Raw genomic sequence first — 55,658 nt, 5'->3', positions numbered from 1 at the left:
AGCGCCTGGCGAGGTGGCCGGTCGACCTGGCGCGAGGTGCCCTGCCAGAGTGGGCGTGCGGGTAGCCGAGAAGCCGAGTCCGCCGGCCGCTGACGGCGGCCGTCGCCCGCCCGGCCCCGAGCACGTCGCCGACCGCACCGGCTCGCCCGCGTCGCGACACCGTCGCCGACGCTGGTCCGGTGCGGTCGGCGTCTCGGATCAGTCCGGCAGGCGGGGCATCTCCGGCCCGGTCTCCCGGCCGAGCAGCACCGCGCGGGTGAGCGCGGCGGAGCCGAACCGGTCCCGTACCGCGTCGACCGCGGCGTCCAGTTCGGCGCCCGGATCGCGCTCGAACGGCAACGACAACTGCACGTGCCCACCGTCCAGGTTGGCCACCGAGACGCCGAGCAGGGTGATGCCCCGCCGGTCGATCTCGGGCAGGGCCGCGCGCAGCAGTGCGCGGGCGGCGGCGAGCAGCGGCTGGGTGTCCGCGGTCGCCTTCGGCAGGGTGTGGGAACGGGTCGCCCGGGAGTAGTCGGCGAAGCGCAACCGCAACGTCACCGTACGGCCGGTGCGGGTGGCCGCGCGCATCCGCCGGGTCACCCGGTCGACCAGGCCGGCGAGGACGGCGTCCAGGTCGGCCGGGGAGTGCGGCTGGCCGCCGAGCGCGTGCTGCGCCCCCATCGACGCGCGCCGCCGGCCGACCTGTACCGGCCGGGGATCGCGGTTGTGCGCCAGGGCGTGCAGGTGCCGGCCGGCGCCCGCGCCGAGCAGCGAGACCAGGGTCGCCTCGCCGAGCCGGGCGACCTGGCCGACGGTACGGATGCCCCGCTCGCGCAGCTTCGTCGCGGTGACCGGCCCGACGCCCCACAGCCGCTCCACCGGCAGCGGGTGCAGGAAGGCCAGTTCGCCGTCCGGCGGCACCACCAGCAGGCCGTCCGGCTTGGCCACCCCGCTGGCCACCTTGGCGAGGAACTTCGTCCGGGCCACGCCCACCGTGATCGGCAGGCCCACCCGGTGGCGCACCTCGCGCCGCAGCCGCGCGGCGATGTCGGTCGGCGGCCCCACCAGCCGGCGCAGGCCACCCACGTCGAGGAACGCCTCGTCGACGGAGAGCCCCTCGACCAGCGGGGTGGTCTGCCGGAAGATCTCGAACACCGCGCGACTGGCCGCCGTGTACGCCGACATCCGGGGCGCCACCACGATCGCCTCCGGGCACAGCCGGCGGGCCTGCCGGCCGCCCATCGCGCTGCGTACGCCCCGGGCCTTCGCCTCGTAGCTGGCGGCGAGGACGACCCCACCGCCGACGATCACCGGCCGGCCGCGCAGGCGCGGGTCGTCCCGCTGCTCGACCGACGCGTAGAACGCGTCCAGGTCGGCGTGCAGGATGCTGGCCTCGCGCGACACGAACACATGTTCGCACGGCCGCCGCGAATCCGGCACTGACCTGCCCGAACGCGCGCGTTCACCGCCGTGCGGACACCGGGCCGAGCGGTCGCGGAGCAATCCGGCCGCTGCCCGGTGCCGGATTCAGGCGACCCGGGGCGCCGGCACGACCGGCAGCGCGGCGCGGTGCGCCGGGCCGGCGATCTGACCGGTCTGCTCGACCGGATCGGGGGTCGGTGCGGGGACCTCCGCCGCCGCGCGGGCGCCCGGCCCGGCGGCCGGGCCGTCCGGACGCGCCCCGGGCGCCGCGGTCGCGCTGATCTGGGCGAGCAGCGACAGCAGCCGGGGCGCGTCGCCGACGGCCATCCGGAACGATCCCCGGCACACCGTGCCGCTCCACAGGGACAGCACCACGGCGCCCCGCTCGGGGTGGTAGCTGACTCGCATGGTCCGGTCATCGCCCCGCGTGTCGGCGAACAGGTCGCCGAACCCGGGCATCGGCAGCACCTCTCCCATGGCAACCAGAATGCAACAATCGGTGATCCCGCGAAAGGTCAGAGATCCTCGAACGGCGCCGCGTACCGGAACTCGCCACGGATCGACGGCCGCCAGGCGCTCAGCGGGCGGGCCATGAAGTACCGCGGGCCCCACGGCCCGGGCGGCGTGACGCCGAGGTCGACCGCCGGCCGGAAGCCGAACCGGGGGTAGTAGTCGGGATGGCCGAGCAGCACCACCAGCGGCTCGTCGAGCGCGTCCGCCGCGCCGAGCACGGCGTGCATCAGCGCGCTGCCCACCCCGCGTCGCTGCCAGGCCGGCAGCACCCCGAGCGGCCCGAGCCCGAGCGCCACCGGTTCGCCGGCCACCCGGCCGCGGGTGCACACCACGTGCCCGACGACCTGCCCGGCCGGATCCGACGCGACCAGGGACAACGGCGGCAACCAGCCGTCGTCGGCGCGCAGCGCGTCCACCAGGGCCGTCTCCACGGGTACGGCGCCGGGCTGGTCCGCCTTGGCGAACGCGGCGGTGTGCACCGCCCGGACGGCCTCGACGTCGTCGGCGGTCTCGCGTCGGATCAACATCGCGCCACCATAGGACGCGCGGCCGCCCGGACGCGACGGCGTTTCCGGCGCCCGGCGACCGTGCGGCCGGCATCCGGCGGGGACGGCGGCCGCCGGCCCGCGACCGGCGGCGCGGCCGTGCGGACCGGGTCAGCCGACCGCGGTGGGGGAGGGCGGGGCGGAGTCGCCCTGCGGCGCCTCGGCGGTCATCAGCCGGACGATCTCCGCCTGGTCGGCGGGCGACGGCAGGCCCCACTCCGGCCGGTACCCGTACACCTCGCGCAGCGGCGTCGAGGCGGTGCGCCCGTCGAGCACCTCGACGGCGTCGGTGGAGATGAGCCCGGGGTGTTCCACTCCGCACGCCTCGGCCACCTTCATCAGGTCGCGGCGCAACGTCCGGACGTAGTTCGCCGCGCGCACCGACTTCGACGCCGGGTCCAGGCCGCGGGCGAGCCAGGCGTTCTGGGTGGCCACCCCGGTCGGGCAGGTGTCGGTGTGGCACTTCTGGGCCTGGATGCAGCCGATCGCCAGCATCGCCTCCCGGCCCACGTTGACCAGGTCGCAGCCGAGCGCGAAGGCGACCACGGCGTTGTCCGGCAGGCCGAGCTTGCCGGCGCCGACGAAGACCACCTGCTCGTGCAGGTCCCGCTCGGCGAAGATCCGGTAGACCCGGGCGAATCCCTGCTGGAAGGGGAGCGACACCGAGTCGGTGAAGATCAGCGGCGCGGCGCCGGTGCCGCCCTCGCCGCCGTCGATGGTGACGAAGTCGACGCCCCGGCCGGTGTCCCGCATCAGGGTGGTCAGTTCCTCCCAGAAGCCCAGGTCGCCGACGGCGGACTTGATGCCGACCGGCAGCCCGGTCTCGGCGGCCAGCAGCTCCACCCAGTCCAGCAGGCTGTCGCAGTCGGAGAACTCGGCGTGCCGGGACGGGCTGACGCAGTCGCGTCCCCGCGGGATGCCCCGGGTGGCCGCGATCTCCGCCGACACCTTGGCGCCGGGCAGCAGCCCGCCGAGGCTGGGCTTCGCGCCCTGGCTGAGCTTGATCTCCAGGGCCCGCACCGGCGCGCCGGCGACCAGGTCCCTGAGCCGCTCCAGGCTGAACCGGCCGTGCTCGTCACGGCAGCCGAAGTACGCGGTGCCGATCTGGAAGACCAGGTCACCGCCCTTGCGGTGGTACGGCGACAGGCCGCCCTCGCCGGTGTTCTGCAGGCAGCCGGCCAGCGCCGCGCCCCGGTTCAACGCCTCGACCGCGTTGCCGGACAGCGACCCGAAGCTCATCCCCGAGATGTTCACCACCGACTCCGGCCGGAACGCGCGGGCCCGTCCCCGCGCGCCGCCGAGCACCTTGGCGCACGGCAGCCGTACGTCGTGCCCGGCCCCCGGCGCGGACGGCGGCACCGCCCGGCCGAAGGTGCGGTGCTTGATGATGGGGTAGCCGGGGGTGAACTCGATGTCGTTGTCGGTGCCGAAGCCGAAGTAGTTGTTCTGCCCCTTCGCCGACGCGTACACCCAGCGCCGCTGGTCCCGGGTGAACGGCCGCTCCTCGTTGTTGCCGGCCACGATGTACTGGCGCAGCTCCGGCCCGATCGCCTCGAGCAGGTAGCGGGCCCGCCCGAGCACCGGGAAGTTACGCAGCAGCGCGTGGTCGCGTTGCAGGAGGTCCCGCGCGGCCAGGGCGGCCACGGCGGCGGCGACGGCGGGTACGGCTCGGCTTGCCCATGTCATGCCCGCCACTCTTTCCGGGATCGTCGCCGGTCAAACGGCCCGACGCCCGGGGCGGCGGGTCAGTGGCCGGTCGGGTCGCGGCGGACGGCCAGCACGGCGATGTCGTCGGTGGGGCGCTCGGCGCCGAAGGCGTTCATGACGGTGGAGCAGACCTCCTCGGCCGGCTCCGGCCGCACCGCGGCGAGCAGCTGCTGGACGCCGACGTCGATCACCTCGCCACGCCGTTCCACCAGCCCGTCGGTGTAGCAGACCAGCACGGCGCCGGGCGGCAGGCGGACAGTGGTCTGCCGCCGGGATGGCAGCCGCCGGCCGGTGCCCAGCGGCGGGTCCACGTGGGCCGGCACCAGGGTCGCCGGCTCACCGGGCGCGGCGAGCACGGGGAGCAGGTGCCCGGCCGTGGAGAGGTGGACGGTCTCCCGGTCCGGGGAGATCATCGCGTAGAGCGCGGTGGTCAGGCTGCCGGCCTCGAAGTGGTCGACCTTGCGGTCGAGGAGGGCCAGCGCCTCCGCCGGTTCGTCGCAGACCAGCGCGTACGCGCGCAGCGCGCTGCGCACCCGGCCCATCACCACCGCGGACTGCAGCCCGTGCCCGGACACGTCGCCGATGACCAGACCGAGCCAGCCCGACGGCAGGGTGAACACGTCGTACCAGTCGCCGCCGATGCCGGCGACGTGACCCGGCACGTACCGGGCGGCCATCTGCAGCCCCGGCACCTCGGGCAGTTGGGTGGGCAGCAGGCTGCGCTGCAGAGCGAGGGCGGCGTTGTGGTCGAGGTTGTCCGAGCGGGCCAGGCTGGCCAGGCCGGCCCGGTCGGCGACCAGTTCGAGCAGGCGCACGTCGTCGGGGGTGAAGGCCCGGGGGCGCAGCGTCCCCACGTGCAGCACGCCGACGAGCTGGTCGCGGGCGAACATCGGCACGCCGAGCAGGGCGCGCAGCCCGATCTGCAGCAGCACCGGGTTGACCACGTCGCCCGGGCGGACGTCCTCGATCACCACGGGCCGCTGGGTGAGCGCGATCCGGCCGGCGAAGCCACGGCCGAGGGAGACCCGGAACCCCTGCCGGACCTCCTCCTCCAGGCCCTTCGCCGCGGTGGCCACCAACTGCCGGGCGTGCGCGTCCAGCAGCAGGATCGCGGCGGTGTCGACCTCCAGCAGGTCCCGGACGCGCTCCAGCAGTTCGTCGAACAGGTCGGCGACATCGAGGCGGGACAGGGCGGCGTCCGTCACCGCCTCGATGCGGCGCAGCCGCTCCTCGTCCTGGATGAGCCCGGTCTCGACCACGCAAGGATCCTAGTCTTGCCGTCCCGCACCGACATGCCTGACCTGCGGCGGCCCCGGCCGGGCCGACGGAACGTTACGGCAGCGCGAGCACCGCCACGTGCCCCAGGTGGTCGGAGGGCCAGCGGCCGTCCGGCGTACGCCGCTCGGTGCCGAAGACCTCGCTGGCCACCGGCGTCACCGGGCCGCGGACCAGCACCATGTCGATCCGGTGCTCGACGTCGTCGGCCGGTTCGGTCAGGTCGTCGCCGAGGCCGGCGGTGTAGCCGGAGTCGCCGGGATGCAGGACCGGCCAGGTGTCCACCATCCCGCCGGCGACCAGCGTGACGTAGGCCAGGCGGTTGACCGGCTCGGGCAGCTCGGGCCCGGTGTTGAGGTCGCCGACGAGGACCACCCGGCCGGGCACGTCCAGCGGCCCGGCCAGCAGTTCCTCGGCCTGCCGCACCCGGACTCCGGGGTGGAACGCCTCCAGGTGGGTGTTCACCACCCGGAACGCGCGCCGGCCGTGCACCACGTCCACCGCGGTCCAACCCCGCGTGCTGGTCACCGAGCTGCCGGTGGCCGGCAGCGGGGTCACCAGGTTGGTGGCGAAGTTCCCCGACGACGTGCCGGTGACCGTCACCCGGCCGCCGTGCCGGACCAGGATGACGTCGCGCATGGTGAGCCGGGCGTCCACGAGGTGCGGTGCCCCGGCCGGAGCCTCGAGGTCCGCCTCGTCCTGCACCACTGCCACGTCGTAGCGGTGGCCGGCGACCGCCAGCTCCGCCATCAGCAGGGCCAGGTAGTCGTAGCGGACGGTGGTGGCCGGGGCGGGGTCGCCGAGCGGCCCGGTACGCCACAGCGCCACCTCCTGCAGGCCCACCAGGTCGGGTCGGTGCTCGCGGATCTCCGCCGCGATGAGCTTCGCCCGGGCCGGGAAGTCGACCAGGTCGACGTGACTGAGCAGGGCCGCGTTCGCGGCCAGGAACGCCGGCAGGTTCGGCGCGGTCATCGACGGGGTGAGGTCGCCGCCGAGGTACAGGTTCCGGGTCAGCACCGTGATCTTGGCGCCCGGCTGGGCCTGCGCGGGCGGGGCGACCAACCCCAGGGCGGCCGTCACCAGGGCGGCGGCGGTGAACAGTCGGGTCAGTCGGTGCGGGCGCGCCGTGCCGTCCATCTCCCCGGTCCTCTCCTCGCAGGAGATCCGCGTCGCGGAAGCCTGCCGTACGGTAGCGCCGCCACCGCCCCGGCGGATACGCCCGATCGGCCGGTTTCCGGACCGGCGGACGACGAGACGGGCCAGCGGTGGTGCGCGGCGGACCTCGGTCAGCGGCGGCGGGCGGCGACAGCCTGCGACGTGGGGCGGCGGACCACCGCGATCCGGTCGCCGCGGGCGCGCAGCGAGGTACGCCCGCCGCGTCGGCGGCGGACGGTCAGATCGACGGTGCGCCGTCCGACCCGGACGCCCTCCAGGGTGAGTTCCGGCAGCCACTCGGGCAGGTGCGGGTCGACGAAGATGGTCCGCAGCGGCGCGGCCGGTCGCAGCGCCAGCAGCGCCTGGATCAGCGCCACCACCGAACTGGCCGACCACGCCTGCGGCGAGCACGAGGCGGGGTAGACACCGGGGTACGGGTGGGCGTCGTCGCGGGGCAGCCCGGAGAGCACCTCGGGCAGGCGGTGTTCGTCGAAGAGCGCCGCCGCGGCGAACATCCCCTCGGCCAGCCGGTGCAGGTGCTGCCAGCAGCCGTACCGGGCCAGGCCGAGGCCGATGGTGCCCGCCTCGACCGGCCAGACGCTGCCCCGGTGGTAGCTGAACGGGTTGTACGCCGGGTGGTCCGCGGAGAGCGTGCGGATCCCCCAGCCGCTGAACATGTCGGGGGCGAGCAGCCGGTCGGCGACGGTCCGGGCGATCCGGGCCGGCACGATCCCGGTGGCCAGCAGGTGACCGTCGTTGGAGTTGACCGACCGCACCGGCCGTCCGTCCGGTCCCAGCGCCATCGCGTAACAACCCCGGTCGGGCAGCCAGTACGCGCGGTGGAACCGCCGGCGCAGCGCGGCCGCCCGCCGCACCAGGGCGGCGCCGAGCCGCGGGTGACCGGTCGCGGCGAACGCCACGGCGGCGTGCCGCAGCGCCGCGTACCAGTACGCCTGGAGTTCGCTGGTGGCGATCGGGTTCGGCACCACCCGCCCGTGCTCGTCCACGATGGCGGTATCGGAGTCCTTCCAGCCCTGGTTCTTCAGGCCGGCCCGGGAGCGGCAGTGGTACTCCAGGAAGCCGTCGTGGTCGAGGTCGCCGAACCGGTCGATCCAGGACAGCGCCCGGCGGGCCGTCGGCAGCAGCTCGCGGACGGTGTCGAGGTTACCGGTCCAGGCGTAGTACTGGCCGAGGAAGACCAGGAAGTCCGGCGCGGTGGACCAGTCGCCGTGGTAGTGGGCGAACGGGTCGAGGCCGAGCACGGAGACCGGCCCGCTCCGGGACTCGTGCAACGGCTTGCCGGGCTCCTCGTCCCGCCAGTCGTCGACGCGCCGCCCCAGGTGGTGGGCGTTGAGCCGCAGGCTGTCCGCGAGCATGGTCGGCCCGGCGAGCAGCGCCTGCCAGGACGCGGTCATCGTGTCCCGCCCGAAGATCTCCTGGTAGATCGGCAGGCCGGCGATCGGCGCCGTCGGGCCGTCCGGTTCCCCGAGCGGCAGCACGGCGAGGTCACCGACCGCGCACCGCCAGGCCGCCGTGACGTCGAAGTTCGCGCTGGTCAGCCGGGTGAGCTCGGCGGCGAGCCGGGTGCGGGCGCGGGCGGCGGCGTCGTCGGGGTCGGCGAACGTCGGCGGTGGCGCGGCGAGCCGCCGGCCCTCGAAGACCGGCTCGACGAGCAGGTCCACCCGGCGGCGCTCCCGGGGCGGCACCGCCAGGTCGACGACGAACTCCCCGTCGGCGTACCGGACCGGCCCGTCGCCCGTGGCCCGGATCGCCACCGCCCGGTCCAGCCCGTGGCAGCGGTAGCGCAGGCACAGTTCCTGGCCGGCGGCGTCCCAGGCGGTGTCCACCTCGCCGACCTGCACCCGGTGCCCGGTCTCGGCCTCCGAGGTGTCCGCGAAGTCGGCGGCCAGGTGGATCCGCAGGCGCAGCTCCAGCGGCTGGCCGGCGTAGCTGGCCACGGTCAGCCGGGTGCGCAGCCCCTCACCGACGAACCGCTCGACCAGCAGGTAGGCGACCCGGGCGGGCAGCGTCTCGCCGTCGCCGAGTTCGGCGTACGAGAGCTGGGCGTGGCCGCGCACGTTCGCGGTGCTGAACGGCACCGGCTCGCGGCCGTCGACGGTGATCCGTTCCAGGCTGAGCACCCGGGTGTTGCGGGCGAAGAACCCCTGCGGTCCGGTGCCCCGAATCCGCCCGCGTACGTCGGTGACCAGCGTGCTCCAACCGCTCGCCAGGTAGAGCAGATCCGGGCGTACACGCAGGTTCCGGACGGTGCGCACGGCGGTTCCTACCCGGTGCCGCCCCCGCTACACGTGCCGTCGCCGGGGCGGGCGGTCAGCGCCCGGGCTGGCTGATGTTCACCAGCCACCCGATGCCGAACCGGTCGACGCACATGCCGAACTCGTCGCCCCACATCTGCTTGGCCAGCGGGACGCTCACCGTGCCGCCGACGGTCAGCTTCTCCCAGTAGCCGCGCAGCTCGTTGCCGTCGTCACCGCTGACGCTCACCGAGACGTTGTTGCCGGGGACGTGCTGCATGCCCGGGGCGGTGTCCGAGGCCATCAGGGTGTAGCCGCCGGGGGTCTCCAGCATGCCGTGCATGACCTTGTCGGCCAGCGTCGGGTCGTCGGTGCCGAACTCGCCGAAGGTGCTCAACGTCAGGTCGCCGCCGAACACCTGCCGGTAGAACTCCATCGCCTCCCGGGCGTTGCCGTCGAAGCTGAGGTACGGGTTGAGTCGCGACGTCATGGCGGCCTCCTTGGTCCTGACCAGGGGTCATCGTCGCAGAGGGCGGGTGCTCCAGCAGGTGAATCGCCGGATGGACGCGCGGGCGGGCCGCGGCGGCGGTGGCGAACTCGCGCCACCTCCGCCACGGCCCGGGGACCGTCAGCGGTGCCGGAAGGACTGCCGGACCACCCCGCCGACCAGCACGCACCAGGTGCTGGTGGTGAGCTTGCCGTTGCGCGGCAGGCCGTGCAGGGCCTGGAGGTCCTGGACCGCCTTCTTCGTCGCGTAGTCGTACTCGCCGGTGACGGCGACGTCGGTCCACCCCTTGAAGTTGAGCATGAACTGCGCGGCGCTGACCGGGATGCCGGTGGCGTCCTTGTCCAGCTCCGGCACCAGGGTCTCCCAGGTCGGGGTGGTGAGGGTGGCGTCCACGTCGACCGGGATGCCGTTGCGGGCCTGCCAGTCCTGCACCGCCGCCACGGTCGCCGCGTCGAAGACGCTGTTCACCGGCACCGTGTAGCCGCGGTGGGCCAGCAGGTACTGCACCACCCGGACCGACGGCGAGCCGACGAACCGCCACAGGTCGGGCCAACGGCGCGCCGGCACGTCCGCGAGGTCGGTGCCCAGCGCCCGGAAGACCCGCCGGCGCAGCATCGGGAACTGCCGGTAGAACGCGGCGCCCGGGCACTGGGTGGTGCGGAAGTCCCAGTGGCCGAAGATGTCGTGGGCGGCCAGGCCGTACTGCTGGCAGATCGTGGTGCAGAGCTTCACCAGCGAGTCGAGCAGGGCCTCCGGCGGCGTCTCGGTGACGTAGGTGCCCTCGTTCTCGATGCCGATGGCCCGACCGTTCTCGCCGGGGCAGTGCGCCGAGATCATCTGCCGGTCGCCGGCCTGGAGCCGCTCCAGGCTGCCGCGCCGGCCCTCCAGCACGTAGCCGCCGCGGCTGATGGTGAAGTGCTGGCCGGTGTCGGACCAGCCGTTGCCGTCCATGTGCAGGTCCTGGCAGTCGCGGGCGAGCTTGATCGCCTGCGCCTCCGAGTAGTCGGTGACGTTCGGGAAGGCCATGTGGTGCACGATGATCTTGTTGGTGGGGATGGCGCTGATCGACAGCGGGTCGGCGGGCGGGCGCGCTCCCCACTCGTCGCAGCTGTAGATCCAGTCCAGGTCCGCGCCCGGGTCCGCCTGCGCGGCCGCCGGGAAGGCGAGTTCGCTCCCGACGACCGCCACCGTGGCGGCGCCGAGGCCGGCCCGCAGCAGGGTGCGACGGTCCAGTTCGGAATGGTCGACGTGCATGGCATCTCCTCTGCGGCGACGACGGGGGATGAGCGGAGCCGTGAAAAGTAGCTCCAGTAGTCGCGCGTGCAGTGGAGGATATTGCCGCCGCTCGGGCGAGCGCTAGAGGTTGGTGCCGGTGAAGCCGGTCCGGACTGGACCGTCCCCCCGGACCCGGCCGCTGGGCCGGACCGGGGCGGGGGTCGCCGGCTGTCCTCGGGGAGTGCTGGTGAGTTGGTCGACGCGGCGCAGTCGGCCGTCCGACGCGAGTTCGCCGAACATGTAGACCTCGGTGACGACCGTCGTGCCAGGCAGCACCGACTCCATCGGCTACCGCGCCGCCGCGCTGCGCACCAGCATCCTGCGGGTGTACGGGGCCGCGCGACGCTGACCGCTCACTCCTCGATCGCCCCACCCACCCGGCGCAGGTGCTGCCGGAAGGTGTAGCCGGGTGCCGTCTCGCGCCGGGCCAGGTAGTCGTCGAACGCGGTCTGCTGGCGCAGCGTCTCACCGGCGCGGATCCGGGCCGCCTGGAGCCGTTCGGTACGCCGGATCCGCGCCGCCGTCGCCAGCACCTCGTCGGCGCGGGCGGCGGGCAGGAAGAGCACCCCGTCGTCGTCGGCGCAGACCAGGTCGTCGGCGGTGACCAGGTGCCCGCCGATCCGGGCGCTGGTCAGCGTCTGCGGCTCGCGATCGTCCAGCCGGGTTGGTCCCAGCGGGCAACTGCCGTAGCTGAACACCGGCAGGCCGATCTCCACCAGTTCGGCGGTGTCGCGGTGCAACCCCCACACCACCAGGCCGGCGACCCCGGCCGCGGCGGCCTCCAGCACCGCCAGGTCACCGACGCACGCCTCGTCCGTCCGCCCGCCGTTGTCGATCACGAGTACGTCCCCGGGCGCCGCCGAGCCGAACGCCTCGAGGAACACGTCCACGCTGCCGTGGTGCCGCACCGGCAGCACCCGGCCGGTCACCCGCTGGCCGGGCACCACCGACCGGACGCCCACGGGCGCCGCCCGCAACGGCACGTCCAGTCGTACGCAGGCGTCGGCCAGCAGCGGCGTGGGCAGGTCGGCGAGGTGCTCCACCATGACGTCCTCCGGGCGGCTGTGGATCGTGGACCGCCATCGTAGGGACGCCGACCGGCGCGACGGCGAGGTCCAATCCCGATCGCCTGGCCCCCGTACGCCCGGAAAACGGGTCCGCCCCACCGACCGAGATCAACTATCCTTGCCGGGCTCGACACGGGAGGTGGAGCGATGAAGCTCGGTGAGGCACTGGCGGATCGGGCCGACGCGGTCCGGCGGGTGGAACAGCTGCGCGCGCGGATCGTGGGCAGCGCCCGTTACCAGGAGGGCGAGGTGCCGCCGGAGGACGCCAACGCCCTGCTCGGTGAGCTGACCGAGACGCTCGACCAGCTGGAGTCACTGATCCGGCGGATCAACCGGACCAACGCCGCGGTGCCGGCCGGCGACCTCGGCACGCTCACCGACGTGCTCGCCCGCCGGGACGTACTCCGGCTGCGGCACTCGGTGCTCACCGCTGCCGCCGACGCGGCGGCCGGCGGGCGGCACGCGGTCCGGCAGCTGCGCTCGGAGCTGAAGATGCTCACCGCGCTCCCGGTGGCGGAGCTGCGCGGCCGGGCCGACGCGCTGGCCCGCGAACTGCGCGAGCTGGACGTGCTGATCCAGCGCACCAACTGGGAGGCGGACCTGCTGGACTAGTCGGGTGTGGAGCAGGTAGCCGTCGTGGAGGCGTGCACAGCACCAGAGCCGGCTGTAAACCGGACTCCTTTCCCTGGCGCGCGGCGGGCAGCGCGGAGGTTCGATTCCTCGACTCACAGAGCCGCCCAGCACAGAGGACAGGTGACAGCGCACCGCGCACAGCACATCACCACGTGCAGATCCACGACGGCGAGGGCGGGATCGGGGAACTCCACACCCAGCCGGCGACCGGCGCGCGGGGCCGCCCGGGCGCCGTCGCTGCCGGCCGTCGGCGTGCCGGCCACCGTGGCAGAATCCGGCCCCATGGGGTCTCCCGCGCCGCCGGCCCGGCGGTCCTCCGAATCGGCCGGCGCACCGCGGCACGAACTGCCGCCCCGTCGACGGACCGCGGCGCGACGGACCCTCGGCCTCCTCCTGGTCGCCGCCGGCCTGCTGACCGCCTGCACGGGCACCGGACCGCGCACCCGGGGACACCGTTCCGGTCCCGTCGGGCGTCGAGGTCGTCCGCGCCCCCGCGGTCCCGCCCCTGTATCCGGAGCAGCGGCTCGGCTTCCTGCCGGGGACGTACGTCATGGCCCGCCCACTGACCGAGCGCGGCCCCGCGACGGGCCGCACGTACGCGCTGAACACGCCCGCCCAGCGCCACGCGATCGCGCTGGCCGACGCGCTCGGCTTCGACGACGCGCCGATCGGCTTCGACGGCAACCCGTGGACGGTCACCCGCGGCGAGGCCACGCTGGAGATCTGGCCGGACAGCGGCGGCCGGTGGAGATACCTGCGGCAGCAGCAGACCAACGGCGAGGGGCCGTACGACTCGGGCCAACGGCAGGCGCTCGCGCTCACCCAGCCCGTCCTGCGCGCTGCCGGAGTCGACCCGGCCCTGGCCCGGTTCGACGGCGGCCAGGTGGTGGTCGAGCCCCGCGTCGCCGGCCACCCGACGTGGGGCTGGCAGACCAAGGTCCAGCTCGACGAGCGCGGCATCGGCTACGCCACCGGTTGGCTGGGGCCGGCGCGGGGAGACGCCGATCGTCCGCTGCTCGACGCCGGGCAGGCCTTCGCCCGCCTCCAGCAGGAGGCCGCGGCCACTCCGTCGTCCGGGCAGTTGTGCCCGGCCGCCCACGGCGCGGGGACGCCACCCTGCGCCCGGCGCAACCCCTCGGCCAACGTGACCGGGGCGCGTTTCGTCTACGCCCTCGACTGGGGCAACGACGGTCACCATCCGCGGCTGGTTCCGGCGTGGCTGTTCAGCCGGGAGGGCACCGACGAGCCGGTCGCCTTCCCCGCGTGACGTCTGTACCGGCCCTAGCCGGAGGTGCCGGTCCGGCCGGCGGCATCCGCCAGTTCGCGCAGACGACCGAGGACCGCTGACTTCTGGTCGGTGTCCGGCAGTTCCCGCTCCGCCGCGGGAAGCAACTCCTGCCGCAGCTGTGTGAGGATCTCGGCCCGATACCGGGCCGGCACGTCGTCAAGCCAGAACGACCCGAGGTTGTTGTCGACGATCTCCCGCCGCGGCCCGCGCGGTGGCCAGCACCTGATCGGCGGTACGCGCCGCGGGCTGCCCGCGCACCCGCTCGCCCAGCCGCAGGTCGACCAGGGCCCCGGCGGCGTCGACGGTCGCCTCGACCGCGCCGTCGGGGCTGCGGGCGGTCGCGGTGAGCGCCGCCAGCTCCCGGGTCAGGGCGGTGGTCCGCGTCGCCCGCTCGGCGACGGTGGATTCCCAGTCGTCGACCCGTCGTCGTACGGCGTCCAGCGCCGCCTCGTCCGTCCACACGCCGGAGCCTCCCCGTTCCGCCGGTGCGAGCCCCGGTCACGTTACCAATCGAGGTCGATCCGTGCCGCCCCGTGACGGTCGGCAGGCGTGTCCGGCGTGGCAACGGGTATCCGGCGGCCCGGGCGGCGGCCGTGGTCGCCCGGATCGGGGGTGCCATGGAGGCCACCGTGATCGGCGTGGTGATCGTGCTCGCGCTGCTGGCGCTGCTCGGTGCGCTCAGCGTCCGGCTGGTACAGCAGTACCAGCGTGGCATCGTCTTCCGGTTCGGTCGGGTGCTGGACCGGGTCCGCCAGCCGGGCCTGCAGTTCATCGTGCCGATCGCCGACCGGATGGTGCGGGTGAGCATGCAGACGGTGGTGATGGGCGTGCCGGCGCAGGGCGCGATCACCCGGGACAACGTGACGCTCACCGTCGACGCGGTCGTCTACTACCGGGTGGTCGACCCGGTGAAGGCGCTGGTCAACGTGCACGACTATCCGTCCGCGGTGCTCCAGGTGGCGCAGACCGCGCTGCGGTCGGTGATCGGCAAGGCCGACCTGGACACCGTGCTCGGCGACCGGGAACGGATCAACGCCGAGCTGAAGGCGGTCATCGACGCGCCGACCGAGAAGCCGTGGGGACTGCTGATCGAGCGGGTCGAGGTCAAGGACGTGGCGCTGCCCGAGGGAATGAAGCGGTCGATGTCCCGCCAGGCGGAGGCCGAGCGGGAACGCCGGGCCCGGGTGATCGCGGCCGACGGCGAGTACCAGGCGTCCCGCCGGCTCGCCGACGCCTCCCGGGCGATGGCGGGCACCCCCGGGGCGTACCAGTTGCGGCTGCTGCAGACCGTGGTGGACGTGGCGGCGGAGAAGAACAGCACCCTGGTGATGCCGTTCCCGGTCGAGCTGCTGCGCTTCTTCGACCAGTTCAGCCGTACCACGCCGGAACGGGACGGGATGGGCGCGCCGGAACGGGACGGGACGGGCGTGCCGGATCCCGGACCGGTCACCGGGACGGTCGCGGCGGCCGCCGAGCCCGACGGCGGCCCACCGGGTGGCTGACCCGAGCGGCTACCCGCCGAGGGCCGGGACCGCCGACTCCGCCGCCGGCTCGCCCGGCTGCTCCGGTACGGCGGGCGGCGCCGGGCGGGGGAGGGTGAACCGGAACCGGGCCCCGCCGGTGTACGTCTCGTCCAGGCTCAGCGTGCCGCCGTGGTACTCGACGATCTTCTTGCAGATCGCCAGGCCGATGCCGGTGCCCGGGTAGGAGCCGCGCGGGTGCAGCCGCTGGAAGATCACGAAGATCTTCTCGGCGTACCGGGGGTCGATGCCGATGCCGTTGTCCTCGACGGTGAACGACCAGCCGTCCGGGGTGTCGGTGACGGTCACCCGGACCTGTGGGTCCCGCTCCGGGCTGCGGAACTTGACGGCGTTGCCGAGCAGGTTCTGCCACAGCATGGTCAGCAGCGTCGGGTCGCCCTGCACGGTGGGCAGCGGATCGCGGCTGATCCGGGCCCCGGCCTCCTCGACCACGCCGGACAGGTTCGCCGCCGCCTGTTCGAACGCCTCGGCCAGGTCCACCTCGCGCAGGTCGCCGTAGACCCGGCCGATCCGGGAGAACGCGAGCAGGTCGTTGATCAGCTCCTGCATCCGGGTGGCCCCGTCGACCGCGAACCCGATGTACTGCCGGGCCCGGTCGTCGAGCTGGTCGGCGTAGCGGCGTTGCAGCATCTGGCAGAACGAGGCCACCTTGCGCAGCGGCTCCTGCAGGTCGTGCGAGGCGACGTAGGCGAACTGCTCCAGGTCCTCGTTGGACCGGCGCAGCTCGGCGGCCTGCTGTTCGAGGGCGTCCCGGTCCTGCTGGCTGCGCTCCAGCGCGTCCACCATCCGCTGCCGCATGGTCTCCACGTCGTCGGCGAGCCGGGCGATGTCGGCCGGCCCCTGCGGGCGCAGCCGGTGCCGGAAGTCACCGCCGGCCACCTGCCGCACCGAGACGCCGAGCCGCTCCAGCGGGCGCAGCACCGTCATCCGGACCAGCACCGAGCTGACCACACCGGTCAGCAGCAGCGCGGCGAGGATCGCCACGAAGGTGATGTCCCGCAACTCGCGGGCCCGGTCGAGGTCCGCCCGGCCGGCGTCCCGGATCTGGTCCAGCCGCGCCACCAGCCCGCTGAACTCCGCCCGGAGCGCCTCGAAGGTGTCCAGGCCGCGGATCGCCACCGCCGCCAGCTCCGCCGGGCTCGCGCCGGCCTGCCGGCCCCGGACCAGCGGCTCCGCGACGTCGTCGTGCCACCGGTCGGCGAGCGCGTCGGCGCGTTCCAGGTCGCGCAGCGCCGCCGGCTCGTCGGCCAGCAGGTCGCGCAGCCGGGCCATCGTCGCGGGTTCGGCCTCGGCGTTCTCCCGGTACGTGGCGAGGTACCGGTCGTCGCCGCTGAGGGCGTACGCGAACACGGCCGCACGCTGGCTCACCAGCTCGCCGTCGAGCTCGCCCACAGCCGTGCGGGCCGGCGCGATCCGGTCGGCCAACCGGTCGGACACGGTCGAGGTGTGGGTGAGCGCGGCGGCGCCCAGACCACCGCCGAGCACGACGAGGGCGGCCATGGTCAGCAACATGACACTGAGCCACCACCGCGTCGTCTTCCGCCGGCTGTCCGGCGCCGGGACCGTTCCGCTGCCGCTCACGGCCTGCACATTAACCGAGCCGGCCCGGCCCGGCGCGACGGGCGGAGGCACCCGGACCGGCTTGCCGGGAGCTGCTACCTGTGGGGACGTGTGTCCGCGGTCGACCATGCCAGCGTTGCCCGACGCGTCGCCGGGCGGCGCGCCGGCGGGTCCGGCGCGCCGGGCGGCCGCGCGCCGGCCGACGTCCGGGGCGGCGGAAGCAGCCGTTGCGCCGATGGCCCGACCGGGCCCGCCGACCACAATGACCAGCGTGGCGTCCGTGACGACCCGCCGAGCCGGGAGGTGATCGCGTGACCGGCTGGCAGGTGTCCGGCTACACGCCGGTGCGGCAGCTCGGCGCGGGCGCGTCGGGCCGGGTGGACCTGGCCGTGCACGACGGCACCGGCACCCCGGTGGCGATCAAGTACCTCACCGGCGGCGACCCGTCGTTCCGCACCGCCTTCCGCGACGAGGCCCGGCTGCTCGGCGAGATCGACGACCCGCACGTCTGCCGGCTCTACGAGTACGTCGAGTCGCCAGACGGTGCGGCGATCGTGATGGAGCTGGTCGACGGCGTGTCGCTGCGGCAGATGCTGCGCGCGCACGGCCCGACCGGGCCGGAGTCGGCGCTCTGCGTGCTGAAGGGATCGCTCGCCGGGCTCGGGGCGGCGCACGCCCGGGGCGTGGTGCACCGCGACTACAAGCCGGAGAACGTGCTGGTGACCGCCGAGGGCACCAGCAAGCTGGCCGACTTCGGCATCGCGATGCCGGCCGGCGCCGGCTCCGGCGTCACGGTCACCGGCACGCCCCGCTACATGGCCCCGGAGCAGTGGACCGGCGCCCCGGCCACCCCGGCCTGCGACATCTACGCGGCGACCGCGACCTTCTTCGAATGCCTCACCGGGCGCCCCCCGTACGACGGGCGGGACCTGCTCACCCTGCGCCAGCAGCACGCCACCGCGCCGATCCCCACCGACCCCGCCCCCGCGCCGGTGCACGACCTGCTGCGGTACGGCATGGCCAAGCGGCCCGCCGACCGGCCGCAACCCGCCCAGGCGTTCCTCGCCCTGCTCGAAGAGGTGGCCGGCCGGGCGTACGGCACGGACTGGGAGGAGCGGGGGCTGCGCGAGCTGGCCCGCCGGGCGGCGCTGCTGGCCGCCCTCTTCCCCGTCCCGGACGGCACCGGCGGCGCCACCAGCCTGGCCGGCACCGCCCTCGGCGGAAGCTCCGGGCGGTGGACCTGGCTGCGTCCAGGCCGGGCCCGCGGGTCGCTGGTCGCCGCCGGGGTGGTGGCCACCCTGGTGGTCGGCGGCGCCGGGCTGAGCTACGCCGCCCGCGACGAGCCGGTGGCCGCCGCCGGGGCGGCCGCCTCGGGGTCGACCACCGTGACCGGTGGCGCGGTGGCGACGGCGAGCGCCGGATCGCCCGCCCCGACGCCGAGCGCGACTCCCACCCCGTCGGGCGTGGCGGCCACGACGGCGACCCCGGAGCCGCCCGCCCCCGGCGCGACGACCCGCCCACCCACCCGGGCCCCGAGCCCGAGCGCGTCGACCAGCACCAGCCCACCGCCGCCGGACACCGTCGCCCCGGCGGTGGGGAGGGTGGCGGCCAACCCGACCAGACTCGACCCGCGGGGCTGCCCGTACGGGCCGACGTCGAGCACCGTCACCGCGGTGGTCTCCGACGACGGGACGCCGGCCGGCTCGCTGCGGGTCCGGCTCCGCTACACCCACGAGGGCCGGTCCACCGACGTCGCCATGGCACCGGGCCGCGACGGGGCGTTCCGGGGAGCCTTCGGCGACCTGCCCCGGCCCGCGAGCGCCACCCGGATCCCGGTCCGGGTGCTCGCCACCGACCAGGCCGGCAACACCGCCGAGGGCGGACCGGTCTACGTCACCCTCGACTCGAACTGCACCCCGGGCTGACCGGCCACCCGGACGCCAGGCCGACCACGACGACGAAGGACGGGCCGCCGTGACCCAGCCGAACGACCCGACCGAGGCGCTGCCCACCCGCCCGGGGACCGACGACACCTCCGACCGGCCCGCCGGTCCCATGCGCCCGGCCGAGCCCACCGCGCGGCTCGCCGCGGCCCAGGCCGTGCCGGGAACGGTCGAGCCGACGGTCCACCTGGGCCCGCCGCCTGGCGTGGCGCCCACGGTCCACCTGGGCACGGCCGAGCCGACCGCTCGGCTCGGCGGGGTGGAACCCACGGTCCACCTGGGCGGTGCCGCGCCGACCGTGCACCTGGCGGCCGGTGCGGACGCCCGGCCCGGAGGCGTCGGATCGGCCGTCCACCTCGGCGCGGGGGAGCCGACCGCGCGGCTGGGCGGTGCGGAGGCCACTGTCCCTCTGAGCGCCGCTGAGCCGGTCACCCAGCGCGGCATGGGGGAGTCGACGGTCGAGCTGGGCGGGGCTGGGCGGACGCCGGCCGGGCACGCCGGGCCGACGGCGTGGCCGGGCGGTACGGCGTCGACCGATCCGCCCGGTGCGGCCGCCACCGTGGCCGGGACGGGCACGCTCTACGGCGCGCGTACCGCCGCCGGGACCGCGCCCGGCCGGACCGGCGTGGCCGGCGCGACCACGCCGGGCGGGGCGGTCCCGGTCGTCGGTGCTCCCCGGGCCGGCGCCGCACCGGTCGGCGGGGAGGTGCGGTTCGGGCCCGGCGTTCCGGCCGCGCCGCCGGCCGCGCCCGCCTGGCCGGCGCCGCCGGGGCGACGCCGGCGGTCGGTCTGGCGGGCGGTCACCTCGGTGCTGTCCACTCTGCTCACCCTGGCGCTGCTCGCCGCCATGGGGATCTACCTGTGGCAGCGGATCAGCCCGCTGGAGATCACCGGGGTGACGGTGGCGGTGCCCGAGCCGGCCGGCGACCGGTGCGACGTGACCGTGGCCGTGGTCGCGACCGTCCGCACCAACGGCCGGGGCGGGGTCGTCGAGTACCAGTGGCTGCGCTCCGGCAGCCCGCCGAGCAGCGTGTTGACCGAGCGGGTCGGCCGGGGGCAGCGCAGCGTCGACCTGAGGCTGGAGTGGACGTTCACCGGCGTCGGCAGCACCCGCCAGACGGCCACCGTCAACATCACCTCGCCCACCCCCACACAGGCGCAGACCGAGGTCGCGTACGACTGCCGCCCGTGACCTCCCGGCGCCGCACCCGGGTTTCCGGCGGATCCCGATGGGGTAGGTCGGCCCGGACGAACCGGTGCTGTGGAGGATATCGATGCGAGAAAACTTCAGTGACGCGGTGGGGGACACCGTCCGCTCGGTGCTGCTCTTCCTGCCCAAGGCCGTCGGTTTCGTGGCCATCCTGGTGGTCGGATGGCTGGCCGCGAAGGCGCTGCGGCAGATCGTGAACAAGGTGCTGGAGCGGGTCGGCTTCGACCGGGCCGTCGAGCGCGGCGGCATCCGCCGGGCCCTGGCCCGGTCCCGGTACGACGCCAGCGACATCGTCGCCAAGCTCGTCTACTACGGCGTGCTGCTGGTGACCCTGCAACTCGCCTTCGGCATCTGGGGACCGAACCCCGTCTCGGACCTGATCGCCGGGGTCATCGCCTGGCTGCCGCGCGCCTTCGTCGCGATCGTCATCGTGGTGGTCGCCGCGGCGATCGCCAACGCGGTCAAGGACATCATCAGCGGCGCCCTGGGCGGCCTGTCGTACGGCCGGATCCTGGCCACCATCGCCTCGGTGTTCATCCTCGGCCTGGGCATCATCGCCGCGCTCAACCAGATCGGGGTGGCCACCGCGGTGACCACCCCGGTGCTGATCGCCGTGCTGGCCACCGTCGGCGGCATCCTGGTCGTCGGCGTCGGCGGCGGGCTGGTCCGGCCGATGCAGAGCCGGTGGGAGTCCTGGCTCACCCGGGCCGAGCAGGAGTCCCGGGAGATCGCCACGCACGCCCGCGCCTACCAGGCCGGCCGTCGGGACACCGCGGCCCGGCTGGCCGAGTCCGCTCCCGGCACCGGCCCGGTCGGTGACGACCCGGCGGCCACCCAGGTGGTGCCCACCGCGGCCAGCCACACCGGAGCCGGCGCCCCGGCGCACCTCGACCCGGACGCCACCCAGCCCACCCCCCGGGGCGCCACCATCCCGGCCCAGCCGACCGGTGACGACGCCGAGGCCACCATGGTCATCCCGCCGGTGGACCGCGACCGGCGCTGAGCCGCCGCCGACCGTCCGGGGTGGGGCCCGTCGGGTCCCACCCCGGCGCGCGTCCGGCGAATGGGCGTGACCGGCCCGTTGCGTCCGTCTACCATCGCCGCATGACGTGGCGATGTTGATGCTCCGCTAGAGGCCGTTGCCGTGGGCCGCCACGGTCGCCGTACGTCCGGCGTCCGTTTCGTCCCACCGGGAAGGTCTCATGACACCCATCTCCGCGCGCGTGCCCGATCCGCGCGTCCGCCGGCTGGCGGCCACCCTCTACGGGTACGCGTTCCTCAGCGAACTCGTCCTGCTCTATCCGGTGTACGCGCTGCTGTTCAGCGACACCGGCCTGTCCGTCTGGCAGATCAGCTCGCTGTTCGTGATCTGGTCGGCCAGCAGCATCCTGCTCGAGGTGCCCTCCGGCGCCTGGGCCGACGCGGTCTCCCGGCGGCTGCTGCTCTGCCTCGCTCCGCTGGTCAGCGCCGCCGCGTTCGCCCTCTGGGTGCTCGTCCCGTCCTATCCGGCGTTCGCCGTCGGCTTCGTGCTCTGGGGCGCCGGCGGGGCGCTGGCCTCCGGCGCGCTGGAGGCGCTGGTCTTCACCGAACTGGACCGCCTCGGCGCGGCCGGCCGCTACGCCCGGACCATCGGCCGGGCGCGTACCGCGGAAACGCTCGCCGTGCTCGCCTCGATCGTGCTGGCCGCCCCGGTCCTCGACGCCGGCGGATACCCGGCGGTGGGCGCGGCCAGCGTGCTGGCGTGCCTGCTCGCCGCCGCCGTCGCCACCCGGTTCCCGGAACACCGCCCCGCCCCGACCAGCCCCGCCGCCCCCCTCGACGCCGCGCCGACCAGCCCCGCCCCGGCGAGCGCGGTGCCGGCCGGCGCTGCCGTGCCCGGCCCCGGCCGGGCCAGCCCCGACCCGAGCGGCGCGGCCGAGCCGGCCGGCGGGGTGGAGCCGGCGGAGGACGACCTCGGTTGGTGGGCCAGCCTGCGCGCCGGGCTGGCCGAGGTGCGCGCCGACCCGGCCGTGCGGTCGGCGGTGCTGCTGGTCGCCGCGGTCACCGCGGTGTGGAACGCACTGGACGAGTACACGCCACTGCTCGCCCGGGACACCGGCGTCGCCGCCGAGACCGTGCCGCTGCTGCTCCTGCTCACCTGGGTCGGGGTGAGCATCGGCGGCCTGCTCGCCCCGGCCGGGGAACGGCTCGGCCGGCGGGGTCGGGCCGCCCTGCTGGCGCTCGCCGGCCTGGCCCTCGCCGTCGGGGCGCTGCTCGGCCGCCCGGCCGGCTTCGTCCTGGTGGGCCTGGCCTTCTGCGGCTTCCAACTGGCCAGCGTGCTGGCCGAGGCACGGTTGCAGGCCCGGATCACCGGCCCCGGGCGGGCCACCGTAACCTCGCTGGCCGGGATGGGCACCGACCTGACCATCATCGTGGCCTACCTCGGGTACGGCCTGGTCGCCACGGCGTCCGGCAACGGGGCGGCGTTCGCGGTGTTCGCGACGGCGTATCTGCTGGTGGCCGTGCTGCTGGCGCGCGGCGGGCGGCGGCGAGGGGCGGCCGGGACGGGTCGCGGCGACCGGTGGGCGGCAGCCGGTCGCGCCCGCTAGCACCGCGGGCGTAGCTCGGGCCGGTGGCCGGTGGTGACGCCGGACCTCGGGCGGCCACCGGAGCATCGCCGGGCCGGCAGCGACCGGCTGGCGAGGCACCGCGGCACGGCGTCGGCACCGGGAACCGCCGACGCCGTGCCGCGGTGCCGACCAGGGGCGGATTCACCGCCGGCGATCCGCCCGGGGCAGGGCGCTTCAGTCGCCGCGCCCGACACCGCGATCGGGTGCGCTCATGTCCCCCGTCCCGGGCGTGCCCTCGGCGAGCCCGTAGCGCAGGTACACGGTGCCCGTCGGACTGGCCACCGGCGGGTCGAGGAGGGTGACGTTGGTGGGCACCGCGCCACCGTCGAACACCTTCTTGCCGACGCCCAGCACGATCGGGTGCACCCAGAGGTCGAGCCGGTCGAAGAGCTTCTCGCGCAGCAGGGTCTGCACCAGGTTCAGGCTCCCGACCACCTTCACGTGCTCGTGCCGGTCCCGGATCTCGCGTACCGCGCCGGCCAGGTCCGGGCCGAGCTGGGTGGACCCGGCCCACGAGAGGTCGGGCCGGCCGCGGGAGGCCACGTACTTCGGGACGCTGTTGAACAGCCGGGCGATGTCGTCGTCCTCGCCGCCCTCCTGGTGCGGCCAGTAGGCGGCGAAGATGTCATATGTCCGGCGGCCGAGCAGGAGCGCGTCGGTGCCCTCGTACGCGGCAGCGACCTGCGCCCCGGCGACCTCGTCCAGCAGGGGCGCCTGCCAGCCGCCGAACGGGAACCCCACCGGATCCTCGTCGGGCCCGCCGGGCGACTGCCCGACCAGGTCGAGGGTCGCGAACAGCTCGATGTGGATGACGCCCATGCCGTACTCCCGATGAGTTGGTGGTCTCGGTCGGGAGGTAGACCTGTGGGCGCCGGCAGACTCATCGCTGCGACGCACCCCGGCTTCGTACCCGCCCCACCGGCGCTCCCCGCTCACGTTAGATCACGCGACGTGTTCGCGTCGGGTGGCCGCGCGTCGGCGTCACCGGAGATCACCGGTGCGAGCCACGGCCGTGGCCCGGCCGTCGGTGGCTCCGCCGGGGTCAGTCCGCGATGCCGGTGAACGCCACCCGCTGCTCCACCCGCAGCCGCACCAGCAACTCGCCCGGCACCGCGTTGCGCCGGCCGTACCGCTCGGCGAGGTCGTCGCCGACGTAGCGGGCGGCGATCCGGGTCGCCCAGGTCAGCATCTCGTCGAGATCCTCGCTGACGGTGACCCGCCCCCGGACCGCGACGAACGCGTACGGCGGGTGCTCCTCGTCGACCGTCAGCGCCGCCCGCGGGTCGCGCCGCAGGTTGCGCCCCTTCACGCTGCTCCGCCCGGTGGTGAAGACCAGGTCGTCGCCGTCGAGCACGAACCAGACCGGCACCACGTGGGGCGAGCCGTCGGCCCGTACGGTGGCGAGCTTGCCGGTCCGGGTGCCGTGGCTGACGAACGCCCGCCACTGTTCGTCGGTCATCTCCCGCGCCATGGCGCCATTCTGGTCGATCGCCACGGGCGCGCGCCGCGGCAGGGGGCGGCGACGGGGTGGCCGGCGGTCCGGCGGCGGTCGACCGACCGCCGCCGGAGCCGGACCTCAGCCGCCGACGTGCAGGAAGGACCACTGGTGGCCGTCGAGGTCGCGGAAGCCGCCCATGTAGCGGCCGCCCCGCTCCTCCGGCTCGCCGAGGCTCTCCGCCCCGGCCGCCACGGCCCGCCCGACCAGGTCGTCGACCTCCTCCCGGCTGTCCAGGCCGAGCCCGACGATCACCTCCCGGGCGGTCGCCGTGTCCGGCACGTCGACGCCGGTGTAGCCGGCGAACGAGCTGGTGGTGTGCAGCATCAGGTGCGTCGTGTCGGTGAGGGTGAGCTGGATGCTGGTGCCGTCCGGCGACAGCTCGCCCGCGTGGAACCCGAGGATCCGGAAGAACTCGGTGGAGGTGGTCAGGTCGCGCACCGGCAGGTTGATGAAGGTGGTCGTCATCGCGGGTCTCCGTCCGCCTCGAGGAGCTGCTTGAGCGCCGCCAGCCGCTCCCGCCAGTACGCCTTCAGCCGCGCCGCCTGCTCGGCGTCGGCGACCTTCTCGTGCTGCACCGCCACCCGGGACTTCGACTCGCCGGCGGCCGCGAAGCCGACCACGATCCGGGTCGACCCGTCGGCCCAGTCCGCGCGGAACGACTTCGGCGCGGTGGCCGTGCGGACCCGGACGTCCTCGGGCAGCCACCGCCGGCGCAGCGCGTCGTCGGCGAACGCCGCGAAGAGCCGCCCCACCGGCACCGCCACGGTACGGGAGCCGTTGGCGGAGAACCCGCCGCCGCGGCGCTGGCCGGGAGCGCGCAGCCCGCGCGCCTGCTCGTAGCCGACGGTGATGGTCTGCGCCCACCAGCCGGGCACCTCGTGGGCGGTGACCAGCCAGCGGGCGATCTCGGTGTGGGTACGCCCGGTGCCGCCCCACTCGTCGAGCAGGGCGAACCACTGCGCCCAGTCGCGCCCGGTGCGCTCGCCGAGCAGCGCGTCGGAGATCCGTTCGGTCTGCTCCGCCGGGCCCGCGACGGTCGGGACCGCCGCGGGCGGGCCGGCCTGCTCGGGTACCGACGACGCCGCCGGGTCCGCGGAGAGCGGGGTCGCCGGCTCGGCCGGGGCGGCGGCGGGTGCGGCGGGCTCGGCCGGGGTGGTCTGGGCGCGGGCGAGCAGGTGCCGGCGGGCGGTGGTGTAGCTCTCGCCGGTCTTGGCCATCCGGCTGCGGACCCGGGCCTTGAAGGTGCGCTGGTGCGTCATCACATGCTCCCTGTCAACGGCACGGCCGCAGGGACTCACGCTCCCGTCGACCGCGCCGGAGAAGGCATGTGGCACGGCATCCCGAGAACACCAGGTTCCCTTTGCCTCCGCGCGGCCGGCGGCGTGAGCACCGGGAAGGAGGTGGGGCGCGGGACGGCGCCGCCACCAGCATACGCCGGGCGGGCGGAGGCCGGGGCGGGGACGCGCGGAAGGGGCGTGGTCAGGAGCCGTCCGGCTCGCCGCTCTGCTCCCAGATCGACTTCATCTCGTCGAACGCCTGCTCCATGAGCTGCACCATGGCCCGCCGGGCGCGCTCGCCGTCGTGCCGCTGGATCGCCTGGGCGACGTCGGCGTGCAGTTGGAGGGCCTCGTCGCTCGGGTGGTGCGGCATCAGGTGGTGCTTGTGCCGGCCGGTGAGCACCTCGGCGATCAGGTCCTGCAACCGGACGAACATCTCGTTGCCGGACGCGACCAGCACCCGCCGGTGGAACTCGATGTCGAGGCTCAGGAAGCGCTCCTCGTCGCCGGCCTTGCCGGCGGCCCACATCTTGGCCGCGAGGCCGACGAGATCGCTCGCCTCGTCGTGGTCGGCCCGGCCGGCGGCCAGCCAGGCGGCGTGCGGCTCGACAGCGGTCCGCAGCTCGGTGATCGACCGGAGCTGGGTGATCCGGCCGGCCGAGGCGAGCCGCCACCGGATCACCTGCGGGTCGAAGACGTTCCAGTCGTTCGCCGGCCGGATCATCACCCCGACCCGTCGGCGGGTCTCGATGAACCCGATCGAGGCCAGTACCCGCAGCACCTCGCGGATCACCGAGCGGGACACCGCGTACCGGTCGACCAGTTCGTCGATGTTGAGCACCGCCCCGGGGGCCGGGTCGCCGCCGCAGATGGCCGTACCGAGGTGGTCGAGGACACGTGCGTGCAGCCCGGCCTCGGCAGGGGCGTTCTGGGCGGCTGCGCCCCCGGAGGAGTACCGTTCCACGCCACGGATCATATCAGTTAGATCAACCTCTTGAATAAATCCGCTTTTTCGGCCTAGCATCCCGACGTTAAGCGGATGTAAACACCGAGGTAGCGCCCTCACCAGGGCAGCGACCGGCGACAGAAGGAGAGACAAGCGTGCGACGTCGATCAATAATCGGCACTTCTCTGGCCGTGGTCGCCGCCATGGGCCTGTCCGCCTGCGGCGGCGGGGACGACGGCGGCAGCGGATCGAACACCCTCCGGGTGACGCTGGTCAACCACGTCTGGACGGAGAACATCAAGAAGGCCCTGCCGGAGTTCGAGAAGCAGACCGGCCTCAAGGTCGAGGTGACCCAGCTCGGCGAGGACCAGCTGTCCGACCAGTACAACGTCAAGCTCAACGCCGGGTCCACCGACCTGGACGTGATGATGTACCGGCCGCTGCAGGAGGGGAAGCTGTTCGCCAAGAACAAGTACCTCGCCGACCTGACCGAGAAGGCCAAGTCCGACAGCGCCTTCGAGTTCAGCGACTTCCAGGCCGGCCCGGTGCAGGCCACCTCGTACGAGGACAAGCTGGTCGGCGTTCCGATCATCACCGAGCAGGAGGTCCTCTACTACCGCAAGGACCTGCTGGAGAAGTCCGGCTTCACCGCCCCGCCGAAGACCCTCGACGAGCTCAAGGCGCAGGCGGCCAAGGTCGAGGCCGACAACCCGGGTGTCGCCGGCTTCGTGGCCCGTACCGGCAAGGCCGCCGCGGTCACCCAGTTCTCCAGCTTCCTGTACAGCTTCGGCGGCGACTTCGTCGACGCCAGCGGCAAGGCCTCGGTCAACACCGAGCAGGCCAAGCAGGCGTACGCCTACTACGGCGGGCTGCTGCGCGACCACGGCCCGGAGAACATCAGCACCGACATGAGCTGGTCCGAGGCGATGGCGATCTTCACCCAGGGCAAGGCGGCCTTCTACACCGAGGCCAACTCGCTCTACAAGAACGCCACCGACCCGGCCAAGTCCAAGGTCTCCGACACCGTCGGCTTCGCCACCTTCCCGGCCGGCCCGGCCGGCTCGAAGCCGTACAACATCCCGTCCTGGGCGCTCGGCGTCAACGACGCGTCGAAGAACAAGGACAACGCCTGGAAGTTCATCCAGTGGGCGGCCGGCAAGGAGCAGTCGCTGGCCCAGCAGAAGGCCGGCGTCCCCGGCGCCCGTGCCTCCGTCTGGTCGAACCCGGAGGGCACCTCGACCTACCCGAAGGACCTCGCCGAGGCCACCGCGGTCAGCACCACCAACGGCATCGGCCACGACCGTCCGCTGGTCGTGAAGGTCGCCGAGGCCCGCGAGATCGTCGGTCAGCCGATCGTCGACGCGATCACCGGCAAGGACGCGGCCGCCTCGGCGGACGCGGCGAACGAGGCGTTCCAGAAGTTCCTCGACGACGAGGCGAAGTAGTCCGACCGCGGGGTGGTGGGGCCGGCCGGCTCCGCCACCCCGCGCCGGGACCCTGGCCCTGAGAACCCGGAGACCCCATGTCAGTCGTCACCACCCCAGCCACCAGATCGCCGTCGGCCCCGCCGGCGTCGTCCGACTCGGCCTGGTCGCGCTGGGCCAACGCGCACCGCAAGTGGCTCTTCGCGGCACCCGCCATGGCGTTCGTCGCCGTGCTGATCGTCTTCCCGGTCGCGTGGACCGGGTACCTGAGCCTCACCGACGCCGAGGGTTCGGTCCGCGCCGAGAGCGAGTTCATCGGCTTCCAGAACTACCTGGACGTGCTCTCCGACACCGACCGGTTCTGGCCGGCGGTCTGGCGCACCGTCCTCTTCACCGGCGTCGTGCTCCTGGTCGAGGTCGTCCTCGGCATGGCGATCGCCCTGCTGCTGTGGCGACCGTTCCGCGGCGAGAAGTGGGTCCGGGTCGCCATCCTGCTGCCCCTGGTGGCCACCCCGGTCGCGGTCGGCATGATGTGGCGACTGATCTTCGACCCCAACATCGGCATGGCGAACCAGTTGCTGAGCTGGGTCGGGATCGGCCCGCAGCCGTGGCTGTCCGGCCAGAGCTCGGCCCTGCCGACGACGATGTTCATCGACATCTGGCAGTGGACCCCGATGGTCGTGCTGATCCTGCTCGCCGGCCTCACCTCGCTCTCCGACGAGCCGCAGGAGGCGGCGCTGATCGACGGCGCCAGCACCTGGCAGCGGTTCCGGCACGTCACCCTGCCGCTGCTGATGCCGACCGTGATCGTCGCGATCCTGCTGCGCGGCATCGACGCGCTGAAGACCTTCGACATCCTCTACGCGACCAAGGGTCGCGGCGGCGGGTCGTTCCACGAGGTGGAGACGCTCAACGTCTACGCCTACGGGTTGAGCTTCGACTACAACGACTACGGCGTCTCGTCGACGGTCCTCATCATCTTCTTCCTGATCATCATCGGGGTGATGTGGGCCCTGACGTACCGCAAGAAGGGGCTGGAACGATGAAGCCGAGCAGGCCGTTCAAGGTCTTCCGGGCGGTGGCCCTGGTCGTCGTGGTCGCCTCGCTGGTCGCGCCGCTGCTCTGGATGATCCTCGCGTCGCTGAAGACCAACGTCGACATCTACGACACCGAGAAGGCGTTCTCCTTCTCGCCCACCCTGGACAACTACGGCACCGTGCTGGAGCAGGCGAACTACGTCCAGTTCATCGGCAACAGCCTCTGGGTGGCGTTCGCCGCCACCGTGCTGTCGCTGATCCTCGGCGTGCCCGCGGCCTACTCGATGAGCCGCTTCAACATGAAGAAGTCCGCGCTCGTCGTGCTCATGGCCCGGGTGATCCCCGGCGTCTCGCTCCTGGTGCCCTGGTACTACGTCTTCTCGAACCTGCAGATGGTCGGCGGCTACACCGTGCTGATCCTCAGCCACATGTTCGTGTCGCTGCCGCTGATCGTCTACATCATGATGGGCTACTTCGACGGCCTGCCGGCCGAACTCGAAGAGGCGGCGCTGGTCGACGGCCTGACCCACATCGGCGCGTTCCGGCGGATCACCCTGCCGCTGTCGGTGCCCGGTGTCGCCACCGCGGGCATCCTGTCGTTCATCTTCTCCTGGAACAACTTCATGTTCGCCCTGGTGCTCTCCGGCGCCGACACCAAGACGCTGCCGGTGGCGATCTTCGACTTCGTCGGCTACGCCAGCATCGACTGGGGCGGCCTGATGGCGGCGGCCACCGTGGTCACCGTGCCGATCATGGTGATCGCGCTGTTCGTGCAGAAGTACATCGTCTCCGGCCTGACCGCCGGCGCCACGAAGGGCTGAGGCCATGCCGACCATCGCACGGGTGGAGACGTTCCTCGTCGCGCCGCGCTGGCTCTTCGTCCGGGTCGAGACCACCGACGGGATCGTCGGCTGGGGCGAGGCCACCTGCGAGGGGCGCTCGGAGACCGTCCGCACCGCCGTCGAGCAGCTCAGCGAGCTGCTCGTCGGCCAGGACGCGCTGCGCATCGAGGACCACTGGCAGGTGATGACCAAGGGCTCGTTCTACCGGGGCGGGCCGATCCTGGCCAGCGCCGTCGCCGGGCTCGACCAGGCGCTCTGGGACATCGCCGGCAAGCACTTCGGCGCGCCGGTGCACCAGCTGCTCGGCGGCCCGGTCCGGGACCGGATCCGGGTCTACGGCTGGGTCGGCGGCGACGAGCCCGCCGAGGTCCGCGACCAGATCAGCGCCGCCGTCGAGAGCGGCCTGACCGCCGTGAAGATGAACGCGTCCGGGAAGATGAGCCCGGTCGCCTCGGTGGCCGAGCTCGACGGCGTGGTCCGGCGGGTGGCCGCCGCCCGCGAGGTGCTCGGTGACGAGCGGGACGTCGCCGTCGACTTCCACGGCCGGTTCAGCCTGGCCAGCGCCCGGCGGGTGGCCCCGCTGCTCGAGCAGTTCCGGCCGTTCTTCCTGGAGGAGCCGGTGGTGCCGGAGAACTCGCACCTGATCGGCGAGTTCGTCCGCTCCACCACCACCCCGGTGTCCACCGGGGAGCGGCTCTACAACCGGCAGGAGTTCCTGCCGGTGCTCCAGGCCGGCATCGCGGTCGCCCAGCCGGACCTCTCGCACGCCGGCGGCATCACCGAGGTCCGCAAGATCGCCGCGCTGGCCGAGGTGTACGACGTGCAGCTCGCCCCGCACTGCCCGCTCGGGCCGATCGCGCTGGCCGCCTGCCTCCAGGTCGGCTTCGCCACCCCGAACTACCTGATCCAGGAACAGAGCATCGGCATCCACTACAACCTCGGCGCCGAGGTGCTCGACTACTGCCTCGACAAGACCCCGCTGACCTTCGTCGACGGGTACGTCGAGCGGCTCACGGCCCCCGGCCTGGGCATCGAGATCGACGAACACGCGGTGCGGACGGCCGACAAGCGCGGCCACGCCTGGCGCAGCCCCACCTGGCGGCACCGCGACGGCTCCTACGCGGAATGGTGATCACATGACCGTCAACCTCGCCGCCGAACTCGCCGAGGCCCGCATCCTCGCGGTGATCCGAGGCACCGACACCGCCGCCGCGATCGCCGCCGGCACCGCCCTGCTCGACGAGGGGGTACGCCTCGTCGAGGTGGCCCTCACCACGCCGGACGCCCCGCGCGCCGTCGAGGCGCTGCGCGCGGCGGCCCCCGCCGGCTCCCTGGTCGGCGCCGGCACGGTGCTCACCACCGCCGACGTGGCCGACGTGGTCGCCGCGGGCGCGCAGTTCGTGGTCACGCCGGCCGTGGTCGAGTCGATCGCCGAGGCGGCCCGCCGGGGAGTCCCGGTCGCCGCCGGGGCGCTCACCCCGACCGAGGCGTACACCGCGATGCGGATGGGGGCCTCGGCGATCAAGCTCTTCCCGGCCTCGGTCGGCGGCCCGGCGTACCTCAAGGCGGTGCGCGACCCGTTCCCGGACATCCCGTTCGTCGCCGTCGGCGGCGTGGGGTTCGACGACGTGCCCGGTTACCTGGCCGCCGGCGCGATAGCGGTCGGCGTGGGCGGGCCGCTGGTCGGCGACGCCGCCTCCGGCGGCGACCTGGCCGCGCTGCGCGAGCGGGCCCGCACCTACCTCGCCGCGATCCGGGAGACGGCCCGCCGATGACCGCGCCCGACCTGCTCACCTTCGGCGAGGCCATGGTGTCGCTGCGCTCGGCCGGCCCGCTCGCCGCCGGTGGCTCGCTGACCATGCACCTGGCCGGCGCCGAGTCCAACGTGGCAGTGGGGGTGGCCCGGCTGGGTCACCGGGCCGCCTGGGTCGGCCGGGTCAGCGGCGACGAGTTCGGCGAGTACACGCTGCGGCAGTTGCGCGCCGAGGGCGTCGACGTGGGCGGCGTCAGCCGGGACGCCGACCGCCCCACCGGGCTGATGTTCCTGGAGCAGCGCACCGCCGACCTGACCCGGGTGCAGTACCACCGCGCCGGGTCGGCGGGCTCGGCGCTGCGCGTCGACGACCTGCGGGCCCCGCTGGCGGCCGGCGCGCGGGTGCTGCACCTGACCGGGATCACCCCGGCGCTGTCCGACACCGCCCGGGAGGCCACCCGGTGGGCCGCCGAGTCCGCCGCCGCCGCGGGCGTCCCGGTCTGCCTGGACGTCAACTACCGGGCCCGGCTCTGGTCCCGGGAGAGCGCCCGCGCGGTGCTCGCCCCGCTGGCCGGGCACGCCGCCGTCGTCATCGCCTCCGCCGACGAGCTGGACCTGGTCGGCGAGCCGGGGGCGGACGAGTCCACAGTGGTCGCCGGGCTGTTCCGCCGGGGCGTGCGGACCGTCCTGGTCAAGCTCGGCGCCGACGGCGCCCGGGCGCACACCCCGGAGGGGGTCCAGCAGGTCGGGACGCTCACCGTGACCGCCGTCGACCCGGTCGGCGCCGGGGACGCGTTCACCGCCGGATACCTGTCCGGCTGGTTCGACGGGCTCGACCTGGCCGGCCGCCTGCGCCGGGCGGCCACCCTCGGCGCCTTCGCCGTCTCCACCAGGGGCGACTGCGAGGGGCTGCCCCGCCGTGCCGAACTGTCCCTTCTCGAGGGCCACGAGACCGGAAGCGTCCTCCGTTAGCCGCCGCCACACCCCGTGCAGAAAGGCACCACCCCGTGAAGATCACCGCAGCGGACGTCATCGTCACCAGCCCGGACCGCAACTTCGTCACCCTCAAGATCACCACGGACGAGGGCATCGTCGGCCTGGGCGACGGCACCCTCAACGGGCGGGAACTGTCCGTCGCCTCGTACCTGAGCGACCACGTCGTCCCGCTGCTGATCGGCCGGGACCCGCACCGCATCGAGGACACCTGGCAGTTCTTGTACCGCTCGGCGTACTGGCGGCGCGGGCCGGTCACCATGGCGGCCATCGCCGCCGTCGACGTGGCCCTGTGGGACATCAAGGCCAAGGCCGCCGGCATGCCGCTCTACCAGATGCTGGGCGGCGCGTCGCGCACCGGCGTCATGGCGTACGGGCACGCGTCCGGCCGGGACCTGCCGGAGCTGTTCGACTCGATCCGCCGGCACCTGGAGGAGGGCTACCGGTCCATCCGGGTGCAGACCTCGGTGCCGGGCATCAACGCCGTCTACGGGGTGGCCGCCCAGCCCAGCGTCGACGGCAAGCGCTACGACTACGAGCCGGCGCAGCGCATCCCGCTGCCCGCCGAGGAGGACTGGGACACCCGGGCCTACCTGCGCCACCTGCCCGGCGTCTTCGAGGCGGTGCGCAACGAGTTCGGCCCCGAGCTGCCGCTGCTGCACGACGGCCACCACCGGATGACCCCGATCCAGGCCGCCAAGCTCGGCAAGGCGCTGGAGCCGTACGACCTGTTCTGGCTGGAGGACTGCACGCCGGCGGAGAACCAGGAGGCGCTGCGGCTGGTCCGCCAGCACACCACCACCCCGCTGGCCATCGGCGAGGTCTTCAACACGGTCTGGGACTACCAGACCCTGATCCGCGAGCAGCTCATCGACTACGTCCGGTCGGCGGTCACCCACACCGGCGGCATCACCGCGATGCGCAAGCTGCTCGACTTCGCCGCGCAGTACCAGATCAAGTCCGGCATCCACGGCCCCACCGACATCTCGCCGGTCGGCATGGCCGCCGCGCTGCACCTGGACCTGGCCATCCACAACTTCGGCATCCAGGAGTACATGCGGCACGGCCCGCTCACCAACGAGGTGTTCCGGCAGTCGTTCACCTTCACCGACGGCTACCTGCACCCGGGTGAGCAGCCGGGCATCGGCGTGGAGCTCGACGAGGTGGCCGCCGCCAAGTTCCCGTACCAGCCGGCCTACCTGCCGTTCAACCGGCTCAAGGACGGCACCGTCCATGACTGGTGAGCAGCCGCCGGGCCCGGCCGGTGCGACCCGGCACGTGGTCGTGATGGGGGTGTCCGGGGCCGGAAAGACCACGGTGGCCCGGGGCATCGCCGCGCGCACCGGGCTGACCTTCGCCGAGGCGGACGAGTTCCACACCCCGGCCAACGTGGAGCGGATGCGCGCCGGGGTGCCGCTGGACGACGCCGCGCGCCAGCCCTGGCTGCGCGAGCTGGCCGCCTGGATGGCGGCCCGCGCCGCCGAGGGCGTCTCCACGGTGCTGGCCTGTTCGGCGCTGCGCCGGTCCTACCGCGACGTGCTCCGGCAGGGGCCGCCGGCGGTGGAGTTCGTGCACCTGGACGGGCCGGCCGAGGTGATCCGGGAACGGCTGTCCCAGCGGGCCGGGCACTACATGCCGGCCAGCCTGCTGGAATCACAGCTGGCCACGCTGGAGCAGCCGGAACCGGACGAGGCGGTGCTGGTGCTCGACGTGTCGCTGACACCGGAGGAACTCGTCGAGGCGGCGGTCGGCAAGCTCGGCCTGCCCCGGGTCGCCGCCTGACCGACCGTCAGTCGGGCAGCGCGTCGAGGTAGACCCAGCGGCCGTCCTCCCGGACGAAGCGGCTGCGCTCGGCGACCGTGCCGGCGCTTCCGCCGTCCCGGTAGTGGGCGCGGAACTCGACGGTGCCGGTGGTGTCGAAGAGGCCACCCCGGTCGCCGCCGACCACCTCGAGCCGGAGCCAGCGTTGGCCGGGGTCGAGGGTCAGCCGGGCCGGCCGGGTCGAGGAGTGCCAGCTGCGCAGCAGGTAGCCGGCGTCGCCGAGGGCGAACGCGCTGAACCGGGAGCGCATCAGCGCCTCGGCGGTCGTGGCGTCCGTCCCGCCCCGGTGCAGCGGGCCGCAGCAGTCCGCGTACGCCGCACCGGTGCCGCACGGGCACGGCCCGGGGTCGGACGCGGCGGCGCGGCGGGCGGCAGGTCGGGGCACCCGACCATTCTGGCCCACCGCCGGGCCGGTCCCCGGCCGGGCCACCCCCGGGTACCGCCAGCGGCGTCGGCCGGCCCGGCGCCGCTGCGCGGGCCGGTGCGGTGACGGTCAGCCGGTCGTCCGGCGGGCACCGCGCCGGGTGCCGTACGACTCCATCGTGGTCTTCCTGGTCGCCGTCTTCTTCGCCGGCGCCGTCGTCGTGGCGCGGGACCGGCTCGCCGCGGCCTTCTTCGCCGGGGCCTTCTTCGCCGCCGCCTTGGTACCGGGCGCCTTCGCCGGGGCGGTCGTGCCGGGGGCCTTGGCGGCCGTCGCCGAGACCCGCGGCCGGCGGGTGGGGGCGGCCGTGGCCGAGGTGTCCTTCTTCCGCGCGACCCGGTCCGTGGTCGACGTGGGTTTCCCGCCCGGCGTCTTGGCCGCGCTCGCCCCGGTCGCCCGCTTCGTGGCCGCCGCGACCTTCTTCGTCGCCGCCTTCCGGTTCAGCGGGCCCCCGTGGGGCCCGCCGGTCGCCCTGCTGGTACCACCGGTGGATCTGGCCGCCATCGTCCCTCCTCGCGGATCCGCCCTGCCCGCCGTCGCCGACGGGACGGGTGCTGACCGGCCGGCACGGGCCCTCGACCCGCCCGGCGCGACGGTCTTCCCGAGGCCCCGCCCGCCAAACGCCGGCAGCTTCGGGGGCCGGCACCCACGCGTCCGCCGCCCCTTGCTCCACCGGCCGCGTCACCCCCCGCCCGCCACCGTCGGCGGCGACGATTGGACCAGAAAACGGTGCGGGGATCGGCTCTGCCGCTGAGCCGATCCGGCCGGCAGGGTGGACGCACACACCCGAGCTGAAGGGCGGAACACCCACCATGACGACGACTGCCGACATGTGGTTCGACCCGCGCTGCCCGTGGGCCTGGAACGCCTCCCGCTGGCTGCTGGAGGTGGAGCGGGTCCGGCCGGTCACCGTCCGGTTCCACGTGATGAGCCTGTCCGTCCTCAACGAGGGGCGCGACGGGCTGGAGGAGTGGTACCGGGAGTGGCTCAAGCCGGGCATGGGCCCGGTGCGGGTCGCCGTCGCCGCCGAGCAGAAGTACGGCAACGGGGTGCTGCGCGACCTCTACACCGCGCTCGGCAACCGGATCCACCACGAGCGCGCGCCGATCGGGCCGGAGCTGTACCGGGCGGCGCTGACCGAGGTGGGGCTGGCCGTCGAGCTGGCCGACGCGGCGGAGTCCACCGACCACGACGAGGCGCTGCTGGCCAGCCACCACGCCGGCCTGGAGCCGGTCGGCGAGGATCTCGGCACCCCGACCATCCACGTCACCGCCGACGGCCACCGGACCGCCTTCTTCGGCCCGGTGGTCGCCCCGATTCCGCGCGACGAGGCGGCCGGCCGGCTCTGGGACGGGGTGCTCGCGTGCGCCAACACCGACGGGTTCTTCGAGCTCAAGCGGGCCCGCACCCGCCCACCGATCGAGCGCTGATCCCACCCGGGCCCCCCGCCGACCGACCGCGAACCCGGGCGCGTCGCCGCCGGTCCCCGCGGCCGGGGCCGGTGTCCCCGAGGTCTGATACCTGAGAGTCATCATGACGACTCTCAGGTATCAGCGTCGGAACCCAGCGGCACTCAGCGGCGACCGGCAAGGCGGTGGCGGGCGGCGCGGCTGGGGCCGGCGCGGCCAGGTCAGGGCAGGTCGACCGGCAGCGGTACCGGGCGCTTGGCGACCCGGTCGTCGCCGGAGGACCGGCCGCGCAGGTGCCGGCCCAGCCACGGCAGCAGGTGCCGGCGGGTCCACGCCAGCTCGGCCCGGACCACCTCGTGCCGGCGCCGGCGCGGCGCGGCGGCCAGCGGCCGCGACCAGCCGTCGTCGGCGTCGGGCAGGCCGACGGTGTGCGCCAGCGCCGCGGCGATCCGCTCGTGGCCGGCGCTGTTGGCGTGCAACCGGTCGTCGCTCCACAGCCGGGGGTCCGAGGCGACCGGGTGCGCGCCGAGGTCCACCAGGGTGGCCCCGGTGCGGGCGGTGGCCGCGCGCAGCGCCGCGTTGAGCGCGAGCACCCGGCCGCGCAGCGGGCGGGCCACCGGCATCACCGGCACCGGGTCGGGCAGGGTGAAGGTCAGCACGGTCGCACCCTGCCCGACCAGGGCATGCTGCATCGCCTCGACCTCGGCGGCCACCCGGTCGGCGTCGAAGGAGGGGCGGAGCACGTCGTTCATCCCGGCCACCACGGTGGCCAGGTCCGGCGCCAGGTCGAGCGCGACCGGCAGCTGTTCGGCCCGGATCCGGCCGGCGGTGCGGCCCCGGACGGCCAGGTTCGCGTACTCCAGCCCGCCCTGGGCGCGGGCCACCGCCAGGGCGAACCGGTCCGCCCAGCCCCGGTAGCCGCCCGCGCCGTCGGGGTCGTCCAGCCCCTCGGTGGTGCTGTCGCCGATCGCCACGTACCGCCGCCACATCACGGCGCCGAGGGTAGCGAAAGTGGCCCGGACCGAGATTGCCGCGGTGTCGGCTCGGTCGGGACAGCGACCGATGACGATGGCCCGTAGACTCGGCCGATGGCGCGTACTGCCGCGGTTCCGCTCGCCCCCGGGGTCTGGCGCATCCCCACCGTCGGCCGCGCCTTCATCAACTCCTACGCCCTGGTCGACGACGACGGCAGCGTCACCCTCGTCGACTGCGGGGTGAAGCGGGCGCCGGCCCGGATCGTGCGCGGCCTGGCCGCGATCGGCCGGACGCCCGCCGACGTCACCCGGATCGTGCTGACCCACGCCCACCCCGACCACGCCGGTGGCGCCGCCGAGCTGGCCCGCCGCACCGGCGCCCCGGTCGCCGTGCACGCCGCCGACGCGGGCTACGCCGCGGCGGGCCAGGCGCCGCCCCGGGATCCGGCGGTCACCGGGGCGCGGCTGTTCGCCCGGCTCCCCGGCGGCCGCTTCCCGGCCGTCGAGGTGGCGCAGCCGCTCGCCGACGGCGACGTGCTGCCGGTCGGCGGCGGCCTGCGCGTGGTGCACACCCCCGGGCACTCGCCGGGGCACGTCTCCCTGCTGCACGAGCCGACCCGGGTGCTGATCACCGGCGACGCGCTGTTCAACGTGGCCGGCGTGCGCTGGCCGATCAAGAGCTTCTGCACCGACTTCCGGATGACCCAGCAGACCGCGCACGTGCTCGGCGAACTCGACTACGACGTGGCCGCCTTCACCCACGGCGCGGAGATCACCGACAACGCCCGGGAACGCGTCCGCGCCTTCCTCACCCGGCTGCGCTGAGCGCGCGGCGGCTCAGAGCCAGCCGGAGCGGCGGAACAGGCGGTGCAGGAGGAACGCGATCGCCGCCATCAGACCGAGCGCCGCGAAGTACCCGTAGCGCCAGCCCAGCTCCGGCATGTTGGCGAAGTTCATGCCGTAGATGCCGGCGATGCCGGTCTGGGTGGCGGCGATGGCCGCCCACGCCGCGATCTTGCGCATGTCGTTGTTCTGCTCCACGGTCAGCTGCGCCAGCCGGGACTGCACGATCGAGGTGAGCAGGTCGTCGTAGGCGGCGACCCGGTCCACGGCCCGGGCCAGCCGGGCGTCGACGTCGGCGAACCACCGGTGCAGCCCGCGCGGCGGGCCGTCCGGCCGCTGCTCCAGCAGCGACCGCAGCGGCGCCTGCAACGGCAGCACCGCCCGCTTGAACTCCACCACCTCCCGCTTGAGCTGGTAGAGCTGTTGGATGTCGGCGGACCGGTCGCGGGCGAAGACCGTCTCCTCGGCCCGCTCCAGGTCCCGCTCGACGTGCCCGGCCACCTCCAGGTAGAGGTCGACCATCCGCGAGCAGACCGCGTACGCCACCGCCCACGGCCCCTCGGCCAGCACCGCCGGGCGGCCCTGAATCTCCTCGCGGACCGGGGTGAGCGCGCCGGCGGCGCCGTGCCGGACGGTGATGACGAACCGGTCGCCGAGGAAGACCATGACGTCCCCGGTGTCGATCACCTCGGAGGTGTCGGTCAGCTCGTGGTGCGCGACGTAGCCGGCGGTGCGCAGCACCAGCAGGGTGACGTCGCCGTGCCGCTGCACGGTGGGCCGGTGCCCGTCGGCGAGCGCCTGGCCGACGGCGAACTCGTCGAGGCCGAACGTGCGGCCGACGGCCGCCATCACCGCCGCGCCGGGATCGTGCAGGCCGAGCCAGACGAAGGCGTTGCGGCCGCGCCGGGCCCGGGCGTACGCGTCGGCGTAGTGCGGCCGGCCCGGTTCCCGGTGACCGTTGACGTAGACGGCGCAGTCCACCACCGCGTCCGGGTTGGCCCGTCGACGGGGTGCCGGGACCTGCGCGTCGGCCGGCCGGCCGAGCAGCCGGGTGACCAGCTCCGGCAGGCGCATCCGGGTCCGTACGGGTTGCTGGTCCACGTCCACCTCCGCGTCGCCGGGCACTGACCCGACACCGTACGCGGATCATGGCCGCCGCCGTGTCCGGCCTCCGACCGTCGGCGGGCTCAGCCCGTGCGGGTGGCGAAGACGACCACGTTGTCGACGTAGTCGCCGCTGCGCTCGTCGAACCGGCCGCCGCAGGTGACCAGGCGCAGCCCGGCCACCGGGTTCGGGCCGTAGACGAGTTCGGCGGGGAAGCGGTCCTTGGGGTACGCCGCCACGCCGTCCACTGTGAACGTCGCCACGCCGGCGTCGGCGCGGGTGACCCGTACCGTGTCGCCCCGGCGCAGCCGGCCCAGGTCGAAGAAGACGGCCGGGCCGGTGGGGGAGTCCACGTGCCCGACGAGCACCGCGTTGCCGGTCTCGCCCGGGCTCACCCCGGGGGAGTACCAGCCGGCCAGGGCGGGCCGGTCCAGTGGCGGCACCTCCAGCACCCCGGCCGCGTCGGCCGCGACCGGCACCACCTCCGCGCGTACGCCGATGGCCGGGACCTCGACCCGGACGGGGTCGGCGCGGGCCAGCGGCGGCAGGCTGGGCGCGGGCCGGGCGGTGACCGGCGCGTCGGCGGCGTCCGGCCGCGGCGGCCGGGTCGGCGCGGCGGTCAGCCCGGACGCGATCAGCCCGAGCCCGGCCGTGCCGAGCAGGGCCACCGCCATGACGGCCGGAGCCTGCCTGCGCCACCACACGTCCGCACCTCCGGGGGCGCTCGATTCTCGGGTGCCCGCGCCGGTGTCGGCGCGGGCACCCGGTGTCCGGTCGGTCAGGCGGCGGCGCCGGCGGGGTGGCGCCGGCGGCGGGCCAGGATGAGGGCCCCGCCGAGGGCGGTGCCGAGCAGGGTCGCGCCGGCGGCGAGTGAGCCGGTGCCGTCCGTTCCGTCGCCGGCTCCGGCCGGTGCGCCGCCGATCGGCGTGACGGTGAAGGTGGCGCTGCCGGCCGCGCTGCCGTCGCCGCAGGTGGCGGTGACCGTGTAGGTGCCCAGGGTGAACCCGGCGGTGAAGAGTTCGGCGCTCAGCCCGCCGCCGGCTGCGGCGGTGGTGGACCGGACGTTGATGTCACGGTTCGGGCCGGTGACGCGGAAGATCGCGTCGCCGGACTTCGGGTTGCAGGTCGTCGCGGTGAGCACGACCGTCCCGCCGACCGGGGTGGTGGCCGGTGACACGATGGTCTCGGCCAGCGCGGCGCCCGGGAGCAGGAGCGCGCCGAGACCCACGCCCACCGCCGCCGATACGAGAACTGTCTTAGCCTTCATACGCGTCTTCCCTCACATTTCGTCCGCTGACTGCGTGGGACGTCGTTCGGGTGGCCAACTCCGTGACTAGCACCGGTGTGCCCAACACTAGGAGGGTTGGGCCCTCGATCCGGTGAAAATGAGAAATCTTCGTTGCCGTCACGTGTCCACCCGACGGCGGCCGAAGCCGCAGGTGGGGGGGCGATACGCGGGACGCGAGCGCCGCGAGGAAAGCCGCCGTTGCGCACCCTCCGCGGCGTACGGCCCGGTCAGTCGGGGCGGCGCCGGCCGGGGCGGATGATGCCGGTTTCGTAGCAGAGCACCACCGCCTGCACCCGGTCGCGCAGCCCCAGCTTCGCCAGGATCCGCTTGACGTGGGTCTTCACGGTCGACTCCTCGATCACCAGCTCGGCGGCGATCTCGGCGTTGGACAGCCCGCGGGCCACCCGCTCCAGCACGTCCCGCTCGCGCGGGGTCAGCTCGGCCAGCCGCCGGCGCAGCGCCGGATCGACCGGCTCGTCGTGGTCGACCATCCGGCTGATCACCGTACGGGTCACCGCGGGGGAGAGCAGCGCCTCGCCGCCGGCCACCGTGTGGATGCCGGCGATCAACTGCTCCGGCCGGGTGCGTTTGAGCACGAACCCGGACGCCCCGGCACGCAGCGCGCCGAAGACGTAGTCCTCGTCCTCGAAGGTGGTCAGCACCAGCACCCGGGCCCGGCCACCCGCCGCCACGATCTCCCGGGTCGCGCTCACCCCGTCCATCCGGGGCATCCGCACGTCCATCAGCACCACGTCCGGGTCGAGCGCGCGGCTGCGCTCGACCGCCTGCCGCCCGTCGGCGGCCTCGCCGACCACCTCGATGCCGTCGTCGACCGACAGCACCGCCCGCAGGCCGGCGCGCATCAGGTCGTCGTCGTCGACCAGCAGCAGGCGCAGCGCGCTCACCGGCCGGCCCCGTCGTACGGCAGGCGGGCCCGCAGCCGGAACTCGCCCTGCTCGGCCGCGGTCTCCAGGCTCCCGCCCAGCAGGGTGGCCCGCTCCCGCATGCCCACGATGCCGTGCCGCCGCCCGCGGACCCCGGCCGCGGCGGGAGTCGCCGGGGCCGGGTTGCTCACCGCGATCTCCACCGCGTCCGCCCGGAAGTCCACCGCGACCCGGGCCGTGCCGCAGCCGTGCCGCGCGGCGTTGGTCAGCGATTCCTGGAGGATCCGGTAGGCGGCCCAGGAGACGCTGCGCGGCAGCGGCCGGTCCGGGCCGTTCAGCTCGGCGTCGATGCGCAGACCGTCGACCCGGTGCCGGTCCAGCAGCTCCTCCAGGGCGCCCGGGTCGGCCGGCACCGGCTCGGCGTCGTCGTCGCGCAGCGCCCGTACCAGCCGCTCCATCTCGACGATGGTGCTCCGGGCCACCTCCTCCACCGTGGCGATGGCGCGCAGCGACCGCTGCGGGTCCCGCTCGTGCGTCAGCCGGGCCGCGCCGGCCTGCACCAGGATCACGTTGACCGCGTGGCCGGCGGAGTCGTGCAGCTCGCGGGCGATGCGGGTGCGCTCCTCGGCCACCGCCAGCCGGCGCTCGCGTTCGATCTCCCGGGCGGCGCGGGCGGCCCGCTCCTCCAGCTCGTCGATCCGCTCCCGGCGTACCCGGGACAGCTCGCCGGCCAGCCAGGCGCCGGCGAAGGTCAGCGCCCAGGCGCCGATCCCGGAGACCACCCCGTGGCCGCGGAAACCGGCCGCGGCGTACGCCCCGGCGGCCACCGGGACGAACGCCCCGACCGCCAGCCGGGCCGCCCAGCGCCGGCCGGGCCGCGGGTCGCCGCCGTACACCGCGGCCAGCGTGTAGATCGCGACGGCGCAGCTGAACGGGAAGTCCAGCGGGTAGCGCAGGACGAGCAGGGCGGCGGTGCCGACGGCGGTGCCGAGGTACGCCGCCAGCGGCGCCCGCCGCCGGACCAGCAGCGGCAGGCAGGCCGCGGCGACCAGCGCCACGCCGGTGGCGTCCAGGGCTGTCGCGTCCGGCGACGGCGTGCCGATCCCGTCCAGGACGAGCACCAGCAGCGACGCGGCGAGCACGGACACCGCCACGCCGACGTCCACCACCTGGTCACGACGGGTCACGACACCGAGGTTAGCGGGGGTGCGGCGGCCGCCGGATCACCCGGCGGGAGCATCCCTCCTCCCTCCCGGGGGGTATCCGGAGATCACCACCGCGGGCGTCGCCCCGCGCGGCCCGGCGCTCCTAGCGTCGGCGGCATCCGTGCACGTCAGGAGGTCGTCACCGCGATGGTCCAGTCCAGCCCGGCGCCGAGCGCGCCCCCGACAACCCCACCCGCCAGCCGGTTCGAGCGACTGGCCGGCTGGGCGCACCGGCACCGGTGGCAGGCGCTGCTCGCCTGGCTGGTGACCCTGGTGGCGGTCAGCGTCGGCGCGCAACTCGTCGGCGCGAACTACCGCAACGACGTCTCGCTGCCCGGCACCGAGTCGCAGCGGGCGCTGGACACGCTGCGCGAGCGGGCGCCGGTCGCGGCCAACACCAGCGTGCAGATCGTGCTGGCCGACCCGGCGGGGCTGGAGCGACCAGCCACCCGGGACCGGGTGGGGCAGCTGCTCGACCGGGTACGCGGGCTGCCCTCGGTCGCCGAGGCCCGCGACCCGTACGCCGATCCCGGCGCCCTCTCCGCCGACCGGACGGTCGGCTACGCCACGGTGACCCTCACCGGGCAGGCCGGTGACGTGCCGGACGAGGACGTCCGGCGGCTGGTCGACACCGCCCGGGACGCCGCCGGCGACGGGCTGCGGGTGGAGGTCGGCGGCGACCCGGTGGTGGCCGTGGAGGAGGGCGGCGGCGGACCGGCGGAGGGCATCGGCCTGCTCGCGGCGCTGGTGATCCTCGTCGTGCTCTTCGGCTCGGTGCTCGCGGCCAGCCTGCCGATCATCATCGCGGTCTTCGCCGTCGGCACCGCGATGGGGCTGGTCCTGCTCGCGTCGCACGTCGCGACGGTCGCCGACTACACCACCCCGCTGCTGGCCCTGGTCGGGCTCGGCGTCGGCATCGACTACGCGCTGCTGCTCTTCTCCCGCTACCGCGCGGAACTGCTCGCCGGCGCGAGCGCGGAGCAGGCCGGGCGCCGGGCGGTGGACACCGCCGGCCGGACCGTCCTGTTCGCCGGCACCACGGTGATCCTGGCCCTGCTCGGCCTGGTGGTGCTCGGCCTGGGCTCGTTGCAGGGCGTGGCGGTCGCCGTGGCGGTGACCGTGGCGGCCACCATGGCCGCGGCGCTGGTCCTGCTGCCCGCGCTGCTCGGCATCATGGGCGGCCGGATCGAGCGGACGGTACGCCGGCGGGCCACCCGGCGCCGCGGCGACGGGTCGCGTTGGGCGGCCTGGTCGAGCCTGGTGCAGCGGCACCCCTGGGCGGCCACCGTGGTCGCCGTCGGCGCCCTGCTGGCGCTGGCCGTGCCGGTGCTCGACATGCGGCTGGGCATCGCCGACCCGGGCAACGGCGCGCCGGAACGCACCAGCCGGCAGGCGTACGACCTGCTGGCCGAGGGGTTCGGCCCCGGCTTCAACGGGCCGCTGGTGGTGGTCGTAGACGCCACCGGGGCGCCGGGCGGCGACGCGCGGGCGGTGGCCGAGGCGGCCCGCCCGGCGCTGGCCGGCACGGCCGGTGTCGCCACCGTCGTGCCGCCGGTGCCCACCGCGGACGGCCGGGTCGCCACCATGATCGTCGTTCCCGACGCCAAGCCACAGGACGCCCGCACCCAGCAGCTGGTGGACCGGCTGCGCGCCGACGTGCTGCCCGGGCTGGGCGGCCCCGGGGTGAGCTTCCTGGTCGGCGGGACCACCGCGGCGACGGTGGACTTCTCGACCGCCGTGGCGGACCGGCTGCCGCTGTTCGTCCTGGTGGTGGTCGGCCTCTCCACCCTGCTGCTGGTCCTGGTCTTCCGCTCGCTGCTGATCCCGCTCAAGGCCGCGCTGCTCAACCTGCTCAGCGTGGCCGCGGCGCTGGGCGCGATCACCCTGGTCTTCCAGCACGGCGTGCTGGCCGACGCGCTCGGTGTCCAGCCCGGCCCGGTCGAGGCGTTCGTGCCGGTGCTGATCTTCGCGATCGCGTTCGGGTTGTCGATGGACTACGAGATCTTCCTGCTCGCCCGGATGCACGAGCACTGGGAGCAGCACCACGACGCCCCGGCCGCGATCCGGCACGGCATGGCGACCACCGGTCGCATCATCACGGCCGCCGCCGCGATCATGGTGGTGGTGTTCGGCTCGTTCCTGTTCGACCCGGGCCGGATGCTCAAGCAGTTCGGCCTCGGGCTGGCCGTGGCGGTGCTGGTCGACGCGCTGGTCATCCGGTGCCTGATCGTGCCGGCCGTGATGCAGCTGTTCGGGCGGCGGGCCTGGTGGCTGCCGGCCTGGCTGGCCCGGCGGCTGCCCCGGCTCGCCCTCGAACACCGGTGACGGCGACGCCGGGAGGTGGTGCCACCCGGCACCGCCTCCCGGCGGTGCCGCCCTCGGGCCGGCGCGCGGTGGGCCGGCCCGGCGGGCGCGGCCCCGAGCCGACCCGTCGGGTCAGGAGGCGGGTGCCGGCTCGGCTACCGGCTCGGGCAGCGGCTCACCCGTCTCCAGCAGCGTCTTCAGGCTGGCCAGCAGCTCCGGCCAGCCGCCGCTGCCGTCGAGCTGCCCACTGATCGCCCGGTGCATCTCGCTGTCGGGGGAGAAGTCGTCGTGCACGACGGTCAGCCGGACCGCCCCGCCGTGCGGGGTGATCTCGAAGGTCACCTTCGAGCGGCGCTCGCCCAGCCGGGCGGCGAGTTCCTCCGCCGACCAGCCGAAGTGCGCCGCGTGCTCCGGCTGGAAGCCGTGCCAGCTGTAGCTGAGCAGCCGGTACGGCTCCGCGGCCAGCACCCGCTGGCCGAGGTCGCGGTAGTCGCCGTCCGGGGCGTCCTGCCACAGCACGGGGGAGCCGACCTGCCAGTCGGACTTCAGCGCCACGCCGCCCCAGTAGCGGCGGGTGAACGCCGGTTCGGTCAGCGCGGCCCAGAGCCGCTCCGGGGTGGTGTTGATGTAGGTCGTATAGACGAACGTCGGACTCTGCATGGACTCCCGCTCCAATGCTGTCTGCAGGTCGGCGAGCGCGTGGACCCGCTGCCGGTCGTACCGGTTGATCCAGCGGTCGGCGATGGCGTTGATCGGCGCCGGGTTGAGGTAGTGCAGCTTCTCCCGGCCGCGGCGCACGGCGGTCACCAGGTTGGCCGCCTCCAGCACGGCCAGGTGCTTGCTTACCGACTGCCGGGTCATCGCGAGCCCGGCGCACAGCTCGCGCAGGCTCTGCCCGTTGCGCAGGTTGAGGTCGTCGAGCAGCCGACGGCGGCTGGCGTCGGCCAGCGCCCGGAACACCTCGTCCACCCCGCACCCCGCACATGCAGCCGTTTGGTTGCCTGTCACTATAGGCAGCCAAACGGCTGCATGTCCAACCGGGGGCCAGCGTTCAGGCCATCGCGCCGAGCCCGAGCACGGTGACCGGTCGACGGGCCGGCCCGCTCATGCCGCGGCCTGCTCGTAGATCCGGGCCACCCGGGAGAAGTCGTCGTCGCCGTGCCCGGCCCGGATCGCCCGGCCCGCCGCGGCGTGGGCGGCCCGCAGCACGCCGGCGTCGATGCCGTGCCCCTCGGCGGCCTCGATGATGTGCGCCATGCCGGCGGCGGCGGAGGCGATGCTGGAGACGTCGGCGACGTGGTCGTCGGCGTCCAACCGCCGGGCCAGGTCGTCGATCAGGTCGGGCAGGAGGTTGCCGATGCCCCGGGCGTACGGGGCCAGGTCGGTCGCCCGGATCTTCTCGGCCCGGGCCAGGGCGAACGCGTGCGCGATCCCGCTCATCGCCGTCCAGAAGACGTCGAGCAGGGCTACGTCGTGGCCGGCGGCCCGGGCAGGGTCCGCGCCGAGCCACTCGGCGTCGCCGCCCAGGTGGGCCAGGGTCGCCCGGTGCGCCTGCCAGGTCCGCTCCGGCCCGCTGTAGAGCACGAGCGCGGCCGGCCCGCCGATGGTCGGGGCGGGCGTCATGATCGCCCCGTCCAGGTAGTCGACGCCGTGCCGGGCGGCCCAGTCGGCCAGTTCCCGGGCCCGCTGCGGGGTGTCCGCGGTGAGGTTCACCAGGGTGCGGCCGTTCAGCGCGGCGGCGGCCGGCTCGACGATGGCGCGCACGGCGGCGTAGTCGACGACGCAGGCGAGCACCAGCGGGCTGGCCCGGACCGCCTCCTCGACGGTGGTGGCGCGCCGTGCGCCGCGTTCGACCAGCCGGTCGGCGCGGTCGGCCGTCCGGTTCCAGACGGTGGTCGGATGGCCCGCCGCGAGCAGCGCGCCGGCCAGCGCGCGGCCCATCGGCCCGAGTCCCAGCACGGTCACCGGGGCAGGATCGTGGTCGGTCATGGATCCGCTCCTCACAGGGATCAGAAAGGGTGGAGGCGCCGGATCCGGTGCTCTTGCGCATCCCGCCGGGCGGCTCCATCCTGGTTCCGGTACGCGCGGAGCGACAAGTACCTACTATTTTCCCAGGTACTTACCTTTCGGTAAGTGTTGAGGGGGGTGCGGTGAAGAAGCGGACCTACACGTGCGGCCTCGACGCCGCCGTGGACGTGGTGGGTGGCAAGTGGAAGGCGCTGATCCTCTGGGAGCTGCACCAGGGTCCACGCCGCTTCGCCGAGGTGCGCCGGGGGATCTCCGGCATCAGCGAGAAGATGCTGATCCAGCAGCTGCGCGAGATGGAGGCGTATGGCCTCGTGCACCGGGAGGTCTACCGGCAGGTGCCGCCCAAGGTGGAATACTCGCTGACCGCCTTCGGCGCCTCGCTGAACGAGGCACTGATCCCGCTCGGTGAATGGGGTGAGCGGCACATGGCGACGATCGAGGCGATCCCCCGGGACCAGGCGGCCGAAAAGCGTTCGGAGGCCGCCGAGCCGGCCGGCTAGGGTCGGCCGGTGACGGAGATCAGAACTCGGCGGCTGCTGCTGCGCGACTGGCAGGAGTCCGACCTCGCGCCCTGGGCCGCGATGAACGCCGACCCCGAGGTGCGCGAGCACCTCGGCCCGCTGCTCGCCCCGGAACAGGCCACCGCCTCCGTCCGGCGGTTCCAGGCCGCCCTGGCCCGCGACGGCTTCGGCTTCTGGGCGGTCGAGGTCCGCGACACCGGCGAGTTCGTCGGCTTCGCCGGACTCGACCGGGTCGAGCCCGGCATGCCCTTCACCGGCGTCGAGGCGGGCTGGCGGCTCGCCCGCGCCGCCTGGGGGCACGGCTACGCCACCGAGGCGGCCCGCGCCGTGCTGGCGTACGGCTTCGACACCGTCGGGCTGCCCGAGATCCTCGCCGTCACCACCGCCACCAACCTGCGCTCGCAGGCGGTGATGCGCCGCCTCGGGATGACCACCGACCCGGCCGACGACTTCGACGACCCGAGCGTCCCGGCCGGCCCGCTGCGCCGCAGCGTGCTCTACCGCAAGCGCCCCGACTGACCGCGGCCCCGGCTCAGCCCCGCTTGCGGGCCTGGAGCGTGTACGTCTGCGGCAGGCGCCACGGCCGGTCCCGCAGCCGGTGCTCGCCGTGCGCGTCGCGGACCGTCTGACCCGGCAGGGCGTCCCACGGCGCGCTGTCGTGCTCGGTCAGCATGGTCAGGTCGAGGCCCGCGTCGAGCAGTGCGCTCACCACCTCGCCCAGCCCGTGGTTCCACTCGTACGACAGGGTGTGGGTGAAGGTCACGTCGGTCTCGACGTACGTGCCCGGCTCGTCCCACACGGTCGGCTCCGGCCGCTCGAAGTACGGGTGCTCGACCGCCAGCAGGCCGTCGGGCCGGGGATCGGCCAGCGCCCAGAGCATCGGGTGGCCCTCGCGCAGGAACAGCCGCCCGCCGGGGCGCAGCAGTGCGGCGACCACCTCGGCCCAGCGCCGGATCTCCGGCAGCCAGCACAGCGCGCCGACGCCGGTGTAGACCAGGTCGAACCCGGCCTCGCCGAGCGCCTGCGGGGCGTCGTACACGTCCGCCTGCACGAAGTCGACCGCCGCGCCGGTGCGCTCGGCCAGCCGGCGGGCCTGCACCAGCGCCGCGCCGGAGAAGTCCAGGCCGGTCATCCGCGCGCCGAGGCGGTGCAGCGAGACCGTGTCGGTGCCGATGTGGCACTGCAGGTGTACCCCGCGCAGCGCGGTCACGTCGCCGAGCCGGGGCAGGTCGAACCGCACCACCTCGCTGAGGTGCTCGGGGTCGGCGACGAAGCGTTCGACGCCGTAGTCCGGCGACGCGGCGTGGGCGGGGGCGCGCTCGTCCCAGGTGGTCCGGTTGACCGTCCGGTGATCGTTCACCGCCAGACCGTCGCACACCCGCCCGCCGTGGGCCAACGGGGTTTCGCCGAGCGAACGGCGCGCCCCGCTGGCCCTTCCACGGAGTGCGGGCGTCGCCGTGCCGCGCCGGCGGTCCGGGGCGGTGCGTTCGCCGGGGCGCGCGGTGCCGCGCTGTCACCGGGTCCTGCTGCCGTTTCCAGCCGGGGCAGGCAGGGCCCGCCCTGTCACCGGGGTCCTGCTGCCGCGCGTCCGGCCAGGACAGGCAGGGCGACTGGTCCAGCATCGCCGGCGGGGTGCCCGCCGCGCTGTCACCGGGTCGTGCTGCCGCGTCCGGGCGGGGCAGGCAGGGCCGGCGCTGTCATCGTGTCGAGCTGCCGTGGGCTGGGGCAGGTCGGTGGCGGCCCACCACTCCCGCAGCCGCTTCAGAGCTGCCCCGTCGGTAGGGGCGCGCGGCGTCGTGCACGAGCGCGACGACCGGTCGTCGCCAGCCCGGTGGTCCCATGGACGGGGCAGCTCGACAGGGCGCCGGCGCATCAACCCGCGCTCCCGGAGACGGCTACGTGAGCGACACGGCCAGGGGCCGGCCATGGCGAGTCGGCGTCTCGGCCGCGACCTGGCGGGTCTTCGACCGAACGTCGCCCGGCGTACGCCGCCCCGCCGCCGGACCAGCACGCCGCGCCGGAGCAGCCCGCCGCGCCGGGCCAGCCCACCGCCCCGGGCCAGCCCGCCGCGCCGAGCCCGGTCGCTTGACGGGCCGGCGGCTCAGGCGGGGTCGGGCGGCGCGGCCGGCCGCGAGGAGAGCCACCAGGCCACCGTCGCGAGCACGGCGACCGCACCGCTGAACAGGAACGGCGCCTCGACGCCCGCGCGCGCGGCGAGCGCGCCACCGGCCAGCGCGCCGAGCGCGGTGCAGCCGAAGGTGAGCATCCGGGAGGCGGCGACCACCCGGCCGAGCAGCCCCTCGGGCACGAGGCGGTGCCGGATCGACAGCGCGGCGACGTTGAGCACCGCGAACGACGCGCTGGTCGTGACGACGACGGCCACCGCGGCGACCCGGTGCGGTGCCACCACCAGGAGCAGCGGGACGCCCGCCGTCGTCGCCAGGGACCAGGTCAGCACGTCCCGGTGCCGGAATCGGGCGATCAGCCGGTCGGCGGCGAACGAACCGGCGAGCCCGCCGGCCGCGCCGGTCGCCAGCAGCAGGCCGAAGCCGAGCGCGCCGAGACCGAGGCTCTCCCGCGCGTACAGCACGAAGATCGCGAACCAGGCGCTGTCCGCGGCGGCGACGGCCGCGCCGACCACGACCAGCGTGCGCAGCAGTGGTTGCCGCACCAGCCAGCGCAGTCCGGCCAACACCCCGTCCCGGTTGGCCGGGACCGGGCTCGCGCCCGCGGCCCGGGCGGGGCGGGTCAGGCTCAGCGGCAGGGACAGCACCAGCATGACCGCCAGCGCGAGCGCCGCGCCGTTGGCCGCGAACGGCAGCGCGGCACCGACGACGAAGAGCAGCGCACCCACCGGCGGGCCGACGAACTCGTTGCCGACGATCTCGCCGGCGACCAGCCGTCCGTTCGCCTTCTCCAGTTGGGCGTCGCTGACCAGGCGGGGCACCGCGGTCTGGGCGGCGGTGTCGCGCAGGGTCTCGCCCACGCCGAGCAGGAACGCGGCGGCGATCACCAGCGGAATGGTGGCCCGGCCGGTCGCCACGGCCACGGCCAGCACCGCCAGCACGACCACCCGGCCGGCGTCGGCGGCGGCGATCACGGTACGCGCGCCGCGCCGGTCGGCCAGCGCGCCGGCGAGCAGCCCCGCGACGAGCCAGGGCAGGAACTGCGCCGCGGCGACCCCGGCCACCGCCACCGGGTCGTCGCTCAGCGCGGCGGCCAGCAGGGGGAACGCCGCCACCCGGATGCCGTCGCCGAGGTTGGCCAGGGCCGCCGCACCCCAGAACGCCCAGAACGGGCGGCCCAGCGGCTGGGATCGATCCGCCATGACGGACACCGTACCGACGGGGTCGCGGTCCCCGCTCGCCCGTGGTCGCCGGCCGCCCGGCTAGGCTCGCCCGGATGACGACCCGGGCGCTGCTGATCCTGGTGGCGGGTGGGATCGCGGTGGCCGCCGCGGGCGCCGTGACCGGCGCGCTGCTCGGCTACGGCTTCGCGTTCGCCTGGGTGGTCCACTTCGCGCTGATGGCCTGGGCCGCCGCCTGGGTGAAGGCCGCGCGGCCGGCGCTGCGCGGCGACCACTGGCGGATCCGCCGGTGGGAGCCGGCGCTGTACCGGCGGCTGGGTGTCGCGGCGTACCGGCGACTGCTGCGCCGGCTTGGCTGGGAACGGCTGATGGGGCACTCCTTCGCCGGCACCCGGTCCGCCCTGCCGGCACTCGACCTGCGCACCCGGCGCTCCGAGTTCGGGCACTCGGTGCTCGCCGTCGTCGCCCTCGGGCTGGCCGGGGTGGCGGCCCTGCTCGGGGCGGGCCCGGCCGCCGGTTGGTTGGCCGGGCTGACCGTGCCGCTGCACGGCTACCCGATCCTGCTCCAGCGGGCGCTGCGGGCCCGGATCCGACAGGTCACGGCGGCCACCGAACACCGCGCGGGGACGGTGTGACACCGTGACCGGGTGAACTGCGCACCGGTCGACGTCGACCTCGCCCTCGTCGGTGGTGGCGGCGCCGCGTCGCTGGTGCTCGCCGCGCTCGACCGGCACGGGGTGCGCGACCTGCGGGTCGCCGTGGTGGACCCGGTGCACAAGCGCGGCCAGGACCGCACCTGGGCGTTCTGGGACCGCCCTGGCAACGATCTCGACCCGGTGCTGAGCGCGAGCTGGCGGCAGGTCGAGGTGGTCACCGCGCAGCGCCGCCGGGTGCTCGACCTCGCCCCGCTGCGGTACGCCATGCTCCGCTCCGGCCCGGTCTACGACCGGGCCGCCGCCGCCGAGCGGCGCCTCGGCGTGCGGCGGATCGTGGCCGCCGCCGACGCCCTCGACGACGACGGCGAGCGGGTGCTGGTCCGCGCCGACGGCAGCGCCGTGCTCCGGGCGTCCTGGGTGCTGGACTCCCGGCCCCGCCCGCCGCGCCGGCCCGGGCGCACCAACTGGCTCCAGCACTTCCGGGGGTGGTGGCTGGCCTCGGACACCCCGGTCTTCGACGCCGACCGCGCGGTGCTGATGGACTTCCGCACCCCGCAGCCGGCCCGGGGCGTCTCGTTCGGCTACGTGCTGCCGGTGAGCGACCGCTACGCCCTGGTCGAGTACACCGAGTTCTCGCCCGCGCGGCTCACCGACGCCGGCTACGACGCGGCCCTGGCCGGCTACCGCGACCTGCTCGGCCTCGACCCGGTCCGGCTGGTCGTACGGGAGGTGGAGGACGGGGTGATCCCGATGACCGACGCGCCGTTCGACGCCCACCCGTCACCCCGGGTGGTCCGCCTCGGCACGGCCGGCGGCGCCACCCGCCCCTCCACCGGCTTCACCTTCTCCGCCATGCGGCGGCAGGCCGAGCAGGTGGCCCGCGCCCTGGCGGCCGGGCGGCCACCGGTGCCGGCGCCCGCGTACCCCCGACGGCATCTGTGGATGGACGCGGTCGCGCTGCGCGCGCTGGACCGCGGCGGGGTGAGCGGGCCGGAGTTCTTCGACCGGCTCTTCGACCGCAACCCCGCCGAGCGGGTGCTGCGTTTCCTCGACGGCGCCACCAGCCCGGCCGAGGAGTTGGCGGTGATGAGCTCCACCCGGCTGTCGCCGATGGTCGCCGCCACCGCCGGCGACGCCGCCGACCGGCTCCGCGCCCGCCTCGTCCGCGGTCGGCGGAGCCGCTAGGCCAGCGTTCCCGACGCCCGGGCAGGCGGCGGATCAGGCGTCGGGCACGACGCCGGCCGTCGCCTGCCCGCCGCCGAGCTGGCTGCCGTCGGCCAGCTCGCGCAGCACCTCACCGTCGAGTCGCAGCACGTCGATCTCGTCCAGGGATCGCGCCCGCAGCCGGCGGTAGAAGCGCAGCGCCGGGTCGTTGGTGCGCAGCACCCACCACTCCAGCCGGGCGCAGCCCCGCGCCACGGCCAGCGCGGCCAGGTGGGCGAGCAGCGCCCGGCCGAGCCCGCCGCCACGCTGCTCGGGCCGGACGTAGAGGTCCTCCAGGTGGATGCCGGGGCGGCCCAGCACCGTGCTGTAGGTGGGGTAGAACAACGCGAACCCGACCGGCTCGTCGTCGACGGTCGCCACCACCGCCTCCGCCACCGGGCGCGACCCGAACAGCGCCCGGGCGACGTCCGCCGGCTCGGCGCTGACCTCGCCCGGGAAGTCCTCCGCCGCGGCCAGCTCCACGATGAACCGGTGCAGCGTGTCGGCGTCGCCCGGCTCGGCCGGCCGGATCGCCGCACGGTTGGCGCGCCGCAGCTCGTCGAAGGTCCCACCCGCCCCGGCCCGCGGGCCGTTGTCGATCACCGTCACGGTGCCCACCCTGCCAGACCACCGCCGCGCGGGGCGCGGGCATTTCCCGTCCCTGGGGACGAGCCACCGGCGCCGGCCTGCCTCACCCGGTCAACAGCCGCTCGCGCAGCCGCGTGATCGTCTTCTCGGACACGCCGAGCCGGTCGGTGACGTAGCCGTGCACCGAGCCGTGCGCCGCCCGCAGGTCGGCCAGCACGAGCTGGATGATCTCGGCCGGGGCGCGGCCGTAGCCGGGCCAGACCAGGGTGCGGCCCGGATGGGCGGCCCGCCAGTCGGCCACCAACCGCTCGGTGGCCAGCTCGGTCAGCGCGAAGTCCGCCGCGATCTGCTCGTCGTCGACCCCGAGCAGGGTGAGCAGCAGGGCGGCCAGCAGGCCGGTGCGGTCCTTGCCGGAGGCGCAGTGGAAGACCAGCGGACCGTCGGCCTCGGCGATCACCTCCAGCGCCTCCCGCAGCTCGGCCGCGCCGTCGTCGGCCACCTCCGCGTACCGGTCGGCGAGGTAGCGCCACGGGTCGACCGTCGGGTCGATGGTGGCCTGGTCGTAGGGGCGGTGCTCGATGCTCAGGTTGTGCCAGACCAGACCCTCGTGGTGCGGCACCCGGCCGCGCGCCTCGATCTCCCACGGGTAGCGCAGGTCGATCACCGTACGCACGCCGAGTTCGCGGAACCGGGCCAGGTCCGCCCCGGCCAGCTTGCCCAACGAGTCCGACCGGTAGAGCTGACCCCACCGCACGGTGCGGCCGTCGCCGGCCCGGTAGCCGCCCAGGTCACGGAAGTTGTGCAGTCGTTCAAAGGTGATGTGCCGTTCCACCGCCCGACCTTAGCTGCCGGCCCGCGTGGCGGATGCCCCGAGCCGCCGGGCCGGCGTCGGCACCGGGTAGGTTGCCGGCATGGTGGACGGGACGACCGGCAGGATCGTGCAGATCTGGACCGACGGCGCGTGCAGCGGCAACCCCGGTCCGGGCGGCTGGGGCGTGGTGCTGCGCTACGGCAGCCACGAGCGGGAGCTGCACGGCGGTGAGGCGACGCCGACCACCAACAACCGGATGGAGCTGATGGCCGCCATCCAGGCGCTGGAGAGCCTGACCCGCCCGGTCACGGTCGAGCTGCACACCGACAGCACGTACGTGCGCAACGGCATCACCAGTTGGCTCGCCTCTTGGAAGCGCAACGGCTGGCTGACCGCGGCCCGGCAGCCGGTCAAGAACGCCGACCTGTGGCAGCGGCTGGAGGCGGCGTGCGCCCGCCACCAGGTCACCTGGCTGTGGGTGAAGGGCCACAACGGACACCCGGAGAACGAGCGGGCGGACGCGCTGGCCAACCGGGGGATGACCGAGGCCCGTGCCGCGGCGGTGCCCGCCGGCCGCTGACGCCGATGGGGGTTGGGCCGGCGCGGCGGCCCGGAGCGGACCCGCGCGGGCTGCCCGGGGCAGGCCCGGACACCACACCCGACGGTCGGCCGGCGAGGTGGTCAGCGGGTCGCGTCCGGGTGGCCGGGCATGGTCGAGCCACCGCTGCTGGTGCCCGACGCCCCGCCCGCCACGCCGGAGCCGTCGTCCTCGGTGACGATGTCCGGCTTGATCTCGGTGTCGTCCGGAGCCGGGACGTCGGTGTCCGCCCCGACCTGGACCAGCCGGGCCTGGCCGGCCTCGTCCTCGGCGTGCTCCGGGTCGACCGGCTGTACGCCCTGGCGTGCCCGATATCCCACCATCGCCTCCCCGCTCGTACGTCGGTCAGCCGGCTACCCGACCACCTGGCAGCGAAACGTCGGGTTCCGGCGCCGGCGGGCCGGCCGTTTCCGGCGCGGCGGACAGCGCGCGACGGCGGGTGAGCGCGACCGCGACGGCGACCGCCAGCGCCGCCGGGACGATCAGGAAGGCGCCGGTGGTGCCGAACCGGTCGCTGACCGCGCCGCTGCTCGCCGCGCCGAGGGCGGTCCCGAGCTGCCCGACGGTCTGCAACCAGCCGTACGCCTCGGCGGTGTGCGGCGCGGGGGCGGCCCGAGCCATCAGCCCGTCGGTGACGGCGAGCCACGGCGCGAGCGCGAGCCCGAAGACGGCCAGGGCGACCGCCATCTGCGGCACGGTACGCGGCCAGGGCAGCACCGCCGAGGTGAGCGCCATGGTGGCCAGCAGCGCCAGGTAGGCGCGGCGCGGATCGGCCAACCGGCCGCGGCGGGCGAGCACCAGACCGCCGGCCAGGCTGCCCACCGACCAGACGGTGATCAGCACACCGGCCTGGTCCGGGTGCCCGGCGCCGGCGGCGAACGCCGGGACCAGCACCCACATGGCGCCCATGCACGTCGCGTAGCCCAGGTGCACGCCGAGCAGGGTGCGCACCGTGCGCCGGGCGGCCGGACGGGCGGCCCGGTCGGCCGCGTCGGCGCCGTGCCGGCGGGGAACGACCAGGGCGTTGCCGACCAGGGCGAGGGAACCGACGACCGCGAACGCGAACACCGCACCGGCGGGGCCGGTCAGCAGCAGGCTCAGGGTCACCGCGAGCGGGCCGCCGACGTAGAGCAGTTCCTGCCCGACCGCGTTCACGGCGTACGCGCGGGTCAGCGCCGGCGCGGGCACCAGCCGGGGCAGCAGCGACCGGCCGCTGCTCAGCGCGGGCGGGGTGGCCAATCCGGCGGCGGCGGCCAGCGCCACGAAGGCGGTGGGTCGGGTGCTCAGCGCCAGCCCGGACAGGGCCGCGAGGTGGGCCAGGCCGGAGCCGAGCAGCACCACCCGGTCGCCGAAGCGGGGCAGCAACCGGCCGTACAGGGGTGCGGACACCGCCAGGCCGAGCCCGCAGGCGGCGCTCGCGGCACCGGCGGTGGCG

The 55,658-nt window shown here is 74.8% G+C and carries 58 protein-coding genes (2 of these 58 cut by a window edge); 25 read left to right on the top strand and 33 right to left on the bottom strand.

Annotated elements, in window-relative coordinates; translation table 11 throughout:
* On the top strand, positions 1–93 hold the 3' portion of the coding sequence (locus tag SM577_RS28620) for a hypothetical protein (protein WP_302921980.1). Its footprint begins 171 nt before the window's first position; 93 of the gene's 264 nt are visible here — the last part of the coding sequence; its start codon lies off the left edge, out of view; the stop codon is at positions 91–93.
* A 105-nt stretch (positions 94–198) separates the two neighbouring features.
* Here the strand turns inward: SM577_RS28620 and dinB are convergent, their stop codons facing one another.
* The 10 genes from dinB to SM577_RS28570 form a co-directional block, all read right to left on the bottom strand.
* On the bottom strand, positions 199–1,386 hold the full coding sequence (gene dinB / locus SM577_RS28615) for a DNA polymerase IV (RefSeq protein ID WP_302921979.1): 1,188 nt from the start codon (positions 1,384–1,386) through the stop codon (positions 199–201).
* Positions 1,387–1,509: 123 nt separating this feature from the next.
* Positions 1,510–1,881, bottom strand: a complete 372-nt coding sequence (locus SM577_RS28610; protein WP_302921978.1) for a hypothetical protein — start codon at positions 1,879–1,881, stop codon at positions 1,510–1,512.
* A gap of 38 nt (positions 1,882–1,919) precedes the next feature.
* Positions 1,920–2,444 (bottom strand): GNAT family N-acetyltransferase, encoded by a 525-nt coding sequence (locus tag SM577_RS28605; RefSeq protein WP_302921977.1) that lies wholly within the window; start codon positions 2,442–2,444, stop codon positions 1,920–1,922.
* Positions 2,445–2,573: 129 nt separating this feature from the next.
* Complete coding sequence (locus tag SM577_RS28600; RefSeq protein ID WP_474579973.1) at positions 2,574–4,148, bottom strand: FMN-binding glutamate synthase family protein; 1,575 nt, start codon at positions 4,146–4,148, stop codon at positions 2,574–2,576.
* 59 nt (positions 4,149–4,207) lie between these two features.
* On the bottom strand, positions 4,208–5,428 hold the full coding sequence (locus SM577_RS28595; protein WP_474579972.1) for a PP2C family protein-serine/threonine phosphatase: 1,221 nt from the start codon (positions 5,426–5,428) through the stop codon (positions 4,208–4,210).
* Between the two features lie 73 nt (positions 5,429–5,501).
* On the bottom strand, positions 5,502–6,581 hold the full coding sequence (locus SM577_RS28590; protein ID WP_474588438.1) for an endonuclease/exonuclease/phosphatase family protein: 1,080 nt from the start codon (positions 6,579–6,581) through the stop codon (positions 5,502–5,504).
* A gap of 149 nt (positions 6,582–6,730) precedes the next feature.
* Entirely contained in the window at positions 6,731–8,875 is a 2,145-nt protein-coding gene (locus tag SM577_RS28585; RefSeq protein ID WP_474588437.1) for an amylo-alpha-1,6-glucosidase, read from the bottom strand.
* 55 nt (positions 8,876–8,930) lie between these two features.
* Positions 8,931–9,344, bottom strand: a complete 414-nt coding sequence (locus SM577_RS28580) for a VOC family protein (protein ID WP_302921972.1) — start codon at positions 9,342–9,344, stop codon at positions 8,931–8,933.
* 138 nt (positions 9,345–9,482) lie between these two features.
* A complete protein-coding gene (locus tag SM577_RS28575; protein ID WP_302921971.1) occupies positions 9,483–10,616 on the bottom strand; it encodes a peptidoglycan recognition protein family protein in 1,134 nt (377 codons plus the stop codon).
* Positions 10,617–10,990: 374 nt separating this feature from the next.
* Entirely contained in the window at positions 10,991–11,683 is a 693-nt protein-coding gene (locus tag SM577_RS28570) for an RraA family protein (protein ID WP_474579969.1), read from the bottom strand.
* Between the two features lie 168 nt (positions 11,684–11,851).
* Here SM577_RS28570 and SM577_RS28565 point away from each other — a divergent pair, with 168 nt between their 5' ends.
* Together SM577_RS28565 and SM577_RS28560 are read left to right on the top strand one after the other, a co-directional pair.
* On the top strand, positions 11,852–12,316 hold the full coding sequence (locus SM577_RS28565) for a DIP1984 family protein (protein WP_474588436.1): 465 nt from the start codon (positions 11,852–11,854) through the stop codon (positions 12,314–12,316).
* A gap of 571 nt (positions 12,317–12,887) precedes the next feature.
* The gene (locus tag SM577_RS28560; RefSeq protein WP_474588435.1) at positions 12,888–13,604 is read left to right on the top strand and encodes a hypothetical protein; all 717 of its coding nucleotides are present in this window, start codon (positions 12,888–12,890) and stop codon (positions 13,602–13,604) included.
* Between the two features lie 14 nt (positions 13,605–13,618).
* Here SM577_RS28560 and SM577_RS28555 read toward each other — a convergent pair whose 3' ends face one another.
* Together SM577_RS28555 and SM577_RS28550 are read right to left on the bottom strand one after the other, a co-directional pair.
* Positions 13,619–13,777: a hypothetical protein gene (locus tag SM577_RS28555; protein WP_474579967.1), complete on the bottom strand. Its 159-nt coding sequence runs from the start codon at positions 13,775–13,777 to the stop codon at positions 13,619–13,621.
* A gap of 4 nt (positions 13,778–13,781) precedes the next feature.
* Entirely contained in the window at positions 13,782–14,087 is a 306-nt protein-coding gene (locus SM577_RS28550) for a YbaB/EbfC family nucleoid-associated protein (protein ID WP_474588434.1), read from the bottom strand.
* Positions 14,088–14,242: 155 nt separating this feature from the next.
* Between SM577_RS28550 and SM577_RS28545 the strand changes: the two genes are divergently transcribed.
* A complete protein-coding gene (locus SM577_RS28545) occupies positions 14,243–15,127 on the top strand; it encodes an SPFH domain-containing protein (RefSeq protein ID WP_474588433.1) in 885 nt (294 codons plus the stop codon).
* A 9-nt stretch (positions 15,128–15,136) separates the two neighbouring features.
* On the opposite strand, the gene SM577_RS28540 is transcribed toward SM577_RS28545, so the two are convergent.
* Positions 15,137–16,678, bottom strand: a complete 1,542-nt coding sequence (locus tag SM577_RS28540; protein ID WP_474588432.1) for a sensor histidine kinase — start codon at positions 16,676–16,678, stop codon at positions 15,137–15,139.
* A 359-nt stretch (positions 16,679–17,037) separates the two neighbouring features.
* On the opposite strand from SM577_RS28540, the gene SM577_RS28535 reads away from it, so the two are divergent.
* From SM577_RS28535 to SM577_RS28520, 4 genes are all read left to right on the top strand, one after another.
* On the top strand, positions 17,038–18,651 hold the full coding sequence (locus tag SM577_RS28535) for a serine/threonine-protein kinase (protein WP_302921962.1): 1,614 nt from the start codon (positions 17,038–17,040) through the stop codon (positions 18,649–18,651).
* Between the two features lie 49 nt (positions 18,652–18,700).
* Positions 18,701–19,861, top strand: a complete 1,161-nt coding sequence (locus SM577_RS28530; protein ID WP_474588431.1) for a hypothetical protein — start codon at positions 18,701–18,703, stop codon at positions 19,859–19,861.
* A gap of 82 nt (positions 19,862–19,943) precedes the next feature.
* Positions 19,944–20,882 carry a membrane protein gene (locus SM577_RS28525; protein WP_474588430.1) on the top strand — a complete coding sequence of 313 codons (939 nt, stop codon included), beginning with the start codon at positions 19,944–19,946 and terminating at the stop codon, positions 20,880–20,882.
* A 199-nt stretch (positions 20,883–21,081) separates the two neighbouring features.
* Positions 21,082–22,467, top strand: coding sequence for an MFS transporter (locus tag SM577_RS28520; protein WP_474588429.1), 1,386 nt, complete (start codon positions 21,082–21,084; stop codon positions 22,465–22,467).
* 195 nt (positions 22,468–22,662) lie between these two features.
* Here the strand turns inward: SM577_RS28520 and SM577_RS28515 are convergent, their stop codons facing one another.
* From SM577_RS28515 to SM577_RS28495, 5 genes are all read right to left on the bottom strand, one after another.
* Positions 22,663–23,307, bottom strand: coding sequence for a dihydrofolate reductase family protein (locus SM577_RS28515; protein ID WP_474579959.1), 645 nt, complete (start codon positions 23,305–23,307; stop codon positions 22,663–22,665).
* A gap of 223 nt (positions 23,308–23,530) precedes the next feature.
* Positions 23,531–23,959: a PPOX class F420-dependent oxidoreductase gene (locus SM577_RS28510; protein ID WP_474588428.1), complete on the bottom strand. Its 429-nt coding sequence runs from the start codon at positions 23,957–23,959 to the stop codon at positions 23,531–23,533.
* Between the two features lie 105 nt (positions 23,960–24,064).
* Complete coding sequence (locus SM577_RS28505) at positions 24,065–24,451, bottom strand: VOC family protein (protein ID WP_302921956.1); 387 nt, start codon at positions 24,449–24,451, stop codon at positions 24,065–24,067.
* Positions 24,448–25,245, bottom strand: coding sequence for a hypothetical protein (locus SM577_RS28500; RefSeq protein WP_474588427.1), 798 nt, complete (start codon positions 25,243–25,245; stop codon positions 24,448–24,450). The genes SM577_RS28505 and SM577_RS28500 overlap by 4 nt, the downstream gene beginning before the upstream one ends.
* A 220-nt stretch (positions 25,246–25,465) precedes the next feature.
* Entirely contained in the window at positions 25,466–26,227 is a 762-nt protein-coding gene (locus SM577_RS28495) for a FadR/GntR family transcriptional regulator (RefSeq protein ID WP_302921954.1), read from the bottom strand.
* 137 nt (positions 26,228–26,364) lie between these two features.
* Here SM577_RS28495 and SM577_RS28490 point away from each other — a divergent pair, with 137 nt between their 5' ends.
* The 8 genes from SM577_RS28490 to SM577_RS28455 all read left to right on the top strand — a co-directional run bounded on the left by SM577_RS28490 (position 26,365) and on the right by SM577_RS28455 (position 34,040).
* Positions 26,365–27,654, top strand: a complete 1,290-nt coding sequence (locus SM577_RS28490) for an ABC transporter substrate-binding protein (RefSeq protein ID WP_302921953.1) — start codon at positions 26,365–26,367, stop codon at positions 27,652–27,654.
* 77 nt (positions 27,655–27,731) lie between these two features.
* Positions 27,732–28,679, top strand: a complete 948-nt coding sequence (locus SM577_RS28485) for a carbohydrate ABC transporter permease (RefSeq protein ID WP_302921952.1) — start codon at positions 27,732–27,734, stop codon at positions 28,677–28,679.
* Entirely contained in the window at positions 28,676–29,491 is an 816-nt protein-coding gene (locus tag SM577_RS28480) for a carbohydrate ABC transporter permease (protein ID WP_302921951.1), read from the top strand. Before SM577_RS28485 ends, SM577_RS28480 begins: the two co-directional genes overlap by 4 nt.
* Before the next feature lie 4 nt (positions 29,492–29,495).
* Positions 29,496–30,644: a galactonate dehydratase gene (gene dgoD / locus SM577_RS28475; RefSeq protein WP_302921950.1), complete on the top strand. Its 1,149-nt coding sequence runs from the start codon at positions 29,496–29,498 to the stop codon at positions 30,642–30,644.
* A 4-nt stretch (positions 30,645–30,648) separates the two neighbouring features.
* A complete protein-coding gene (locus tag SM577_RS28470) occupies positions 30,649–31,287 on the top strand; it encodes a bifunctional 4-hydroxy-2-oxoglutarate aldolase/2-dehydro-3-deoxy-phosphogluconate aldolase (RefSeq protein WP_302921949.1) in 639 nt (212 codons plus the stop codon).
* A complete protein-coding gene (locus tag SM577_RS28465; protein ID WP_474588426.1) occupies positions 31,284–32,237 on the top strand; it encodes a sugar kinase in 954 nt (317 codons plus the stop codon). Before SM577_RS28470 ends, SM577_RS28465 begins: the two co-directional genes overlap by 4 nt.
* Positions 32,165–33,502, top strand: coding sequence for a D-mannonate dehydratase ManD (gene manD / locus SM577_RS28460; protein ID WP_474588451.1), 1,338 nt, complete (start codon positions 32,165–32,167; stop codon positions 33,500–33,502). The genes SM577_RS28465 and manD overlap by 73 nt, the downstream gene beginning before the upstream one ends.
* Positions 33,492–34,040 (top strand): gluconokinase, encoded by a 549-nt coding sequence (locus SM577_RS28455; RefSeq protein WP_474588425.1) that lies wholly within the window; start codon positions 33,492–33,494, stop codon positions 34,038–34,040. The genes manD and SM577_RS28455 overlap by 11 nt, the downstream gene beginning before the upstream one ends.
* A gap of 7 nt (positions 34,041–34,047) precedes the next feature.
* On the opposite strand, the gene SM577_RS28450 is transcribed toward SM577_RS28455, so the two are convergent.
* Positions 34,048–34,464 carry a YchJ family protein gene (locus SM577_RS28450; protein ID WP_474588424.1) on the bottom strand — a complete coding sequence of 139 codons (417 nt, stop codon included), beginning with the start codon at positions 34,462–34,464 and terminating at the stop codon, positions 34,048–34,050.
* A 139-nt stretch (positions 34,465–34,603) separates the two neighbouring features.
* On the opposite strand from SM577_RS28450, the gene SM577_RS28445 reads away from it, so the two are divergent.
* Positions 34,604–35,254 (top strand): hypothetical protein, encoded by a 651-nt coding sequence (locus SM577_RS28445; protein WP_474588423.1) that lies wholly within the window; start codon positions 34,604–34,606, stop codon positions 35,252–35,254.
* 58 nt (positions 35,255–35,312) lie between these two features.
* Positions 35,313–35,930 carry a mycothiol-dependent nitroreductase Rv2466c family protein gene (locus SM577_RS28440; protein ID WP_302921944.1) on the top strand — a complete coding sequence of 206 codons (618 nt, stop codon included), beginning with the start codon at positions 35,313–35,315 and terminating at the stop codon, positions 35,928–35,930.
* Between the two features lie 200 nt (positions 35,931–36,130).
* Here the strand turns inward: SM577_RS28440 and SM577_RS28435 are convergent, their stop codons facing one another.
* Complete coding sequence (locus tag SM577_RS28435; RefSeq protein WP_302922086.1) at positions 36,131–36,898, bottom strand: SGNH/GDSL hydrolase family protein; 768 nt, start codon at positions 36,896–36,898, stop codon at positions 36,131–36,133.
* A gap of 99 nt (positions 36,899–36,997) precedes the next feature.
* Between SM577_RS28435 and SM577_RS28430 the strand changes: the two genes are divergently transcribed.
* Positions 36,998–37,708: an MBL fold metallo-hydrolase gene (locus tag SM577_RS28430; protein WP_302921943.1), complete on the top strand. Its 711-nt coding sequence runs from the start codon at positions 36,998–37,000 to the stop codon at positions 37,706–37,708.
* Between the two features lie 12 nt (positions 37,709–37,720).
* Here SM577_RS28430 and SM577_RS28425 read toward each other — a convergent pair whose 3' ends face one another.
* From SM577_RS28425 to SM577_RS28405, 5 genes are all read right to left on the bottom strand, one after another.
* Positions 37,721–38,851 (bottom strand): magnesium and cobalt transport protein CorA, encoded by a 1,131-nt coding sequence (locus tag SM577_RS28425; RefSeq protein WP_474588422.1) that lies wholly within the window; start codon positions 38,849–38,851, stop codon positions 37,721–37,723.
* Between the two features lie 62 nt (positions 38,852–38,913).
* Positions 38,914–39,504 (bottom strand): class F sortase, encoded by a 591-nt coding sequence (locus SM577_RS28420; protein ID WP_474588450.1) that lies wholly within the window; start codon positions 39,502–39,504, stop codon positions 38,914–38,916.
* 104 nt (positions 39,505–39,608) lie between these two features.
* Positions 39,609–40,097, bottom strand: a complete 489-nt coding sequence (locus SM577_RS28415; protein ID WP_474579948.1) for a hypothetical protein — start codon at positions 40,095–40,097, stop codon at positions 39,609–39,611.
* 248 nt (positions 40,098–40,345) lie between these two features.
* Positions 40,346–41,023, bottom strand: coding sequence for a response regulator (locus tag SM577_RS28410; RefSeq protein ID WP_474579947.1), 678 nt, complete (start codon positions 41,021–41,023; stop codon positions 40,346–40,348).
* Positions 41,020–42,189, bottom strand: coding sequence for a sensor histidine kinase (locus SM577_RS28405; RefSeq protein ID WP_474588421.1), 1,170 nt, complete (start codon positions 42,187–42,189; stop codon positions 41,020–41,022). The genes SM577_RS28410 and SM577_RS28405 overlap by 4 nt, the downstream gene beginning before the upstream one ends.
* Before the next feature lie 165 nt (positions 42,190–42,354).
* Here SM577_RS28405 and SM577_RS28400 point away from each other — a divergent pair, with 165 nt between their 5' ends.
* Positions 42,355–44,532 (top strand): MMPL family transporter, encoded by a 2,178-nt coding sequence (locus tag SM577_RS28400; protein WP_474588420.1) that lies wholly within the window; start codon positions 42,355–42,357, stop codon positions 44,530–44,532.
* 111 nt (positions 44,533–44,643) lie between these two features.
* Here the strand turns inward: SM577_RS28400 and SM577_RS28395 are convergent, their stop codons facing one another.
* Together SM577_RS28395 and SM577_RS28390 are read right to left on the bottom strand one after the other, a co-directional pair.
* Positions 44,644–45,480 carry an ArsR/SmtB family transcription factor gene (locus SM577_RS28395; RefSeq protein ID WP_474579945.1) on the bottom strand — a complete coding sequence of 279 codons (837 nt, stop codon included), beginning with the start codon at positions 45,478–45,480 and terminating at the stop codon, positions 44,644–44,646.
* 135 nt (positions 45,481–45,615) lie between these two features.
* Positions 45,616–46,500: an NAD(P)-dependent oxidoreductase gene (locus tag SM577_RS28390; RefSeq protein ID WP_302921935.1), complete on the bottom strand. Its 885-nt coding sequence runs from the start codon at positions 46,498–46,500 to the stop codon at positions 45,616–45,618.
* A 161-nt stretch (positions 46,501–46,661) separates the two neighbouring features.
* Here SM577_RS28390 and SM577_RS28385 point away from each other — a divergent pair, with 161 nt between their 5' ends.
* A complete protein-coding gene (locus tag SM577_RS28385; RefSeq protein ID WP_302921934.1) occupies positions 46,662–47,039 on the top strand; it encodes a winged helix-turn-helix transcriptional regulator in 378 nt (125 codons plus the stop codon).
* A gap of 9 nt (positions 47,040–47,048) precedes the next feature.
* Entirely contained in the window at positions 47,049–47,579 is a 531-nt protein-coding gene (locus SM577_RS28380) for a GNAT family N-acetyltransferase (protein WP_474588419.1), read from the top strand.
* 13 nt (positions 47,580–47,592) lie between these two features.
* Here the strand turns inward: SM577_RS28380 and SM577_RS28375 are convergent, their stop codons facing one another.
* Together SM577_RS28375 and SM577_RS28370 are read right to left on the bottom strand one after the other, a co-directional pair.
* Positions 47,593–48,420 (bottom strand): class I SAM-dependent methyltransferase, encoded by an 828-nt coding sequence (locus SM577_RS28375; protein ID WP_474588418.1) that lies wholly within the window; start codon positions 48,418–48,420, stop codon positions 47,593–47,595.
* 741 nt (positions 48,421–49,161) lie between these two features.
* Positions 49,162–50,388, bottom strand: a complete 1,227-nt coding sequence (locus SM577_RS28370) for an MFS transporter (protein WP_302921930.1) — start codon at positions 50,386–50,388, stop codon at positions 49,162–49,164.
* 74 nt (positions 50,389–50,462) lie between these two features.
* Between SM577_RS28370 and SM577_RS28365 the strand changes: the two genes are divergently transcribed.
* Both SM577_RS28365 and SM577_RS28360 read left to right on the top strand, forming a co-directional pair.
* Positions 50,463–51,002 (top strand): glycosyl-4,4'-diaponeurosporenoate acyltransferase CrtO family protein, encoded by a 540-nt coding sequence (locus tag SM577_RS28365; protein ID WP_474588417.1) that lies wholly within the window; start codon positions 50,463–50,465, stop codon positions 51,000–51,002.
* Positions 51,003–51,014: 12 nt separating this feature from the next.
* Positions 51,015–52,208, top strand: coding sequence for a lycopene cyclase family protein (locus SM577_RS28360; RefSeq protein ID WP_474588416.1), 1,194 nt, complete (start codon positions 51,015–51,017; stop codon positions 52,206–52,208).
* A 33-nt stretch (positions 52,209–52,241) separates the two neighbouring features.
* Here the strand turns inward: SM577_RS28360 and SM577_RS28355 are convergent, their stop codons facing one another.
* Positions 52,242–52,835 (bottom strand): N-acetyltransferase family protein, encoded by a 594-nt coding sequence (locus tag SM577_RS28355; protein ID WP_474588415.1) that lies wholly within the window; start codon positions 52,833–52,835, stop codon positions 52,242–52,244.
* 82 nt (positions 52,836–52,917) lie between these two features.
* Positions 52,918–53,646, bottom strand: coding sequence for a tyrosine-protein phosphatase (locus SM577_RS28350; RefSeq protein WP_302921927.1), 729 nt, complete (start codon positions 53,644–53,646; stop codon positions 52,918–52,920).
* A 79-nt stretch (positions 53,647–53,725) separates the two neighbouring features.
* Here SM577_RS28350 and rnhA point away from each other — a divergent pair, with 79 nt between their 5' ends.
* On the top strand, positions 53,726–54,205 hold the full coding sequence (gene rnhA, locus SM577_RS28345; protein ID WP_302921926.1) for a ribonuclease HI: 480 nt from the start codon (positions 53,726–53,728) through the stop codon (positions 54,203–54,205).
* Between the two features lie 101 nt (positions 54,206–54,306).
* Here rnhA and SM577_RS28340 read toward each other — a convergent pair whose 3' ends face one another.
* Both SM577_RS28340 and SM577_RS28335 read right to left on the bottom strand, forming a co-directional pair.
* Positions 54,307–54,546 (bottom strand): preprotein translocase YidC, encoded by a 240-nt coding sequence (locus SM577_RS28340; protein WP_302921925.1) that lies wholly within the window; start codon positions 54,544–54,546, stop codon positions 54,307–54,309.
* Between the two features lie 22 nt (positions 54,547–54,568).
* Positions 54,569–55,658 carry the 3' portion of an MFS transporter gene (locus SM577_RS28335; RefSeq protein ID WP_474588414.1) on the bottom strand. The gene runs 116 nt beyond the window's last position, so the window shows 1,090 of its 1,206 coding nt (coding positions 117–1,206); its start codon lies beyond the right edge, outside the window — the gene reads right to left on this strand; it ends in the stop codon at positions 54,569–54,571.

Source organism: Micromonospora desertarenae (genome assembly GCF_056150265.1).
This window is presented reverse-complemented; position numbering and strand designations above follow the sequence as displayed.

What these genes read in the sequence shown, in the direction of transcription:
- SM577_RS28505 (WP_302921956.1), bottom strand. Translation starts at nt 24,451, where the DNA reads ATGACGACCACCTTCATCAACCTGCCGGTGCGCGACCTGACCACCTCC.
- SM577_RS28465 (WP_474588426.1), top strand. Translation starts at nt 31,284, where the DNA reads ATGACCGCGCCCGACCTGCTCACCTTCGGCGAGGCCATGGTGTCGCTG.
- rnhA (WP_302921926.1), top strand. Translation starts at nt 53,726, where the DNA reads ATGGTGGACGGGACGACCGGCAGGATCGTGCAGATCTGGACCGACGGC.
- SM577_RS28365 (WP_474588417.1), top strand. Translation starts at nt 50,463, where the DNA reads ATGACGACCCGGGCGCTGCTGATCCTGGTGGCGGGTGGGATCGCGGTG.
- SM577_RS28565 (WP_474588436.1), top strand. Translation starts at nt 11,852, where the DNA reads ATGAAGCTCGGTGAGGCACTGGCGGATCGGGCCGACGCGGTCCGGCGG.
- SM577_RS28540 (WP_474588432.1), bottom strand. Translation starts at nt 16,678, where the DNA reads ATGTTGCTGACCATGGCCGCCCTCGTCGTGCTCGGCGGTGGTCTGGGC.
- SM577_RS28415 (WP_474579948.1), bottom strand. Translation starts at nt 40,097, where the DNA reads ATGAAGGCTAAGACAGTTCTCGTATCGGCGGCGGTGGGCGTGGGTCTC.
- SM577_RS28500 (WP_474588427.1), bottom strand. Translation starts at nt 25,245, where the DNA reads ATGACGCACCAGCGCACCTTCAAGGCCCGGGTCCGCAGCCGGATGGCC.
- SM577_RS28545 (WP_474588433.1), top strand. Translation starts at nt 14,243, where the DNA reads ATGGAGGCCACCGTGATCGGCGTGGTGATCGTGCTCGCGCTGCTGGCG.
- SM577_RS28575 (WP_302921971.1), bottom strand. Translation starts at nt 10,616, where the DNA reads ATGCACGTCGACCATTCCGAACTGGACCGTCGCACCCTGCTGCGGGCC.
- SM577_RS28485 (WP_302921952.1), top strand. Translation starts at nt 27,732, where the DNA reads ATGTCAGTCGTCACCACCCCAGCCACCAGATCGCCGTCGGCCCCGCCG.
- SM577_RS28470 (WP_302921949.1), top strand. Translation starts at nt 30,649, where the DNA reads ATGACCGTCAACCTCGCCGCCGAACTCGCCGAGGCCCGCATCCTCGCG.
- SM577_RS28600 (WP_474579973.1), bottom strand. Translation starts at nt 4,148, where the DNA reads ATGACATGGGCAAGCCGAGCCGTACCCGCCGTCGCCGCCGCCGTGGCC.
- SM577_RS28590 (WP_474588438.1), bottom strand. Translation starts at nt 6,581, where the DNA reads ATGGACGGCACGGCGCGCCCGCACCGACTGACCCGACTGTTCACCGCC.
- SM577_RS28510 (WP_474588428.1), bottom strand. Translation starts at nt 23,959, where the DNA reads ATGGCGCGGGAGATGACCGACGAACAGTGGCGGGCGTTCGTCAGCCAC.
- SM577_RS28580 (WP_302921972.1), bottom strand. Translation starts at nt 9,344, where the DNA reads ATGACGTCGCGACTCAACCCGTACCTCAGCTTCGACGGCAACGCCCGG.
- SM577_RS28520 (WP_474588429.1), top strand. Translation starts at nt 21,082, where the DNA reads ATGACACCCATCTCCGCGCGCGTGCCCGATCCGCGCGTCCGCCGGCTG.
- SM577_RS28525 (WP_474588430.1), top strand. Translation starts at nt 19,944, where the DNA reads ATGCGAGAAAACTTCAGTGACGCGGTGGGGGACACCGTCCGCTCGGTG.
- SM577_RS28440 (WP_302921944.1), top strand. Translation starts at nt 35,313, where the DNA reads ATGACGACGACTGCCGACATGTGGTTCGACCCGCGCTGCCCGTGGGCC.
- SM577_RS28400 (WP_474588420.1), top strand. Translation starts at nt 42,355, where the DNA reads ATGGTCCAGTCCAGCCCGGCGCCGAGCGCGCCCCCGACAACCCCACCC.
- SM577_RS28570 (WP_474579969.1), bottom strand. Translation starts at nt 11,683, where the DNA reads ATGGTGGAGCACCTCGCCGACCTGCCCACGCCGCTGCTGGCCGACGCC.
- dgoD (WP_302921950.1), top strand. Translation starts at nt 29,496, where the DNA reads ATGCCGACCATCGCACGGGTGGAGACGTTCCTCGTCGCGCCGCGCTGG.
- SM577_RS28420 (WP_474588450.1), bottom strand. Translation starts at nt 39,504, where the DNA reads ATGGCGGTGGCCCTGCTCGGCACGGCCGGGCTCGGGCTGATCGCGTCC.
- SM577_RS28390 (WP_302921935.1), bottom strand. Translation starts at nt 46,500, where the DNA reads ATGACCGACCACGATCCTGCCCCGGTGACCGTGCTGGGACTCGGGCCG.
- SM577_RS28610 (WP_302921978.1), bottom strand. Translation starts at nt 1,881, where the DNA reads ATGGGAGAGGTGCTGCCGATGCCCGGGTTCGGCGACCTGTTCGCCGAC.
- SM577_RS28515 (WP_474579959.1), bottom strand. Translation starts at nt 23,307, where the DNA reads ATGGGCGTCATCCACATCGAGCTGTTCGCGACCCTCGACCTGGTCGGG.
- SM577_RS28560 (WP_474588435.1), top strand. Translation starts at nt 12,888, where the DNA reads ATGGCCCGCCCACTGACCGAGCGCGGCCCCGCGACGGGCCGCACGTAC.
- SM577_RS28480 (WP_302921951.1), top strand. Translation starts at nt 28,676, where the DNA reads ATGAAGCCGAGCAGGCCGTTCAAGGTCTTCCGGGCGGTGGCCCTGGTC.
- SM577_RS28605 (WP_302921977.1), bottom strand. Translation starts at nt 2,444, where the DNA reads ATGTTGATCCGACGCGAGACCGCCGACGACGTCGAGGCCGTCCGGGCG.
- SM577_RS28430 (WP_302921943.1), top strand. Translation starts at nt 36,998, where the DNA reads ATGGCGCGTACTGCCGCGGTTCCGCTCGCCCCCGGGGTCTGGCGCATC.
- SM577_RS28455 (WP_474588425.1), top strand. Translation starts at nt 33,492, where the DNA reads ATGACTGGTGAGCAGCCGCCGGGCCCGGCCGGTGCGACCCGGCACGTG.
- SM577_RS28340 (WP_302921925.1), bottom strand. Translation starts at nt 54,546, where the DNA reads ATGGTGGGATATCGGGCACGCCAGGGCGTACAGCCGGTCGACCCGGAG.
- SM577_RS28370 (WP_302921930.1), bottom strand. Translation starts at nt 50,388, where the DNA reads ATGGCGGATCGATCCCAGCCGCTGGGCCGCCCGTTCTGGGCGTTCTGG.
- SM577_RS28435 (WP_302922086.1), bottom strand. Translation starts at nt 36,898, where the DNA reads ATGTGGCGGCGGTACGTGGCGATCGGCGACAGCACCACCGAGGGGCTG.